Annotated in this window: 50 protein-coding genes (1 of these 50 only partly in view); 22 read left to right on the plus strand and 28 right to left on the minus strand. The window is 67.4% G+C overall.

Annotated elements, in window-relative coordinates:
- The 8 genes from JQ639_RS29530 to cyoA all read right to left on the minus strand — a co-directional run.
- A protein-coding gene (locus JQ639_RS29530) for a DUF2778 domain-containing protein (protein ID WP_249122847.1) crosses the window boundary here: on the minus strand, window positions 1-1,017 show its 5' portion. 102 nt of this gene lie to the left of the window's left edge; 1,017 of the gene's 1,119 nt are visible here — the first part of the coding sequence; it begins with the start codon at window positions 1,015-1,017; the stop codon falls past the left edge of the window.
- A 481-nt stretch (window positions 1,018-1,498) separates the two neighbouring features.
- Entirely contained in the window at window positions 1,499-2,071 is a 573-nt protein-coding gene (locus tag JQ639_RS29535) for a response regulator transcription factor (protein ID WP_211963076.1), read from the minus strand.
- Window positions 2,061-3,431, minus strand: a complete 1,371-nt coding sequence (locus JQ639_RS29540; protein ID WP_211964974.1) for an ATP-binding protein — start codon at window positions 3,429-3,431, stop codon at window positions 2,061-2,063. Before JQ639_RS29540 ends, JQ639_RS29535 begins: the two co-directional genes overlap by 11 nt.
- Window positions 3,432-3,602: 171 nt before the next feature.
- Window positions 3,603-4,448, minus strand: coding sequence for an SURF1 family protein (locus tag JQ639_RS29545; RefSeq protein ID WP_371744991.1), 846 nt, complete (start codon window positions 4,446-4,448; stop codon window positions 3,603-3,605).
- A 151-nt stretch (window positions 4,449-4,599) separates the two neighbouring features.
- Window positions 4,600-4,992 carry a cytochrome o ubiquinol oxidase subunit IV gene (gene cyoD, locus JQ639_RS29550; protein WP_211963080.1) on the minus strand — a complete coding sequence of 131 codons (393 nt, stop codon included), beginning with the start codon at window positions 4,990-4,992 and terminating at the stop codon, window positions 4,600-4,602.
- Complete coding sequence (gene cyoC, locus JQ639_RS29555) at window positions 4,989-5,627, minus strand: cytochrome o ubiquinol oxidase subunit III (protein WP_211963082.1); 639 nt, start codon at window positions 5,625-5,627, stop codon at window positions 4,989-4,991. The genes cyoD and cyoC overlap by 4 nt, the downstream gene beginning before the upstream one ends.
- Complete coding sequence (gene cyoB, locus JQ639_RS29560) at window positions 5,624-7,633, minus strand: cytochrome o ubiquinol oxidase subunit I (protein WP_211963084.1); 2,010 nt, start codon at window positions 7,631-7,633, stop codon at window positions 5,624-5,626. The genes cyoC and cyoB overlap by 4 nt, the downstream gene beginning before the upstream one ends.
- A 13-nt stretch (window positions 7,634-7,646) precedes the next feature.
- Window positions 7,647-8,804 (minus strand): ubiquinol oxidase subunit II, encoded by a 1,158-nt coding sequence (cyoA, locus tag JQ639_RS29565; RefSeq protein WP_211963086.1) that lies wholly within the window; start codon window positions 8,802-8,804, stop codon window positions 7,647-7,649.
- 258 nt (window positions 8,805-9,062) lie between these two features.
- Here cyoA and JQ639_RS29570 point away from each other — a divergent pair, with 258 nt between their 5' ends.
- The 5 genes from JQ639_RS29570 to JQ639_RS29590 all read left to right on the plus strand — a co-directional run bounded on the left by JQ639_RS29570 (window position 9,063) and on the right by JQ639_RS29590 (window position 15,698).
- Window positions 9,063-10,382 (plus strand): MFS transporter, encoded by a 1,320-nt coding sequence (locus JQ639_RS29570; protein ID WP_211963088.1) that lies wholly within the window; start codon window positions 9,063-9,065, stop codon window positions 10,380-10,382.
- A gap of 275 nt (window positions 10,383-10,657) precedes the next feature.
- Window positions 10,658-11,767: an acyltransferase family protein gene (locus JQ639_RS29575; RefSeq protein ID WP_211963090.1), complete on the plus strand. Its 1,110-nt coding sequence runs from the start codon at window positions 10,658-10,660 to the stop codon at window positions 11,765-11,767.
- A 233-nt stretch (window positions 11,768-12,000) separates the two neighbouring features.
- The gene (locus tag JQ639_RS35855) at window positions 12,001-12,342 is read left to right on the plus strand and encodes a DUF2946 domain-containing protein (RefSeq protein ID WP_211963092.1); all 342 of its coding nucleotides are present in this window, start codon (window positions 12,001-12,003) and stop codon (window positions 12,340-12,342) included.
- Between the two features lie 97 nt (window positions 12,343-12,439).
- Complete coding sequence (locus JQ639_RS29585) at window positions 12,440-14,791, plus strand: TonB-dependent siderophore receptor (RefSeq protein WP_211963094.1); 2,352 nt, start codon at window positions 12,440-12,442, stop codon at window positions 14,789-14,791.
- Window positions 14,792-14,978: 187 nt separating this feature from the next.
- A complete protein-coding gene (locus tag JQ639_RS29590; RefSeq protein WP_349644655.1) occupies window positions 14,979-15,698 on the plus strand; it encodes a DJ-1/PfpI family protein in 720 nt (239 codons plus the stop codon).
- A gap of 54 nt (window positions 15,699-15,752) precedes the next feature.
- On the opposite strand, the gene JQ639_RS29595 is transcribed toward JQ639_RS29590, so the two are convergent.
- The 7 genes from JQ639_RS29595 to JQ639_RS29625 form a co-directional block, all read right to left on the minus strand.
- Window positions 15,753-16,694 carry an Ldh family oxidoreductase gene (locus JQ639_RS29595; protein ID WP_211963097.1) on the minus strand — a complete coding sequence of 314 codons (942 nt, stop codon included), beginning with the start codon at window positions 16,692-16,694 and terminating at the stop codon, window positions 15,753-15,755.
- A 44-nt stretch (window positions 16,695-16,738) separates the two neighbouring features.
- Window positions 16,739-17,653, minus strand: coding sequence for a class I SAM-dependent methyltransferase (locus JQ639_RS29600; protein ID WP_211963098.1), 915 nt, complete (start codon window positions 17,651-17,653; stop codon window positions 16,739-16,741).
- 46 nt (window positions 17,654-17,699) lie between these two features.
- A complete protein-coding gene (locus JQ639_RS29605) occupies window positions 17,700-17,918 on the minus strand; it encodes a hypothetical protein (protein WP_211990947.1) in 219 nt (72 codons plus the stop codon).
- Between the two features lie 371 nt (window positions 17,919-18,289).
- A complete protein-coding gene (locus JQ639_RS29610) occupies window positions 18,290-18,457 on the minus strand; it encodes a hypothetical protein (RefSeq protein ID WP_211963100.1) in 168 nt (55 codons plus the stop codon).
- Window positions 18,458-18,526: 69 nt separating this feature from the next.
- Entirely contained in the window at window positions 18,527-18,724 is a 198-nt protein-coding gene (locus tag JQ639_RS29615) for a hypothetical protein (RefSeq protein ID WP_211963101.1), read from the minus strand.
- A 106-nt stretch (window positions 18,725-18,830) separates the two neighbouring features.
- Complete coding sequence (locus JQ639_RS29620) at window positions 18,831-19,067, minus strand: hypothetical protein (protein ID WP_211963102.1); 237 nt, start codon at window positions 19,065-19,067, stop codon at window positions 18,831-18,833.
- 224 nt (window positions 19,068-19,291) lie between these two features.
- Window positions 19,292-20,005 (minus strand): Crp/Fnr family transcriptional regulator, encoded by a 714-nt coding sequence (locus JQ639_RS29625; RefSeq protein WP_211963104.1) that lies wholly within the window; start codon window positions 20,003-20,005, stop codon window positions 19,292-19,294.
- A 467-nt stretch (window positions 20,006-20,472) separates the two neighbouring features.
- Between JQ639_RS29625 and JQ639_RS29630 the strand changes: the two genes are divergently transcribed.
- From JQ639_RS29630 to JQ639_RS29640, 3 genes are read left to right on the plus strand one after another with little or no spacing between them, the layout of a single operon-like run.
- Complete coding sequence (locus JQ639_RS29630) at window positions 20,473-21,888, plus strand: cytochrome P450 (RefSeq protein WP_211963106.1); 1,416 nt, start codon at window positions 20,473-20,475, stop codon at window positions 21,886-21,888.
- Window positions 21,888-23,927, plus strand: coding sequence for a hypothetical protein (locus JQ639_RS29635; RefSeq protein ID WP_211963108.1), 2,040 nt, complete (start codon window positions 21,888-21,890; stop codon window positions 23,925-23,927). Before JQ639_RS29630 ends, JQ639_RS29635 begins: the two co-directional genes overlap by 1 nt.
- 10 nt (window positions 23,928-23,937) lie before the next feature.
- Window positions 23,938-25,428: a Dyp-type peroxidase gene (locus JQ639_RS29640; RefSeq protein ID WP_211963109.1), complete on the plus strand. Its 1,491-nt coding sequence runs from the start codon at window positions 23,938-23,940 to the stop codon at window positions 25,426-25,428.
- A gap of 348 nt (window positions 25,429-25,776) precedes the next feature.
- On the opposite strand, the gene JQ639_RS29645 is transcribed toward JQ639_RS29640, so the two are convergent.
- Window positions 25,777-26,667: an ankyrin repeat domain-containing protein gene (locus JQ639_RS29645; protein ID WP_211963110.1), complete on the minus strand. Its 891-nt coding sequence runs from the start codon at window positions 26,665-26,667 to the stop codon at window positions 25,777-25,779.
- Window positions 26,668-27,337: 670 nt separating this feature from the next.
- Here JQ639_RS29645 and JQ639_RS29650 point away from each other — a divergent pair.
- On the plus strand, window positions 27,338-27,634 hold the full coding sequence (locus JQ639_RS29650) for a hypothetical protein (protein ID WP_249122849.1): 297 nt from the start codon (window positions 27,338-27,340) through the stop codon (window positions 27,632-27,634).
- 291 nt (window positions 27,635-27,925) lie between these two features.
- Complete coding sequence (locus JQ639_RS29655; protein ID WP_211963111.1) at window positions 27,926-28,477, plus strand: GNAT family N-acetyltransferase; 552 nt, start codon at window positions 27,926-27,928, stop codon at window positions 28,475-28,477.
- 65 nt (window positions 28,478-28,542) lie between these two features.
- Here JQ639_RS29655 and JQ639_RS29660 read toward each other — a convergent pair whose 3' ends face one another.
- Window positions 28,543-29,397, minus strand: coding sequence for a helix-turn-helix transcriptional regulator (locus tag JQ639_RS29660; RefSeq protein ID WP_211963116.1), 855 nt, complete (start codon window positions 29,395-29,397; stop codon window positions 28,543-28,545).
- Window positions 29,398-29,486: 89 nt separating this feature from the next.
- Between JQ639_RS29660 and JQ639_RS29665 the strand changes: the two genes are divergently transcribed.
- Window positions 29,487-30,377, plus strand: a complete 891-nt coding sequence (locus tag JQ639_RS29665) for an SDR family oxidoreductase (RefSeq protein ID WP_211963118.1) — start codon at window positions 29,487-29,489, stop codon at window positions 30,375-30,377.
- Window positions 30,378-30,388: 11 nt separating this feature from the next.
- Here JQ639_RS29665 and JQ639_RS29670 read toward each other — a convergent pair whose 3' ends face one another.
- The 5 genes from JQ639_RS29670 to JQ639_RS29690 form a co-directional block, all read right to left on the minus strand.
- On the minus strand, window positions 30,389-31,558 hold the full coding sequence (locus tag JQ639_RS29670) for a serine hydrolase domain-containing protein (RefSeq protein WP_211963119.1): 1,170 nt from the start codon (window positions 31,556-31,558) through the stop codon (window positions 30,389-30,391).
- Between the two features lie 63 nt (window positions 31,559-31,621).
- On the minus strand, window positions 31,622-32,872 hold the full coding sequence (locus JQ639_RS29675; protein WP_211963120.1) for a serine hydrolase: 1,251 nt from the start codon (window positions 32,870-32,872) through the stop codon (window positions 31,622-31,624).
- A gap of 282 nt (window positions 32,873-33,154) precedes the next feature.
- Window positions 33,155-33,505, minus strand: a complete 351-nt coding sequence (locus JQ639_RS29680; RefSeq protein WP_211963121.1) for a DUF1330 domain-containing protein — start codon at window positions 33,503-33,505, stop codon at window positions 33,155-33,157.
- 111 nt (window positions 33,506-33,616) lie between these two features.
- On the minus strand, window positions 33,617-34,339 hold the full coding sequence (locus tag JQ639_RS29685; RefSeq protein ID WP_211963122.1) for a Crp/Fnr family transcriptional regulator: 723 nt from the start codon (window positions 34,337-34,339) through the stop codon (window positions 33,617-33,619).
- 125 nt (window positions 34,340-34,464) lie between these two features.
- Window positions 34,465-35,667 carry a citrate synthase gene (locus JQ639_RS29690; protein ID WP_211963123.1) on the minus strand — a complete coding sequence of 401 codons (1,203 nt, stop codon included), beginning with the start codon at window positions 35,665-35,667 and terminating at the stop codon, window positions 34,465-34,467.
- A 123-nt stretch (window positions 35,668-35,790) separates the two neighbouring features.
- On the opposite strand from JQ639_RS29690, the gene JQ639_RS29695 reads away from it, so the two are divergent.
- The 9 genes from JQ639_RS29695 (at window position 35,791) to JQ639_RS29735 (ending at window position 47,129) form a co-directional block, all read left to right on the plus strand.
- Entirely contained in the window at window positions 35,791-37,602 is a 1,812-nt protein-coding gene (locus JQ639_RS29695) for a DUF1302 domain-containing protein (RefSeq protein ID WP_211963125.1), read from the plus strand.
- Window positions 37,603-37,769: 167 nt separating this feature from the next.
- Window positions 37,770-39,056: an MFS transporter gene (locus tag JQ639_RS29700; protein WP_211963127.1), complete on the plus strand. Its 1,287-nt coding sequence runs from the start codon at window positions 37,770-37,772 to the stop codon at window positions 39,054-39,056.
- Window positions 39,053-39,637 (plus strand): HDIG domain-containing metalloprotein, encoded by a 585-nt coding sequence (locus JQ639_RS29705; RefSeq protein WP_211963129.1) that lies wholly within the window; start codon window positions 39,053-39,055, stop codon window positions 39,635-39,637. The genes JQ639_RS29700 and JQ639_RS29705 overlap by 4 nt, the downstream gene beginning before the upstream one ends.
- Before the next feature lie 40 nt (window positions 39,638-39,677).
- Window positions 39,678-40,868, plus strand: a complete 1,191-nt coding sequence (locus JQ639_RS29710) for a CaiB/BaiF CoA transferase family protein (RefSeq protein WP_211963131.1) — start codon at window positions 39,678-39,680, stop codon at window positions 40,866-40,868.
- A 1-nt stretch (window position 40,869) separates the two neighbouring features.
- Window positions 40,870-41,718: an HpcH/HpaI aldolase/citrate lyase family protein gene (locus JQ639_RS29715; RefSeq protein WP_211963133.1), complete on the plus strand. Its 849-nt coding sequence runs from the start codon at window positions 40,870-40,872 to the stop codon at window positions 41,716-41,718.
- A 47-nt stretch (window positions 41,719-41,765) separates the two neighbouring features.
- A complete protein-coding gene (locus tag JQ639_RS29720; RefSeq protein ID WP_211963141.1) occupies window positions 41,766-43,202 on the plus strand; it encodes an MFS transporter in 1,437 nt (478 codons plus the stop codon).
- The gene (locus JQ639_RS29725) at window positions 43,199-44,086 is read left to right on the plus strand and encodes a helix-turn-helix domain-containing protein (protein ID WP_211963143.1); all 888 of its coding nucleotides are present in this window, start codon (window positions 43,199-43,201) and stop codon (window positions 44,084-44,086) included. The genes JQ639_RS29720 and JQ639_RS29725 overlap by 4 nt, the downstream gene beginning before the upstream one ends.
- 2 nt (window positions 44,087-44,088) lie before the next feature.
- The gene (locus JQ639_RS29730) at window positions 44,089-45,558 is read left to right on the plus strand and encodes an MmgE/PrpD family protein (protein WP_211963144.1); all 1,470 of its coding nucleotides are present in this window, start codon (window positions 44,089-44,091) and stop codon (window positions 45,556-45,558) included.
- Window positions 45,559-45,617: 59 nt separating this feature from the next.
- Window positions 45,618-47,129, plus strand: a complete 1,512-nt coding sequence (locus JQ639_RS29735) for an MmgE/PrpD family protein (RefSeq protein ID WP_211963145.1) — start codon at window positions 45,618-45,620, stop codon at window positions 47,127-47,129.
- A gap of 28 nt (window positions 47,130-47,157) precedes the next feature.
- Here the strand turns inward: JQ639_RS29735 and JQ639_RS29740 are convergent, their stop codons facing one another.
- The 4 genes from JQ639_RS29740 to JQ639_RS29755 all read right to left on the minus strand — a co-directional run bounded on the left by JQ639_RS29740 (window position 47,158) and on the right by JQ639_RS29755 (window position 52,908).
- Window positions 47,158-50,286, minus strand: coding sequence for an ATP-binding protein (locus tag JQ639_RS29740; RefSeq protein ID WP_211963146.1), 3,129 nt, complete (start codon window positions 50,284-50,286; stop codon window positions 47,158-47,160).
- Window positions 50,287-50,675: 389 nt separating this feature from the next.
- The gene (locus tag JQ639_RS29745) at window positions 50,676-51,899 is read right to left on the minus strand and encodes an ABC transporter substrate-binding protein (protein ID WP_211963147.1); all 1,224 of its coding nucleotides are present in this window, start codon (window positions 51,897-51,899) and stop codon (window positions 50,676-50,678) included.
- Window positions 51,900-51,948: 49 nt separating this feature from the next.
- Window positions 51,949-52,230 (minus strand): hypothetical protein, encoded by a 282-nt coding sequence (locus tag JQ639_RS29750; protein WP_211963148.1) that lies wholly within the window; start codon window positions 52,228-52,230, stop codon window positions 51,949-51,951.
- 69 nt (window positions 52,231-52,299) lie between these two features.
- Window positions 52,300-52,908: a 3-keto-disaccharide hydrolase gene (locus JQ639_RS29755; RefSeq protein WP_211963150.1), complete on the minus strand. Its 609-nt coding sequence runs from the start codon at window positions 52,906-52,908 to the stop codon at window positions 52,300-52,302.
- A gap of 301 nt (window positions 52,909-53,209) precedes the next feature.
- Between JQ639_RS29755 and JQ639_RS29760 the strand changes: the two genes are divergently transcribed.
- A complete protein-coding gene (locus JQ639_RS29760; RefSeq protein WP_249122850.1) occupies window positions 53,210-53,701 on the plus strand; it encodes a cupin domain-containing protein in 492 nt (163 codons plus the stop codon).
- Window positions 53,702-53,929: 228 nt separating this feature from the next.
- Here the strand turns inward: JQ639_RS29760 and JQ639_RS29765 are convergent, their stop codons facing one another.
- Window positions 53,930-54,682 carry a Crp/Fnr family transcriptional regulator gene (locus tag JQ639_RS29765; protein WP_211963152.1) on the minus strand — a complete coding sequence of 251 codons (753 nt, stop codon included), beginning with the start codon at window positions 54,680-54,682 and terminating at the stop codon, window positions 53,930-53,932.
- Between the two features lie 157 nt (window positions 54,683-54,839).
- Between JQ639_RS29765 and JQ639_RS29770 the strand changes: the two genes are divergently transcribed.
- Window positions 54,840-55,283, plus strand: a complete 444-nt coding sequence (locus JQ639_RS29770; protein WP_211963154.1) for a hypothetical protein — start codon at window positions 54,840-54,842, stop codon at window positions 55,281-55,283.
- Window positions 55,284-55,295: 12 nt separating this feature from the next.
- On the opposite strand, the gene JQ639_RS29775 is transcribed toward JQ639_RS29770, so the two are convergent.
- Complete coding sequence (locus JQ639_RS29775; RefSeq protein WP_211963156.1) at window positions 55,296-56,177, minus strand: universal stress protein; 882 nt, start codon at window positions 56,175-56,177, stop codon at window positions 55,296-55,298.
- Between the last annotated feature and the right edge of the window lie 53 nt (window positions 56,178-56,230).

The following is a 56,230-nucleotide window of genomic DNA, read 5'->3' on the forward strand; positions in this document are numbered from 1 at the left end:
GCCGTTCGGGCCGAGCATGTAGGTGTGGGCGAGCAGCCCGGTGCGGCCGTGCACGTCGCTGTTGATCGGGGTCAGGCGGATCGCCTGCACGCCGTGGAACAGGCTCTCGCGCAGCTTGAGGTCGTAGAGCGCCGGGGGCGTGGCGCCGCGCATGCGCTCGTGCACGAAGCGGGTGTCGTCGAGGCGGTTGCCGAGGCCGGAGTGCGCTTCGAGCTTGCTGCCGTCGGGCATGTACACGGTCTTGGCGGAGATGTCATAGACGGCGGTCTGGCGGTCCGCCAGCGGCATGCGGCCGGGCGTGGCGCTCTGGCCGTCACCGAGCACGCCGCCGTCGGGCGCGGCGTAGGCGAGGGTCGGGCCTGACTGCTGCGGCAGGCCGAAGATCTTTTCCAGCAGGTTGCGCTTGTCCGGGGTCATCGACGCCAGCTTGGCGGCGCGGGCCTGCTCCATCACCTCGGCCTGCGACGGGCCGGTGTTCTGGGCGGGCGCCGCGATCGACGGGCGCGGCCGCGGCATCGGAACGTTGAGCGCCATCTGCGGCGTCTCGGGCAGCGGCAGCAGGCTCTCGGCGTTGTCGTCGCCGTCCGGCTTCTGCAGGCTTGCGAGCCTGTAGGTCGCGGGCCTGGTCGCGGCGGCGAGGCGCTCCTGCAGCGGCGTGCTCAGCGGGAACTGCGGTGCCGGCGCATCCTGCGAGAACGTCGCGGGCCGCGCGACCGGTGCGGTGGCCTTGTCGAAGTACAGCGCGACGTAGGGATGGCTGGCGGAATGGGTTTTCTTCGCGATCGTCATGCCGGAGACGTTGCTCGCGGCGAGTTCTTCCTCGGTGGCCCAGCGCGTGCTGACCAGCGTGACGTCTTCGCTGGCGGCAGTGGTCGTGGTGTCTGACGGCGCGTAGCAAACGCCGGCGACTGCGCCGAGCGTCAGCGCGGCGAGTCCGAATGCGATTGCAGGACAAGCTTTCCGGACGAAACCGCGGCTACCCTCCGCGGCGCCGGCATCATCGGCCCCGTATGTCATTCACCCAAGTTCCAACCCAAGACGACGAGAAGACGACTACAAGACGACCCCGATACTTCCAGGGCGGCGCGTCCACGATCCGGACGGCGCCGTCCCAGCGGTGGGCCCGGCGCGACCCCAAGACGCGCGCCTGCTCACCTGGACGTGACTCCTTTGGCAGACCCGCAGAGCGTCATTAAGGCGGAGCAAGGTTAAACGACGATTAAATTCTTGACTGTGTGAAATGGGTTTCGTTTGATTTTCAATGACTTGGCCACGGAAGGGGCGTTGAGCTGTCCATATTTCGCCACAATTTGACACCCGGCCGTCCAAAAGTCCTGCAATCGTTCCCAGCGCACGGCGATGTGATAGCCCTCCCGGCCGGCTGGCGGTGTGATGGTCCGGCATGACGCCGTGACCGCCGACACGGCGCTGTCGGGATCGGTGGATCGCGCGGTCCGGCGGCGGCTGACGACATGCGGACGGCCTCGCCTCGCGCGGCTTACTTCACCTGACGCTTCTCCAGCTTGCGCGCCAGCGTGCGGCGATGCATGCCGAGCCGACGCGCGGTCTCGGAGATGTTGAAGTCGGTCTCCACCAGCGTCTGGTGGATGTGCTCCCACTCCAGCGTCTTGATCGAGGTCGGCCGCTCGGTGAGCGCGACCTTGGCGTTGCCCTGGGCCTTGGTGAAGGCTTCCTCGATGTCGTCGGTGTTCGACGGCTTGGCGAGGTAGTGGCAGGCGCCGAGCTTGATCGCTTCCACCGCGGTGGCGATGCTGGCGTAGCCGGTCAGCACCACGATCAGCATGTCCGGATCGTGCGCGTGCAGCGCCTCGACGCAGGCGAGGCCCGACGCGCCGGCGAGCTTGAGGTCGACGACGGCATAGCCCGGCTGCTCGTCCCTGAGGATCTCGGCCAGCGCCTCGAAGCCTTCCGCGTGCAGAACGCGATAGCCGCGCCGCTCGAACGAGCGCTTCAGCGTGCGGGCGAATCCGGCGTCGTCCTCGACGATCACCAGCAGCCGTTCGCCGTCGCCGGCCTCGAAGTCGCCGTCGGCATCGACATCATCGCTCATCGGGACGTGCTCCGATCGCCAGCGCCGCCAGCGGCAGGGTGAGGGTGACAATGGCGCCGCCCTGCGGCCGGTTTGTCGCCGACACAGTGCCGCCGAGCTTGCGCACCACGTTGAACACCAGGAACAGGCCGAGGCCGCCGCCCTGGCGGCCCTTGCTGGAGTGATAGGGCTTGCCGAGTTGGTCCAGCATCTCCGGCGAAAAGCCCGGCCCCATGTCGCGGACCTTGAGCACCAGCATGTCGCCGTCACGCGACGCCGAGAAATTCAGCCAGTTGGGCGAGGCTTCCAGCGCGTTGTCGAGCACGTTGAACACCACCTGCTTGAGCGCGGTGTCGGTGACGATCTGCATGTCGGCGCCGAACGCGTTCTCGTAGGCGAGCGTGGTGGCGGCGCGGGCGGCGCGCCATTCCCCGACCAGTTCGGCAAGCAGGGTGTTGATGGTGGTGACCCGCGGCGCCTCGCCACGCGCCTCGCCGGCGGCGAGCAGAATGCCGGTGACGATGGTCTTGCAGCGTTTGAGCTCGGCCTGCATCTCGTCGATCTCCTGCAGGCGGTCGGGATCGGCGGCGAGCGCGGGCATGCGCCGCCAGTCGCTGAGGATCACCGACAGCGACGCCAGCGGCGTGCCGAGCTCATGCGCAGCGCCGGAGGCGAGCAGGCCCATGCGCACGATGTGGTCTTCCTCCGCCGCGTGCTGGCGCAGCGCCGCGAGGCGCTCGTCGCGCTCGCGCAGGTTGCGTGCGATGCGGGTCATGAACACGACGAGGAGCGCGGCGTCGAGCGCGAAGCACACCACCATGCCGGCGATGTGCAGCGTGAACAGGTCACCGATCGATCCCGGCGGCAGCTCCAGCGGGCGGTGCTGCAGCGTCAGGCCGACGAAGCTCCAGCAGGTGACGGCGACGATCGCCCAGGTCGAGCGGGTGTCGAGCAGCACGGCGCTGAGCGTGACCTGCAGCAAATAGAGCGAGATGAACGGATTGGTGGCGCCGCCGGAGAGATAGAGCTGCGCCGTGAGCGCTGCGACGTCGAGCAGCAGCATCATCAGCAGCACGCGGTTGCTGACCTCGGTGCGGTTGCGCAGCCAGGCGAGGCTGGCAACGTTGAGTGCGATCAGCGCGGCGAGCACCGCGCCCATCGGCCCCAGCGGCAGCTCGATGCCGAGGCCGAACTGCACCACGGCGATGGTGGCGATCTGGCCGACCACGGCGATCCAGCGCAGCTGGATCAGCAGCAGGAAGTTCTTGCGGTTGGTGGTGTCGTCGGGCAGCAGCAGCGCGCGGCGCGGCGCCCGCGCCCCGCCGGGCGGGGCGGCGGGAGACGCGGGGGCAGTGCCGATGTCCGGGGTCTTCGTCAGCATCGCAAGAATCGACCACAGGTTGGGGCCGCGCCGCCCCGCCACCTTGCCGTCGATGCCGAGGGCGCCGCTGGAGGCGGGCTTCATGGCTGATGGCTCATGGACGGCGACGGCTCGGCGTGCCGGCGGCGGTCCGGTCGGTCGCCGCGGCATCCGCAACGCAAGGCTTTCGCATCACGTCGGGGTCCCGCGCCGCCGGTCGGGGCGCCGTCGCGCCATCCTACGCCACTCATCGCGCGCCACAAAGGCGGTTGCGCCGGAGAGCCCGGCGGCGAGCGCGAACCAGGTCAGGGCATAGACCAGATGGTTGTTGGGAAAGGAGATCACGGTCAGTCCGCCGCGCGGGGCGGAGGCCGGGCCATCGCTGGCGTCGGCATCGATGAAATAGGGCGGCACGGCGCCGAGCCCGCGTGCGGCGGCGATCGCCGCGACATCGCGCGAGTACCAGCGGTCGGCGGCCGGATCGTTGGTTCGCAGGAACGCGCCCTTCGGCTCGGTCAGGCGCAGCAGGCCGCTGACCGTGGTGGCGCCGATGATGTCGCCGCCGCGGCGGCTCGCCGCGGCGCGCCGCTCGGTCGGCACGAAGCCGCGGTTGACCAGCACGGTGAAACCGGCGTCGGTGACGAACGGCGTCATCACCCAGAAGCCGGGGCCGAGATCGGTCACGGCCTGCACCAGCGTCTCGCGGTCGTTGAGATAGTGGCCGCTCGCCTTGATGCGGCGGTAAGCGGCGTTGTCCTGGGTCAGCGCCGGCCACGCGGTGAGGCCGGGGGCGGCCATCGGCGCGGCGTGGATGCGCCGCTCGACGGTGGCGATCAGGTTGAGTTTCCAGGCGCGGCGCTCGACCTGCCACACGCCGAGCGCGATGAACATCGCGATGCCGGCGAGCGCAAGCAGGCCGACGATCGCGCGGGTGAGGGGACGGCGCGCCGCCCGCGCCGGCGCAACGCCAAACGCGCCGGCGGTGGCCGACGCGTGGGCGTTGTCGTTGGCAGGGGCAACGCGTGTCGCGTCTCGCAATTGCCGGCTCCTTCGTGGCAAATCTCTCATGGGCAATTGCGAGACATCAGCCACGCTCTTCTTTGGCCTGTTGCTGGTGTCCCCGTCTCTCCGAATGACCGTACGAGGGCGCGGCCAATGACACGGTCATTCGGAAACGGACACCGGCGTCTCACGGCATCTGCCGCATGTCATGGATCGGCATCATGTTGGCGTTGAGGTGGTACATCACCCACAGCGAGCCGCTCAGCGCGATCACCACGACGATCAGGGTGAAGATCAGCGCCATCATCGTCCAGCCGCCCTCGGAGCGGGCGTTCATGTGCAGGAAGTACACCATGTGGACGACGATCTGCACCACCGCGAACGCCATCACCGCCAGCACGGTGAGGTTGGTGTTGTTGAGCGCGTTGGTCATCACCAGCCAGAACGGAATCGCGGTGAGCACCACCGACAGGCCGAAGCCGGTCAGGTAGGAGCGCAGCGAGCCGTGATCGTGGCCGTCGTCGCCATGGTGTGCGGCATCGTGGGAGCCACCATGGCTGGCGTGTGCGTCGGTGGTCATCGCAGAACTCCCATCAGGTAGACCAGGGTGAAAACGCCGATCCAGACGACGTCGAGGAAGTGCCAGAACATGCTGAGGCACATCAGGCGGCGGCGGTTGGCGGCGATCAGGCCGCGCCGCGCCACCTGCACCATCAGCGTCACCAGCCAGATGATGCCGAAGGTGACGTGCAGGCCGTGGGTGCCGACCAGCGTGAAGAACGACGACAGGAAGGCGCTGCGCTGCGGCGTCGCGCCTTCGTGGATCAGGTGCGAGAATTCATAGAGTTCGATGCCGATGAACGCCGCGCCGAACAGCCCGGTGACGGCGAGCCAGAACTGCACCTGGCCGGTGCGGTTCTGCATCATCGCCAGCATGGCGAAGCCGTAGGTGATCGACGACAGCAGCAGCATCGAGGTGTTGACGGCGACCAGCGGCAGCTCGAACAGGTCCTTCGGCGCCGGGCCGGCGGCATAGTTGCCGCCGAGCACGCCGTAGGTCGCGAACAGCATCGCGAAGATCAGGCAGTCGCTCATCAGGTAGATCCAGAAGCCGAGCAGGGTGCTGCTGCCTTCCGGATGATGAGGCTCCTCCGCGAGGTGGAACAGGCGCGTGCCGTCCGGCGCGGTGGTGGCGAGGGACACGTGGGCGGTCATCGGGCGGCCTCGGCGGTGAGCAGGCGGGTGCGTTCGGTCTCGGTGCGGGTCACCACATCTGCCTCGATGTGGAAGTCACGGTGGTAGTTGAAGGTGTGGCCGATCGCCGTCGCCAGCAGCGTGACGAAGCCGACCGCCGCGAGCCACCAGATGTGCCAGATCAGCGCGAAGCCGATCGCGGTGGCGATGCCGGCGAGGATGATGCCGGCGCCGGTGTTGGACGGCATGTGGATGGCACGGTAGCCTTCCAGCGGGCGGCGATAGCCGTGCGCCTTCATGTCCCACCACGCGTCGAGATCATGCACCACCGGGGTGAACGCGAAGTTGTAGTCCGGCGGCGGCGATGACGTCGCCCATTCCAGCGTGCGGCCGTTCCAGGGATCGCCGGTGACGTCGCGCAGCTTGGCACGGTCGCGGATGCTGACGGCGATCTGCACCAGGAAGGCGGCGATGCCGATGGCGATCAGGAAGGCGCCGAACGCGGCGATCACGAACCAGATCTGGTACGACGGATCGTCGAATACCCGCACGCGCCGCGTCACGCCCATCAGGCCGAGCACGTAGAGCGGGGTGAAGGCGACCCAGAAGCCGACCACCCAGCACCAGAACGACACCTTGCCCCAGAACGGCGCCAGCTTGAAGCCGAACGCCTTGGGGAACCAGTAGCTGATGCCGGCGAACATGCCGAACACCACGCCGCCGATGATGACGTTGTGGAAGTGGGCGATCAGGAACAGGCTGTTGTGCAGCACGAAGTCGGCCGGCGGCACCGCCAGCATCACGCCGGTCATGCCGCCGATCACGAAGGTCAGCATGAACGCGATCGTCCACATCATCGGCAGCTCGAAGCGGATGCGGCCGCGGTACATCGTGAACAGCCAGTTGAAGATCTTGGCGCCCGTCGGGATCGAGATGATCATCGTCGTGATGCCGAAGAACGAGTTGACGCTGGCGCCCGATCCCATGGTGAAGAAGTGGTGCAGCCACACGAGGTACGACAGGATGGTGATGACCACCGTGGCGTAGACCATCGAGGTGTAGCCGAACAGCCGCTTGCCGGAGAACGTCGAGGTGATTTCCGAGAACACGCCGAACGCCGGCAGCACCAGGATGTAGACTTCGGGGTGGCCCCAGATCCAGATGAGGTTGACATACATCATCGGATTGCCGCCGAAATCGTTGGTAAAGAAGTTGGTGCCGATCATGCGGTCGAGCGACAGCAGGGCCAGCACCGCGGTCAGCACCGGGAACGAGGCGACGATCAGGACGTTGGTGCAGAGCGCGGTCCAGGTGAACACCGGCATCTGCATCATCTTCATGCCGGGGGCGCGCAGCTTGAGGATGGTGGCGATGAGGTTGATGCCGGACAGCGTCGTGCCGACGCCGGCGATCTGCAGGGACCAGATGTAGTAGTCGACGCCGACGTCCGGACTGTAGCCGATGTTGGACAGCGGCGGATAGGCGAGCCAGCCGGTGCGGGCGAATTCGCCGATGAACAGCGACATCATTACCAGTACGGCGCCCGACGTCGTCATCCAGAAGCTGAAGTTGTTGAGGAACGGGAAGGAGACGTCGCGGGCGCCGATCTGCAGCGGCACGACGTAGTTCATCAGGCCGGTCACCAGCGGCATCGCCACGAAGAAGATCATGATCACGCCGTGGGCAGTGAAGATCTGGTCGTAGTGGTGCGCCGGCAGGTAGCCGTCGGCGCCGTTGAACGCGATCGCCTGCTGGATCCGCATCATGATGGCGTCGGCAAAGCCGCGCAGCAGCATGACGATGCCGAGGATCATGTACATGATGCCGATGCGCTTGTGGTCGACGGTGGTGAACCACTCGCGCCACAGGTAGCCCCACAGCCGGAAATAAGTCAGCGCGCCGAACACCGCGAGGCCGCCGATCGCCACCACCGCGAAGGTGGCGACGAGGATCGGCTCGTGGAACGGCAGCGAATCCCAGGTCAGGCGACCGAAGATCAGCTTGGCGAGATCAGGATTGGCGAACATCGGGACGGTCCGGTCAGGAGTTGGAGGCGGCGCGCGAGGTGCGCGCGGAGCTGTCGAAACGGAACGGGGCGGCATCGGGGCGCGGCAGGCCGAGGCCGAGGATCGGCGTGGCGCTGCGCGGGCGCAGCGGCGTGAAGCCCGAGCCGTCGGTGTCGTCGGGCGTGCAGACGCTGGCGACATAGGTGCGCACGCCGTCCGGCGCGGTGCCGCGGCGGGCGTTCTTGTCGTACTGCAGCGCGAGCACGTTGTTGAGGCCGGCGAGGCCGAGGCCGCCGCGGGCATCGATCGCCATCATCTCGCTCATGCACATCTTGCCGGGCTCGACGCACATGTTGCGGATGGCCTTGAACAGGCCGGCTTCCACGGTGCCGTAATGGCGCACGGGAACGTTCTCGCTGGCACGTTCGAGGTCGAGATAGGTCGGGCGGTCGAGCTTGCCGGCATCGGCCCTGGCGGCCGCGACCCATTTGTCGAAGTCGCTGTTGGACAGGCCGTGGAACGCAAAGCGCATGCCGGAGAAGCCGGCGCCGCTGTAGTTGGCCGAGAAGCCGACGTACTTGCCGGGCTTGTTGATCACCGCCTGCAGCTTGGTTTCCATGCCAGGCATGGCGTAGATCTGGCCGGCGAGCGCGGGGATGTAGAACGAGTTCATTACCGACGAGGCGGTGATGCGGAAGCTGATCGGGCGGTCGACGGGCGCGGCGAGTTCGTTGACCGTGGCGATGCCCTGCTCGGGATAGATGAACAGCCATTTCCAGTCGAGCGCGACGACCTCGACCTCGAGCGGCGTCGCTTCCGTCGCGATCGGCTGGTTGGCGCCGACACGGCCGAGCGGGCGGAACGGGTCGAGCAGGTGGGTTCCCATCCAGGTCACCGCGCCGAGACAGATGATGATCAGCAGCGGCGCCGACCAGATCACGAGTTCCAGTTGGGTCGAGTGATCCCAGTCGGGCTCGTAGCGCGCCGCGGTGTTCGTCGCGCGGTAGCGCCAGGCGAACAATACAATCAGGCTCATCACCGGAATGATCACCAGCAGCATCAGCACCGTCGAAATAATGACGAGATCACGCTGCTGCATGGCGATGTCGCCGGACGGATTGAGCACGACGGCGTCGCATCCGGACAGAAGTGCTGCGAGCGGCAGCAGGGCGAGCAGGCGAAAACGTTTCACGACGGGAATCCTGTCGATGGAGGTGGCTTTGCGCTCCACCGCTACCGATCGGACGGGACAGCCGACATTGGACAATTTGCCCAATCCCCGGAGCGTGGCGGTTCGGTCAGATAGGCGTCGGCTGCGCGACGGATGCGACATCGGAGCGTGTCGACAGGGTGCGTGTCGATAGGCGGTGCCGATCGCGTGATCGGCGCTGCCAATCGCGTTGGGCAAGACTGCTGGCAAAACTGCCGGGTGAGACTGCGAGGAGAGACCATGAGCACGGACACCACGGCGTTGCCGTCATCGCCGGCGGGCGCGGGACATACGCCCCGCCACGGCGTGAATCCCGGCGAGATCGCCATCGGTGTCATCATCGGACGCACCTCGGAGTTCTTCGATTTCTTCGTCTATGCCATTGCTTCGGTGCTGGTGTTCCCGCGGCTCGTGTTCCCGCATCTCGATGCGCTGACCGGCACGCTGTGGTCGTTCGCGATCTTCGCGCTGGCGTTCGTGGCGCGCCCGTTCGGCTCGATGATCTTCATGGCGGTCGACCGGGCCCATGGCCGCGGCGTCAAGCTGACCATCGCGCTGTTCCTGCTGGGAACCTCGACGGTGGCGATCGCCTTCCTGCCCGGCTACGATCAGGTCGGCGTGTGGTCGGCGATCCTGCTGTGCGCCTTCCGCATCGGCCAGGGCCTCGCGCTCGGCGGCGCCTGGGATGGCCTCGCTTCGCTGCTCGCGCTTAACGCGCCGCAGCAGCGCCGCGGCTGGTACGCGATGGTGCCGCAGCTCGGCGCGCCGCTCGGCCTGATGGTGGCGAGCGCGCTGTTCGCATTCTTCGTCGCCAATCTCTCGTCGGAGGACTTCTTCGACTGGGGCTGGCGCTATCCGTTCTTCGTCGCCTTCGCCATCAATGTCGTGGCGCTGTTCGCGCGCCTGCGCATCGTGGTGACGCCGGAGTTCGAGCGCCTGTTCGAGACGCGCGACCTGCAGCCCGCGCCGGTGCGCGAGACGCTGCGCCATGAAGGCCGCAACATCGTCATCGGCGCGTTCGCGCCGCTGGCGAGCTTCGCGCTGTTCCACATGGTCACGGTGTTTCCGCTGTCCTGGGTGTTCCTGTTCACCCGCCAGCCGCCGGCGCGCTTCCTGGTGATCGAGGCGGCCGCCGCCGTCGCCGGCGTGCTCGCCATCATCGCCTCGGGCATGCTTGCCGACCGCTATGGCCGCCGCACGCTGCTGGCGATCTCGGCGGCGGCGATCGCTGCGTTCAGCGGCTTCGCGCCGCAACTGCTCGATGGCGGCGACGTCGGCGAAGTCATCTTCATGGTGCTGGGCTTCGTATTGCTGGGGCTGTCGTTCGGCCAGTCGTCGGGCGCGGTCGCCTCGAGCTTCGCGCTGCCGCGCCGCTACACCGCGTCGGCGCTGACGTCGGATCTCGCCTGGCTGTTCGGCGCCGGTTTCGCGCCGTTGGTGGCGCTGGCCCTGTCGAGCCACTTTGGCTTGCTGTCGTCGGGCGCGTATCTGCTGTCGGGCGCGATCTGCACGCTGGTGGCGCTGATGGTGAACAGGCGGATCGAAAGCGTCGATCCCTGAGGCGCTTCGTTCACCTTCGCGTGTGCCGGCCACGCACCGCGGAGGTGAACTGTGACCCCCGCTAACCTCCTGGTTTTATTTCAGATTATTTCATTCGCTCGTTTACGATGAAAGGGGATGTTGCTTGGCAGCGCCGCGGCACCCGCGATAGGGTCGTGAGACACTGGGCACAGCGCCCATCACACCAAGCAAGTCCGATGCGACACGCAACCCACGCGCCGCGCGAGTTCCGCGCGCCGCGACAGGCCGCATTTTTTCCGCACGGCAGCGCCCGCATGCCGGCGGACACGGCTGTGCCGCAGGCGGCCGCGCGCGCCACGCCGCTGCGCACCCTGCAGATCGGCCGCGGCCTCGCCGCCATCGGGGTTGTGCTGTTCCACCTCAACAACTCGATGTGGGGCGTCGATAAGTATTTTCCCCAGGCGTTGTCGCCGCTGCTCGGCTTCGGCAATGCCGGCGTGCAGTTCTTCTTCGTGCTGAGCGGCTTCATCATCGCCCATGTCCATGGCGGCGATGTCGGCATGCCGGCGCGCCTGCGCCGCTTCGCCGCCAAACGCTTCGTCCGCGTCTATCCGACCTACTGGGTGGTGCTCGTCCTGATGCTCGCGGCTCTGTTCGCAGCGCCGGCCCTCGGCAGCGCCGACGAACGCGACCTCGGCCGCATCCTGGCGTCCGTGCTGCTGCTGCCGGTGCAGCATGAGCCGGTGCTCAGCGTCGCCTGGACGCTGGAGCACGAGGTGCTGTTCTACATCGTGTTCGGCGTGTGCATCGCCAATGTCCGCATCGGCGTCGCGCTGCTTGCGATCTGGCAGCTCGCAAGCCTCGGCCATGTGCTGTCCGGCGGCGGCGATTCGCCATGGCGCGTGCTGGTGTCGGCCAACAACCTGCTGTTCGTGTTCGGCATCGCGGCAGCGCATCTCCACCGCACCTGGCGTTGTCCGGCGCCGGGCCTCGTCGCGCTCGCCGGCGCGGCTGTCTTCCTCGGCACCGGCGTGCATCAGGTGCTGGCGTCGCAGCCGTGGCGCACCGATATCGCCATCATCGCCTTTGGCCTCGGCAGCGCGCTCGCGATCTTCGGCGCCTGCGGCTACGAGCGCGCCCATGGCCTGCGCGCGCCGCGCGTACTCGACGCCATCGGCGATGCGTCCTACTCGATCTACCTCGTGCACCTGCCGCTGCTGTCGGTCTACGCCAAGGCGCTGTTCGCCACCGGCCTTGCGGCATGGCTGCCGCAGGCGGCGACCCTCGTCGTGATGCTGGCCGCGCTGGTCGGCTCGGGCCTGCTGTTCAGCCGTGTCGTCGAGATGCCGCTGATCTCACTGCTGTCGGCGAGGCGCGGCCGCCCGCAGCACGCGGTTGAGTCGCGGACAGCATCGCAACGCTGACGGAACGCAACTGGGGCGATGTCGTCTGCCCGCCGGTAAAGCCGGCGTTCTCGCGAACCACGGACGTGATATTTGGGATACAGTCGGCGTGGATTGTCTTCCGGCGCGACGTCGCGTCGCCGTCGGCGAGGCGGGCATGGTCGACACCCTGCGGGCCCCATGATTAATTGGGCGCCGTAATGGGGCGGCGACTGGTGCGGCGACGGCTGCAAATCTATCTCCCGGCTTTCCTGATGGCGCTGATGATGCAAATCATCGCGCCCATCGGTGCATCATGGGCAACGGCCGCGCGTCTATCGGATCCGCTGGCTGCCTTCGGCAATGCCGCGATCTGCCATACCGAGGGTGGGGAGACCAACGGTCAGTCCGCTCCGGTTGGGCCCCATGCTCACGATGGCGCTTGCGCTCTGTGTTGCCTGGCACATGCGGTTGCATCGCCAGACGCGCCAAAGACCGAGATTGGCGTCCCTTATCGATCCTCTTCGCCGGTGGTCTGGCGCAACGTAGCGCCGGAACCGCGGGATTCCCGCGAGGGGCGACACGCCCAGGCCCGCGCTCCTCCTTCGAACACCTGACTTTTCCGAAATCGCCAGATCGATGCGGCCATCCGGCGGTCATCGATGATGTTTGTCGACTCTCGGCGGGCGCTGCGCCCGGGTTGGAGTGTTTTCGATGTTTCGCTTTCCTGTCCTGGGGAGCGTGAGCGCTGTTGCGCTCCAGCTTCCCTTTCTCGTCGTCGCCGATCCCGCGGGCGCCCAATCGACACAACTGCCGGGCGTGACCGTGCAGGCCCCGAACCGGGTCCGCCCGGCGACGGTTGCCGTCGCAGGCAAGAGATCCGGCGCAAAGCCCGTCAGGCGCACAACTGCCACGCCGCCTCCCGCCGCGCGTCCTCCGACGGTTCAGAAGCCTTCGAGCGCGCTCGGAACGTACAACCCGGCGCTCGATCTGCCCGATCTCAAGCTGCCGCCCGGCGCCACCCTGACGACCGCCGGCCCCGTCGACGGCTATCGGGCGCTGTCGGCCTTCTCGTCGACCAAGACGGCGACGCCGATCGAACAGATTCCGCAGTCGATCCAGGTCATTCCGAAAAGCGTGATCACCGACCAGAACAGCCTCTCGGTAACCGAGGCGATCCAGAATGCGTCGAACGCCCAGGGGCCCAACTACCTCGGTATCGGCACGACAGGTATGAGTGCGCTGACGATTCGTGGATTCCCGGCGCAGCAATGGCTCGACGGCCTCAACGTCAACTACGACAGCGGCGATCGCGATTCGTTGGCGAACGTGGAGCGGATCGAGATTCTCAAGGGGCCGAATGCCATCCTGTATGGCGGTGGGACGGGGGCTCCGACGAGCGGCGCCGTCAACATCATCTCCAAGCTGCCGACCGACAAGGCGAGCGTGGAAACGGGCGTGACCTTCGGCAGCAACAGCTACTGGCGGCCCTATTTCGACGTCAATCAGCCGATCACGCCGGACAAGACCATCCTGTTTCGCGTCACCGGCGAGTACACCGCCTCCGATGGCTTTGTCGATGTGGTGCATCAGAACCGCTATTCGTTCAATCCGACGCTGACGTTCACCGACAAGAGCGATACGACGCTGACGATCCAGGGGCGGCTGTCGCGTATCGAGCAGCAGGGGTACGAAGGCTTGCCGGCGGTCGGCACGGTCGCGGGGGATTTCCGCCTCAAGCCCGATCTGTTCATCGGTTCGCCGGGTCTTCCCAAAAGTGTTACCGAAGTTCAGGGCGTGACGGTGACCTTCGATCGCCAGCTCGATCAGTACTGGTCGTTCAACGTCAAGACGCGCTGGTCGACGTCGAAGGCGGATCAGAAGTCGCAGAGCACCATGTCAGCCGCGCCCGATGTCGGGCCGACGACATGGAGCATGGCCAATATCGATCTCCTGCAGCGCCAGGAGGAGTTCACGATCAACCCGAACCTGCAGGCCAGATTTGCTCTGGGGCCGACCAGGAACGTCTGGCTTACCGGCGTCGACTACAGTCGCGTGACCGATCGCGGGTACATGTACGCGGACCTCGGCGTTCCTCCGGTCGATCTCCTGAACAATCCGGTTTTTCCGACCCGGTATGCCGATCCCGATCCTGCATCGGCGACGTTTTTTCCTTATTTCGACTTCAACAGCGTCTATGTCACGAAGGGCGCGTATACGCAGCTGCAATCCACGATCTACGACCGCATTCATCTGCTCGCCGGGGTGCGGGTGGCGAGCATCCATATCGACTACGTCGAAAACTACCCGTTCGGCATGGGAGGTTATTCGCCGACGCCATTCGGCAGCGACAAGACCAAAGCCCTGCCGCGCCTCGGGGCTGTCGTCGATCTCATTCCCGGCCTGTCGGTGTACGGCAACTACAGCGAGGGAATGATGGCGACACCATTCACCCAGGCGTTGAATACCAACATCGAGCCGGAAACGTCGAAGCAGTTCGAAGGCGGCTTCAAGATCAAGGTCGGTGACCATTTGACCGGCACGATCGCGGTCTTCGATATCCAGCGCCAGAATATCCCGGTGACCGTTGGTGTCGGTATCGGCGCCGAGTCGGCGCAGGAATCGAAGGGCTTCGAGACCGACCTGATCTGGCAACCCGACCGGAACTGGAAGGTGCTGGCGAGCTACGGCTACACCAACGTCGTGTTCACGGATTCGCTCAACGGTGGAATACCCGCCGGCAATCATCCTGCCGGCGTGCCGAAAAATTCCGGCCGCGTGTGGGTGAACTATGCGTTCGATTCCGCGGCGCTGAGAGGCTGGAGCGTCGGCGCCGGCATCTATGCGGCGTCCTCGCAGTATGTCGACACCTACAACCAGTATCGGACGCCGGGGTATTTTACCATCGATGCCCGGGTTGGCTACGAGACCGAACACTTCCGGGCTTCCTTGAACATCAAGAATCTCACCGGCGAGAAATACTTCGTACCTTACGCCTGGCTCGGCGGGCAGGTGGCGCCCGGCGACGGCCGCGCCTTCTACGGCACGCTCGCCTATCGATACTGACCTCCCGAGACCGCACGCCGCCGCAGCAGCAGCACGCGCGGACGGTGCATCACATCGAAGCCACTGGAGTGAACGAATGATATCGAAACGAGATCTGCTTTGCGCTTCGGCCGTGGGCCTCGCTGCGGCGGGCTTGCGGGCCGTTCCTGCAGCCGAGGTTGCGCCGGAGCAGCCAGCCGGCCAGGGGATGTCGCAGATACCACCGAACTGGATCGGGAAGGAGCAGATCGCATTCCTGATCTATTCGGAGTTCACGGCCCTCGACATGGTCGGCCCGCATGCGATGCTGACGGGCCTGTTCGGGGCGACGACCCACATCGTTGGAAAGACCCGGGATATCGTGAAGAGCGATACCGGTCTGCAGTTTCAACCGAGCGCGACCTTCGACGAATGTCCGCGGGACCTCGATATCATCTGCGTTCCCGGTGGCGCGTCAGGCACGCTCGCGGCGATGCAGGACGACAGCACCCTTCGCTTCCTGAAGGACCGAGGCTCGCGCGCGAAGTTCGTCACGTCGGTCTGCACCGGCTCGCTGCTGCTCGGGGCCGCGGGGCTGCTCACCGGCTACAAGGCGACGTCGCACTGGGCGACGGTGTCGCTGCTGCCGCTGTTCGGGGCGACCGCGACCCAGGGCCGGATCGTCCGCGACCGCAACAGGATCACCGCCGGCGGCGTTACGGCCGGAATCGATTTCGGCCTGTCGCTGGTCGGCGAATTGCGCGACCGGCAATATGCGGAGTGCGTCCAGCTCATGGCCGAGTACGCGCCGAAGCCGCCCTATGCCGCTGGAACACCGGAGACGGCTCCGCATGAAGTCACGACAATGATGCGGGACATGTTCGTCGACTTCAACAAGGATGCCGAAAAGATCGGACGGAACGTCTATCCGAAATATCGCGATGGCTGACACGCTTTGCCCCGAAGCGCCATGCGCCGGGCTGGCGGTGACAAGCCGCCCGGCTCACGGCAGGTCGCCCGCGATGCCGTATTTGTCGGCGATGCGCTTGAGATCCGCCCAGGTGTCATCCGGCAGCACGAGGCCATCGCGGCGATGGCGCGTGTCGTTCTGCGCCTCGCGCTCGCCGGGATAGAGAATTTCGCTCGCGCCGGGCGCCAGCGGCACGGCCTTGAGCGCGTCGATCTGCTGATCGATGCGCGCCTTGAAGTCCTCGACCGGCTGGAACGCGGCGATGTTCAGCACGATCATCAGGTGGCCAGCGCGGCTGCGCTGCTTGGCCTGATAAGGCCCGTGCACCTCGGTGCCGATGCCGCTGCCGCTGAGCACGCCGGCCAGCATGTCCATCATCACCGCGATGGCATAGCCCTTGTGCTCGGCCATCGGCTGCACGATGCCGTTGATCGCCGCTTCGGGATCGGTGGTCGGCACGCCGTCGGCATCGAGCGCCCAGCCCGGCGGGATCGTCTCGCCGCGCTGGCGGGCGAGATAGATCTTGCCGCGCGCGACACCGGTGTTGGCGATGTCGAGCACCATGGGCGCATGCGATCCGCCGGGACAGGCCCACGACCAGGGATTGTTGCCGACCGCCTTGCGCCTGCCGCCCCACGGCGCCATTGCCGGGCTGGCGTTGGTGGCGAGGAAGCCGATGCAGTCCTGCCGCGCCGCCATCAGCGTGAAGTACATCGCCGTGCCGAAGTGATTGGAATTGCGCAGCGCCACCGCGGCGAGGCCGTGGCGGCGCGCCCGTATCACCGCCTCTTCGGCGGCATGCGCGGCGAGGATCTGGCCCATGGCGTCATGGCCGTGCGACTGATGTCCCCACAGGTCGGCCTGCACCAGCGTGTCGGCGCTGAGCCAGGCGTCGTCATCCGACAGGCCGGCGGCGCGATAGGCGCGCGTGGCGAAGGCGCGCAGGGCATCCGGTGCGACGGCGGGACGGGGCATGCTTCACTCCTGCAGGACTGGGCTCGCAAGCGCGGCGCGCACGCTCAGGCTGGCTTGTCGGCGGTGACATAGATCATGCGGCTGGTCGTCGTCAGGCCGGGCGTCTCCACCAGCGGCCGCAGCGCGCGTTCGAGCAGCGTGCGTTCCTCGGCGGTGAAGCGCTCGGCGAACACTTGCCGTGGCGACGGCGCCAGCGGATGCGGCGCGACATCGAGGAAGGTGTCCCAGGTGGTGATGCTGCTCGGGCCGGCGTCGAGATGCAGCTCGAGATGGGTGTGCGCGAAGCCGGCGGCGCCGACCATGCGGAACAGGTCGCGTTCGCCGTAGCTGGTGATCGGTTGGCGGGCCATCGCCTCCAGCGTGTCGGGATAGTGCGCCGACTTCCAGCGATGCATCAGCTGCAGGATGCGGTCCGGCGTATCGCCGGCGCGGCTTGCGGCCTCGAGGCGATCGCGCAGGGCGACGACCTCGAACGCCTCGTCCTGGAACGCCGGTTCGGCCAGCGACAGCCGGCCGCCGGGCTTGAGGATGCGGTGGAAGGCGCGCAGCGCCGCCGGCTTGTCCGCGACATAGGCGAGCACCGAGCGGGTGATGACGGCGTCGACGCTGGCGTCGGCGACCGCGGCGAGATCGTTGGCCGAGCTGGTGACGAAACGACACTGGCCGCGGATACCCCGCGCGATCGCCAGGGCCTCGGCATGCGCCAGCAGTGCGGGTGAAATGTCCGTGAGGATGACTTCCAGCGTCGGCCCGATTCGTTCGATCGCGCGGAACGCGACCAGCCCGTCGCCGGCGCCGACCAGCGTCATGTGCGGGCGGAGCGCAGCGCCGTCGAGCGCGCGGTCGGCAAAGCGCATCATGTCGGCGCGCACCGCGGCATCGTATGCCGGATCGCCGCCGCCGCGGCGATGCAGGATCCAGTCCGACCAGATGTCTTCGGGCGGGGAAGCGGCGGTCATTCCGTCGCGCGGACGAACGCCGCGACGTCGCGTAAGGGTGGGCTCGTCATTGCGGCAGTTTCGGGCGGGAGCGGCCGCCGCCACGGCGCGGCGGCGGTGGTGCGGACGGTGGAACGACGGTGCGGGCGGACAGCACCCGGGCGATGTGCAGGAAATCGGCGTGATGGCCGCGGCGGATGAGGCGTGCGAGTTCGCCGGGATCGAACGGGCAGTCGTCGTAGATCGTCCGCACCGGTGAAGGGCTGATCCATCTGACCAGGAACATCCTCAAGCGCGCGAACATCGAGTCGGCCCGGGATCTGAACGGACTTTGCAATATTCAAAGCCCATTGCCGATCGCAGTCAATCGTTGTCTGCGCGTGCGCGCATGTTCCTCCACCGCGCCACCGGATCCGCGTGCGGTGCGGCGGAAGCGATGCGCCCGATCGTGCCACTGCAGGACCATGCCACCTCAAAAAAAGAGAGCCCGATGCAGTGGTGGGCTGCATCGGGCTCCGGCGTCGTTCGCCCGGCATCCGGGGTGGAGGCCATCCCGGATGCCGGACCTGACCGGCGAAGGGCCATCTTCGCGTGGTCATTGCCGGGCCGGCCGGTGCATGCGCTGAGGTCGCGCGACACACCGGCGGGCTCTTGAGTTCAGGTGCTGAACAGGAACCGGATCACCTCCGAGCCGGGCGGCGAGGTGATGATGTAGATCGCGATCAGCAGCATCACGAAGATGATGAAGGCGGGCCAGAAGATCGCCCGGTCGGTGAGAGGGCTCTTGTCGTCGCCGCCCTGCTTGTTCATTTCGTTGCTCAACACGACATCACTCCCGAAAACCCGGCCGCGCCTCGCGGCCGAACGCCCCTCGATCCCGCTTCACCTGTCGCTTCACGCGCCCGGCAGTGCCGATTTCAGGGCGCCCACCACGGTCGATGGACCGGGGCCTGCGATCAGCGCCTGGATGACGTTGCCGCCGGGTGGTGCAGTGATCACGTAGGTTCCGATCAGAAGGGCGGCGAACACCAGGAACGTCGGCCAGAACAGCGCCTGGTCGGTCGGGTGAGGGGTGTTCAGATCGTCGGTCATGACGTGGCTCCCGGGTTTGGTCTCGCCGTTGGCCGGCGGAGGGGGCGTTGGACGTTTCTTGTTCACGGATCTCGTTCGCGGGCCTGTGCCGGCCCGCGCGGCATTCTCAGGGATGCGCGGCGAGGCGCACGGGGCCGGCGGGCGTCGACGCGACGGCCGTGCCGGCGGGCGGAACGAACGCGACCTCCGCCTGCGCGATGTCGGAGACCAGCCGGGCTGTGTGCGGCCGTGTCGCGATCACGAGCGTGAGCGCGGCGGCGAGCAGGCTGCAGCCGGCCAGCAGCCCGACAATCCAGGCGTCGCCGGAGCGATCGTCTTCGGTGGAGAGGGGATGCCGGGTCATGAAGGCCTCCAGGTTCGTTGCACCTCCTGACCTAGAGCAAATCCCGAGTCCCGAATGTGAGCTGGCTCACACTTGCTAAGAGACTCGTCGCATTAGGTTATTTCCAACGGAGCAGGCTGGTGCGGGAGGCGCGCCATCACGGCCGGGATCGAGCGGCCGGCGCGGCATGAATTTTGAGGAATACCTTGAGAATTCAGTTGGTTGGGAGGGTGGCGCGGGGTGAATCAGTCCACCGCGGTGTCTTCGGCGGCGAGCGTGCGCAGCGGCGCCGGGTCGAGAACGACGATATGGCCATGGCCGAGCCGCAGCCAGCCGAGCGCCACCCAGGCGCGGAGCTGGCGGTTGATGCTCTCGCGCGACATGCCGATCATCTCGCTGAGCTCCTGCTGGGTCACCGCGACCTTGCCGGGCGGGCTCTTCGCGCCGTCGCGCTCGCCGAGCCGCACCAGGGTGCGGGCGAGGCGGCTCTGCAGGTCGGGCAGGCCGATCTGCTCGACATGCTGGCTGACCCAGCGCAGGCGACGGCACAGCAGCGCGATGAACTTGAGCAGCAGCGCCGGCTGGCTCTCCATGAACGGCTGGAAGTCGCGCTTGTCGAAGCTCAGGATCTCGCAGGCAGTGTTGGCGACGGCGTCCGCGGTGCGCGGCGAGCCGTCGAGGAAGGCGATCTCGCCGATCAGTTCGCCCGCGCCGACCAGATTGAAGATGGTGCTGCGGCCGCTCGCGGCGGAGATGCCGATCTTGACCGTGCCGCTCATCACCACCAGCAGGCGGTCGCCGGGATCGCCCTTGGAGAACACGACGGCGCCTTTGCGATACCGGCGCGTCTTGGCGTAGTGGCACAGCTGCATCAGCGCGTCGCGGGCGATGTCGGCGAACATCGGGTGATCGCCGAGGAAGGCGACCTTGGCGTCGAGGCGGGTGGTATCCTGCGGCATGTCCTCGGTGACGTCTCGTGCTGCGGTTGCTGCGGCGTTGAACCGAAGCGCCGCTGGCGTGACCAAAGACCGGGCATCGGACCTTCGACAGTAGCCGCGAAAGCGCGCGCCGAGAAGGCCGCCGCCGGCAGAGGCATATCGTTGTTTTTCATTGCACTTCCAGAGGGTGTCGGAACGTCGTTGAGATGCCGGCAACCGTCTCGCGCGATCGCCGCGACATTCGGCCACCATGCATCGGCGGACAGTTGGCCGCGGCGGACGCGCGGTGATAGCGTGCGGTCGCCGTGCGTGGCGGCCGATGGATCGCCGCGCCGGCGCGTTGCGTTTTCAGCCAGCGGCCATCGTGCGAGGACAGCGGCCTTTTCGGCCGGCGCGGGCCGCGGCATCACAGCGACGATAGCGCGATCTGATTTGATCACATCTGATTTGACGACAGTGGATTTCAGTCACGTTTTGAGGATCGGGCGATGAGCAACGTCTCCAAGGCCAATATCGAGGCCAATATCGAGGCCGACGCCGCGTTCGACGCGGGCGCGACGGCGGCTTCCTCCGCGACATCGGACGGCGCGCCGGCGGCGCCCTCGCGCCTGGCGATGCTGGTCTACCGGCTGCTGTGCCTGGCGTTCTGCCACATGCTGCCGTTCAAGCTGGTATTCGCGCTGCTGCGGCGGGTGCGGCCGCTGGCGCTGTTCGGCTCGACGCTGTGGGTCACCAGGGCCGATGACGTCACCGAGGTGCTGGGACGCTTCGACGATTTCCACCTTGCGGAAGTTATCGAGCCCGGCATGCCGTGGGGCCAGTTCATGATGACCATCGACTGGCGCGAGCAGCATGCGGTCGAGCGCGGCCTGCTGCAGAGCGCGGTCAAGCCGGCGGAGGACCGCGACGCCATCACCGCGCTGGTGACGCAGACCTGCCGCGACAGCCTTGCGGACGCGGGGGGCGGACGTATCGACGTCATCGCCGCGATCGCCGAGCCGGTGGTGGTGCGCATCGCCGCGGAGTATTTTGGCGTCGCGCCGCTCGGCGGCAGCCCGCACCGGATGGCCGATGCCATGGCCGAACTCGCCGGGATCATCATGGTCAACCCGCCGCAGGGCTCGCAGCCGTGGCAGCGCTCGCGCGACGCCATGGCGGGCCTCGCCAACGAGATCCTCGCCGCCATCGCCGAGCGCAAGGCCGCGCACAAGGCGGCGCTCGCCGCCGGCCGCGACGACGGGCTGCCCGACGACCTGATGACGCGCCTCGTGCGGCTGCTGGTCGCCGGCAACCAGCCGGCGTGGTTCGGCGACGACTGGATCCGCCGCTATCTCACCGGCCTCGTCGCCACCGGCGGCGCCACCATCGTGCGCGCCACCGCCCATGCCATCGATCAGTTGCTGGCGCATCCCGAGGGCCTGCGCCTTGCGCGGGACGCCGCCGCCCGGCTCGACCGCGCACCGGACGATGCCGCCGCCGTCGCCGCGCTGCGCCAGATCGTCTACGAGGCGCTGCGCTTCCGCCCGATGCTGCCGCTGCTGGTGCGCGACTGCCCGCGCGACACCGTTGTCGCCGGAGGCACGCCGCGCGCGCGCATCGTGCCCGGCGGCACGCGGGTGATTGCCGCGCCGCTGGCGGCAATGTTCGATCCGGCGAAGGTGCCGATGCCATGGCAGTTCCGCGCCGGCCGGCCGCAGGACGCCTATGTGCTGTTCGGCGTCGGCTCGCGCAGTTGCTTTGGCCGCTATATCGCCGACGTCGCTTTGCTGGAGATCGCGCGCGCCGTGCTGCGGCTGCCCGGCCTTGCGCGCGCGCCCGGCGCCGATGGCAAGGTGCGCTATGGCGGCCCCGCCGCGCGCGGGCTGACCGTCACGTGGCGCGCCGGCGGCGACGGAGCGCTCTGATGCCGAACATCGTCACCATCATCGCGCCGCTCGATCCGGCGAATGTCGAGACCTGCCGGCACTACCTGCGCGCCAACGCCGAGCCGGCGCCGGACTTCGCCCATGGCCGCCTCGCGTGCCAGCCGCTGTTTGCCTTCGACGCCGTCGCCACGCTGCACTTCTGCAGCTTCGTGATCCTCGAGGCCGAGGCCGGCTTCGGCCCGCGCCTGGTGTTCGAGGCGACGTTCGACGGCCCGCGCGCCGATGTCCTGCGCGCCCTGCTGCGCGCCGCGCCGCAGGGCTTTCACGAGGCCTTCCGCCATTGCGTCGGTTATCCCGCCGCCGGCATGGCGACGCCGGACCTGGTGCAGGAATATCTCGTGCGCCACGACGTCGGCGCCGACACTTATTTCTGCGGCTATCCCGGCCGCTCGGCGGCGCAGGTCAAGGACGAGAACGCCATCCATTCCGGCGTCGTCACCTTCCTCAGCGACCGCTACCGTGCGGCACAGCAACTGCCGGGCCGCATCGCCGGCTTTCTCGACGTCATCCGCACCGAGTTCGTGCGCGCCGATCCGCAGCGGCGCTGGGCGGCGGATGCGCCGAAGCTGCCATGGGAGGTGACGTCGCGCACCGCGGTCGCCATCGCCGCGGGGCTGGCGCTGGTCGCTCTCGCCTGCGGCCTCGGCGCCATCGTCGCCGCGCTGGTGCCGTCGCTGCGGCCGTGGGCGCTCTATGAGATCATCACCCGCTCCATCGACGTCGCCGGCCGGCAGGGCGCCGACGTCGTCGACGCCATCGCCGCGGCGCTGCCGTGGATCGGCCCGTTCATCGAGGCGCTGCGTCCGGCGTTGCCGAACCTCGCCGGCGTCACGGTGATCTGGGCCGTCGTGCGCATCGCCGAGCTGGTGCTGAGCAGCCTGACGCGCGATCCGCGCGACCAGTCTTTCTCGCTCAGCGTGCCACTGCAGATCGCAGTGATCCTGCGCTCGGCGCTGCTGCTGTTCATGGCCGGCTCGGTGCTGGTGGTGATCATCACCGGCATGGAGCAGCGTCCCGTCGATCCCGCCCGTTCGGCGCTCGCCGCCACCGCGACCGCGCTCGTCGCGCTGGCCGGCATGGCGCTGGTGCTGCTCGTGCTGCAGCACTTCGCCGACTCGCTCAAGCTTGCGGTGGCACTGACGCCGTTCAAGGCGCGGCGCGAGCGGCTGCGCCGCGCCGCGCTCGATGCCATCCGCTACCTGATGGTGCTGACCTGCGCCATCGGCCTGCTTGTCGCCGCGCGGCAGACGCCGCTGGCGCTCAGCCATGCTGTCGCCGACAACCTGCGGGCGCTGTTCGCCATCGGGTTCGTGGCGATGATCTATGCGGTGCTCGGCATTCTCGCCGCCTACGCGGTCGGCGTCGCCGTGTTCCTTTGGATTCGCGTCAGCGAGGTGCGCGACACCGGCACGTTCGCCCACGCCGACGGGCTGATCGCGCGCGCCCAGATCAATGCCCGCAAGTACACGCGCGAGGAGGGCGGCACCAATGTCTACCAGAACCATCTCGCCAGCCTCACCTATGTGAAGCCCGGCGTGCTGCGGCGATCGCTGGTGTGGCTGGCGCTGCATGCGGTGAACCTGCTGGCGCGGTTCTGGTTCAATCGCGGCGAGCTCGGCGGCATCCCGACCATCCTGTCGGCGCGCTGGGTACTGATCGACAACGGCCGGCGGCTGCTGTTCCTCGACAATTTCGGCGGCTCATGGGAGAGTTACCTCAACGAGTTCATCGACCTCGCCGCGGTGAAGGGGCTCAACGCCATCTGGTGCAACACCTTCGTGCACGCTGCCGGCCAGCGCTTCGGCTTTCCGCCGACGCGGTTCTTCTTCTGGCGCGGCGCGCAGGCGGAGCAGCCGTTCAAGGCCTATGTGCGCCAGAGCCAGGTCGAGACGCTGGTGTGGTACAGCGCCTTTCCGACGCTGAGCGTCGTCAATGTCAACGCCAACACGTCGTTGCGCCAGTCGCTGTCGCAGGACCTGACGGCGAGCGAAATCGACGGCGTGTTCCAGCGGCTGTAGAGGATTGGGAATGGACAAGGTCGAGTGGGACGACGTGCAGGGCCTGGTGCTGAGCGGCTATCCGCGGCTGCCGTATTCCGCCTATGTGCTGTTTCGCTTTCATCCCGAACGTCCGGACGCGGCGCGGGCGTGGCTCGGCGCGCTCGCCGGCCGCCTGATGCGCGCGAGCGATGGCGGTGGTGACGATGGTGAGACGGACGCGCCGACGCTCGGCACGCTCAAGCGCGCCAAGGGCGCGGACCTGCACGCCATCAACCTCGCGCTGACCGCGCGCGGCCTCGGCCAGTTGCCGGCCGGCGCTGCCGCGCTCAAGGATTTTTCCGTCGAGTTCGTCGAGGGCATGGCGCCGCCGACCGATCCGGTGAGCGGGCCGGCGCGGCGCACCAACCTGCTCGGCGATCTCGGCGACAGCTCGCCCGCGACATGGGAGTGGGGCGGCTGGAACGGCAATGGCGACATCGACGGCATGCTGATGCTGTTCGCACCCGACGGCCTCGCGCTGCAGTCGCTGATCGGCGACGAGCTTGCGACGATGGCGCAGGCGGCCGATCCCGTGCGCATCGCCTCGCCCGGCGGCGACGATCCGCGCCTGATGACGGGACGCGTCTACGACGACCGCAAGGAGCACTTCGGCTACACCGACGGCATCTCGCAGCCGATCATCGAGGGCTCGCCGCGGGCGCGCCGCGGCGGCGCGACCGAGGACGACAAGCGCATCCATCACGTCAAGCCCGGCGAGTTCGTGTTCGGCTATCACAACGAGCGGCGGGTGCGCACCAACGGCGCGGGGGCCGCCGAGCTCAAGCGCAACGGCACCTATCTCGTGTTCCGCCAGCTCGAGCAGGACGTCGCTGGCTTTCGCGATTTCGTCGCGCGGGCGGCGGCGGAGTTGCAGGGGCCGGAGGATGCCACCGACAAGGAGGAGTGGATCGCCGCGCGTCTCGTTGGCCGCACCCGCGCGGGCAAGCCGCTGGCGTGCCCGGCGGCGCACGCCCACGATCCGTCGGATCCGGTGGCGCGCCACAGCTCGGGCAACGACTTCCTGTTCTATTTCGGCGATCGCTTCGGCCTGCAGTGCCCGATCGGCTCGCACATCCGTCGCGCCAACCCGCGCGATACGAAGGGCCCCGATCCCGACACTGCGCTGCGGCTGTCGAAGATGCATCGGATCATCCGCCGCAGCCGCATGTATGGCGAGCGCTACGATGCCGACGCCCGCAATGGCGAGGGCCGGCGCGGCGTGCTGTTCGTGTGCCTCAACGCCGACATCGCCGGCCAGTTCGAGATGATCCAGCACTCCTGGCTCAACAACCGCCACTTCGGCGATCTCTATGTCGGTACCGATCCGATCGGCCATTCCCAGGCCGACGGCGGCGCCATCGTCATCCAGCGCCGCCCGACCAACCTCGTGCTGCAGCGGCCCAAGCCCTTCGTGCGGGTACGCGGGGGGGCGTATTTTTTCCTGCCGGGCATCGCCGCGGTAAGGGCGCTGGCGGGGTGATGTTGCGTTGATGGTCAGTTGCAGCAATCAAGCGGATCTTGAAGGCCCTGGAGCGTTTTCGAGCGAAGTGGGCAACGGTTCGCGTGAATAAAACGCGTCAAAACAAATAACTAGAGCGCGTTCGTGATTCCATCAAAAGCGAACGCGCTCTAGGCCGTGTATTCATAAAAAGTAGGCGATGCCCGCTTTGCACCGATACCGACCACCTTTGCGCAGCCGCAGCAAATGATGCGATGGGCAAGAAGCAGTTGTCGGTCGCGTACTCAAGCGAAGTAACCTCAGGTCATTGTCGGTCTGCCCTATGTAGTGGCCTCCGCGGCGGGAGGCAAAATCAGGAAAATCAGGCCGTCATGGTGTGGCGCCCGCCTGGGTCAAAACGGCCTTAACCTCGTCATCTTTCGCCACGCTCAGCGCGGTTCTGCCATCGCTCCCCCTGGCATTAACGTCAGCACCGCTTTCGAGGAGCGCTTGTACGACATCAATGTGGTTTTGCTCAGAAGCCGCCATCAGCGCCGTACCCCCGTTCTTGTTGCCCCTGGCGTTGACGTCGGCACCTTTGTCGAGCAAGGCGCGAACGATATCGAGGTGGCCGGCAAAAGATGCCGCCGTGAGTGGCGTACCGATAGTGTCATCGTTCGTGGCGTTGACATCAGCACCTTTCTCAAGCAGGGCTCGAACGATATCAAGCGGACCAAATGAGGCGCCCCAAAACAACGCTGTACGACCGAGGTTATCCTTCGCATTGACGTTGGCGCCTTTGCGGAGCAAAGCCCGAACGACATCGGTCCGACGGTTGAGTAATGCGGCCATCAGCGCTGTGCCGCCGTTGCCGTCGCCTACGGCATTGACGTTGACGCCCCTCGCGAGCAGCTTCTGCAGAGTGGTGAGATCGCCAAAACCGGCCGCAGAAACGAAGGCTTCCGCAGGCGAAGGTGGCGTGCATTCCTTCAGGCTAAAATGGGCTTTGTCGTCGGCGATGCGTCTCCATTCGCCCTCCATCTCGCAGTTCGAGAGAATCAAAACGTCAACTTTGTCCGCACGCCACGTGCATGTCCCTTTGACCAGCTTATCACCGACGTCAGGATCGCGAACGAGCGCTCCATCGGAAGAGCCCGGCCACCAAAACATAATTCTAGTGCGAGTGCGGACATTATATTTTCCGCATGCTCCGAAGCCTTCCCTATGTCCCATCCTGTACGAATATAAAACACCGCGATCGAACAGGCAGAAGCCCTGCATGTAGGCTCCAGAGGTGTCGTTCTTTTCTTCGTAGCACCCTAGGTGTGGCCTGAACTCAGATGGTGCGGACGCGGCGATAGCCGATGAGATTGGGGACAGAACGCCGAGCGTCCAAAGGAGAGTGCCGGCATGCAGAAAAATGGGAGGTCTTGTGCTCATGGTGCTCGCAATTGGAGACTTCAAGACAACTGGAATTGGCCTCAAACTGATCGAACGTAGCATGTTGGGTTCCCCGGCGTCGATGCGTCGCCGGTTTTGGAGGCACCAGAAGGCGCTTGATGTGGGTGGAAATGGATGCGCGCCCGGCATGTCTGCTCATGACCCGAGGCGGATATCAAAACTGACCAGCCTTGATGGCAAATCGCACGTGCGGAGTGAAGAGCACCAGAACTGACCGGTCGCACGAGAAAATAGCCTTGTGTGGGCGTCGTAGTTCGGAAGTTCGGCGCCCATATAGCGGTTGGTTTGGTCGGACTACTTGTAGTCACCGACGCCGCATCCCAGGCCGATCGGCCATTCCCAGGCCGACGGCGGCGCCATCGTCATCCAGCGCCGCCCGACCAACCTCGTGCTGCAGCGGCCCAAGCCCTTCGTGCGGGTGCGCGGCGGTGCGTATGTCTTCCTGCCGGGCATTGCGGCGGTGCAGGCGCTGGCGGGGTGACGTCGCGAAATGGACGACAAGCCGCTGAAAGGAAGCCTCATGGCGTCACCTCGTATTACCCTAAATCTGGATGCCGATGGCTTTTTTGAGATGTGGCTCAATCCTGAGGGGCGCGACCTTCTGGTCCGCAATCTGCAATCGTTGACGACCGAGAGCGAGCATTTTCATCTCGGTCCTGCACCTTTCGGAGAACTTGAGGTCGCCACGAAAGCCTATCGCGAGAATGATCGCGTGATTGAATGGGGCAAGGTCTACCTGAGAACAGACGAATGGGACGAAAAATACTTTCCGCACGTCCTCAAGTGAGGCGCAACGCGCTGCGGTGCATGGGTGTTGGCTAAGGGGCGACTTCCGCTTGTGGCCCAGCGCGGGAATGCAGACCAGACTCGCTGGCCTTCCGCGTTCGCATCATCCGTGGTATCAGCTGCGCCATGGTTCATCTGTTCGCTAGTTTGCCCGGTTCGAACGTCGCCTCGCGGAGCGTCAGAACGGCTGCGTGCGACTGAAGACGTAGCCATCTGACGAGCCCGCCGATATGGCCGGGCTCAACTTTTCAAGGGCATCGGCCTCCGGCATATGATGACGGAGATCCACAAGATGCCACTCCCTCCCACACCGACGCTCGTGGCAGACCGCCTGGTCCTGAGGCCATTGCAGGAACGAGATGCCTCCGCAATCCAGCGGCTTTTCCCTCAATGGGAGGTCGTGCGTTGGCTCACGGCCTCGATTCCCTGGCCCTATCCGGCCGACGGTGCGGCAGCGAACATGGCTGAGACCCTGGCCCAGCGTGTCCGCGGCGAGAAGTTCTTCTGGGCGATCACCTTGAAAGGCGACGACGAGCTGCGCGGCCGGATCGATCTCTGGCCATTCGATGGCAGGAATCGCGACATGCGAGGCTTCTGGCTCGATCCGGCGTTGCACGGGCGTGGCCTGATGACCGAGGCGGCCAACGCCGTCACGTCTTTCGCCTTCGAGGAATTGAACTGGCCGTTCCTGTATCTGACCAACGCTGTCGCGAACCGCGCCTCCGCGCGCGTAAAGGAAAAGCAGGGCGCCATCGAGATCGCGCGCGAGCCCTTCGCTTATGTCTGTGGTGAGGGAGAGCGTCAAATCTGGCAGCTCACGCGCGAAGCCTGGCGCGCGACCTGAGGCCAAGATTTCGACACCGTGGTCCAAATGTGGCGCGTGCCCATCCCAGCGCCGGGAGAACTTGCCTACTTCGTCCTGGACTTGGGCGGGCTCTTGGACTTGAGCAGGTCGCGGATCTTGTCCGCGTCGGCTGACGTGACCGGATTGTAGACGACCATCGTGAGGTCGGGCCGGCCGTCGACGGCGAAGCCGGAGAACTCCATCGACAGCGGTCCGGCAACGGGATGGTGCAGGACCTTGACGCCGTCGCCATGGGCCTGCACGTCGTTGTCACGCCACATCGCCGCGAATTCTGGGCTGGTGGCGCAGAGCTCGTCGACCAGCGACTGCACGTTGCGCGTCGCGCCGGCGCGCGCCACGTCGGCGCGGAAGGTCGCGACCACGTAGCGGGCGACGCTCTGCCAGTTGGGTTGTGCCGCGCGGACGCGGCTGTCGCGGAACATCATGCGCAGCACATTGCGCTGATCGTCCGGCAGCGCGCTGTAGTCGGTGAGGACCACGGTTGCCGGCTTGTTCCAGGCAATGACATCCCAGGTCGCGGTGCGAATGAAGGCGGGGCTGCAGGCCAGCGTGTCGAGCAGGCGTTGCAGGCGCGGCGAGATGCCTTCGGGCGCGCGATAGCGGGCCTCGGGAGGCCGGCCGAGGCCGAGCAGAAAGAGATGCTCGCGCTCCGTGTCGGTCAGCATCATGGCGCGGGCGATGCGATCGAGCACGTCGGCGGATGGCGCGCCGCCGCGCCCCTGTTCCAGCCAGGTGTACCAGGTAGCGCTGACATTGGCGCGCTGCGCCACCTCCTCGCGCCGCAGCCCCGGCGTTCGACGCCGCTGCAGCGAAAAGCCGAAGGCCGCGGGATCGAGCTTGGCCCGGCGATCCCTGAGATAGGTCCCAAGCTGGTTCGTGAGGGCGTTCGTGTTCGTCATCCTGTTAGTGATTATACCCCTATACGCTCACTACTTTACCCGAATGAGCAGTCTATCGATAGTTCGGGCCTCTGAACAGGGAGCGTCCCATGCGCGTATTCGTTACCGGAGCGGCCGGCTTCATCGGCTCCGCCGTCACGACAGACCTCATTGCTCACGGCCATCAGGTGATCGGCCTCGCGCGCTCGGACGAGAACGTCGCGACGCTCGAACAACTCGGCGCGCAAGTCCTGCGCGGCTCGCTGCAGGATCTCGACAGCCTGCAACGCGGTGCGCGGGAGGCGGACGGCGTGATCCATCTCGCCTTCATTCATGATTTTACGAAGTTCGCAGAGAATGGCGCGATCGACAGGGCGGCCATCGCCGCGATGGGCGATGTGCTCGTCGGCTCGAACAAGCCGTTCATCGTGACGTCGGGGACGGGTCTCGTCGCCGCGGGCGTGGTGATCACCGAGGACATGCGGCGCGACGCCAGTCCGCATGTGCCGCGCGTCTCCGAGCAGACGGGGCTGGCTTACGCGTCGCGCGGCGTGCGCGCGATGACCATCCGCCTGCCGCAGGTGCATGGCGCCGAGGGCAAGGCCGGCTTGATCAGCTATCTGGTCGAGATCGCGCGCCAGAAGGGCGCGGCGGCCTATGTCGGCGAGGGCGCTGAGCGCTGGGCCGCGGCGCACCGGCAGGATGTCGCGCGCCTCTACCGGCTGGCGCTGGAACATGGCGTCGCCGATGGCATCTATCATGCGGTCGGCGAGGAAGGCGTCTCCATGCGCGATGTCATCGAGGTCGTCGGCCGCGCCTTGAATGTGCCGGTCAGGTCGATCAGGAAGGACGAGGCGGGCGACTATTACGGACCACTGGCGATGTTCGCCGGTCTGGATATGCCGGCATCCAGCAGCCTGACCCAGCAGCGGCTGGGCTGGACGCCCACCGGCATCGGACTGATCGCCGATATCGGGCAGCCCGGGTATTTCAAGGCCTGAGCGTCAACCCCTCAAGCCCGCGCCGTTGCCGCACGCAGGACGTCCCTGAAAACGCCGTACTGCGTCTGGAATGCGCGCGGGCTGTAGTCCTGATAGTAGCCGGCCGTGATGGCGGCCACGAGGTCGAGTTCGGGCAGGATGCGGAGCGACTGGCCGCCGCGGCCGAGGGCGCCGATCCAGTGCAGCTCGCGGTTGTCGATCCGGGTGCGGCCGAGCCACCACAGATAGCCGTAGGACATGCCATCCGTGGCCGTGATCTTCGGTGTCGTCGAGGCTTCGATCCAGGCCTTCGGCACGATCTGGCGGCCGTTCCACTGGCCGCCGGCAAGCACCATCTGGCCGATCCGGAGCATGTCGCGCGGCCGCAGGCGCAGGCCGCCGCCGGCATCGGTGTCGCCCTTGACCCGCGCCCACTCCGCACTGGTGATGCCGAGCGGCGCGAACAGGTTGTCGCGCGCGAAGACATTGAGCGGCTGGCCGGTGGCCTTTCGGATGATGGTCGACAGCAGCGTCAGCGCGCCGGTGTTGTAGAAGAATTCCCGTCCCGGCGGCGCGGTGGAGGGCAGGCCGAGGACATAGCGGGAGGAATCCCGCGCCATGTTCATGCGCGCCTCGTCGTTGTCGAAGTCTCCGGTGGCCGGCGTTGCCTCGATCCACCGCAGGCCCAGCGACATGGTCAGCACATGCGACATCCGGAGGGCGTCCTTCTCCGGCGTGCGCAGGTCGACGAGTTCGGGAAAGAAGTTGAACAGCGGTTCGTCGACGCCCGGGATCAGCCCGCGGTCGATCGCGATTCCGACCGCCAGCGAGGCGATGCTCTTCGACACCGACTTCATGGCATGCAGCGTGTCGGAATCGAACGCGACGTCGGCGACGCGGTGGCCGAAGATCCGGCCGGGAATTTCGTCGGCGCCTGGAAAGTAGCGCTCGAAGGCCAGCCTGCCGCCGCGCGCCACCAGCACCGCATGGATGTGGGGATCGTGCTCGGCGGCAATGCGGTCGGCCATGGTGCAGAGCATGCCGCGGTCGATGCGAGCGTCGTCAGCGGCGGCGATGGGCCAGCCGTCGTCGCGCGCGGCTGGCACGCCGCAGTCGCCGGAGGGGCCGGCATACAGCGGCCGCATGGCGAGCGGCGCCAGCGCTGCGCCGCCGAGCAGTGACATGAACCGGCGTCGCCTCATTCGCCCTCCCGCCCGCATCCGTTGCGCGTGTCCAGAATATCAGCGTGTAGCTGCTCACTGATGTCAGGCGACGCGGATGGCAATTTGATCACTGCCGCTTTCATGCAGGACAAGACGCGCTGCTCGCCCATCGCTGCCTGGCTCGAACGTGATCTGCGCATTCAACGCCTTGTAGAAATATTGCCATTCTGATGAAGGAAAGACGCGCGTCGCTTCGCTCGTATGACGGACGAAAAGTCGGCCGTCCGGGTTCGTTACTTCGAGCGTGCGGCCGGGGCTGATCTGATAGCTGCCGATCAGGCGGGTAAAGACCGAAGGCTCTACAGGCACTTCCTTCCTGAACCAGAGCGGAGAATAGCGGGTATCAAGAATATGGACGCCGAGATCGATGACCGCATCGACATTGGAATTGCTCAGTACCACCACCCCGCGCTTCCATTGCGGAATATACCTGATCGACGATCGGCTCCCGCCCGTGCCGCCCGCATGAGCGATGGTCGTGCCGCCATCCGGATGCGGTGCTCCCAAACCCATTCCGCCCTCGTCGCGCGAAGCGATGACGGAGGACACCATTCCTCCGACGGGGGAGTGTGCGTCGGCTATGGCCTCGAGAAAAGTGAGCATGTCGATGGCCGTGGAGCGCAGCGCACCGGCTCCCGCCAGCACGTCGAAATTCCAAAGTGGTGTGGCGTCAAGGCTTGAGTTGTGGGGACTTGCGAGCCGCTGCGCGAGGCGGGGAGGCAGCCCGATCACCGTGTCGTTCATCCCCAGCGGAGCGAGTATGCGCTCCCGGAGCAGCGTTTCATAATCTCGGCTGGCGGCGCGCCGCGCCAGGGCGTATCCGAGCAAGCCGGTGCCGACGTTGGAGTAGGTATAGACGTCGCCGGGCGTCAGCAACAGCTCGTGAGTGCCCAGAAACTCATAGAGCTGGTCGGCCGTGTAGCGGGCATAGGGGTCGTCGCGGTCGCTCGGTTGCAGGTTGGTCGGGCGCAGCGGCAATCCAGAGCGGTGTGCGGCAAGGTCGCACAGCGTTATCTCTCGGCCGTTACGGCAGGGGACGCGCGTTCCGGCCGGAAGCAGATGCGCAACGGGCTCATTGAGCTCGGCCTCGCCACGCTGCATCATGTTGGCCAGGAGCAAGACCGTGAAAAGCTTGGTGATTGAGCCGAGCTCGAAAACCGTGTCCGGCTGGACCGGATCGTCGCACACACTGTTTCTACGTCCGTGCGATACGAAACTTCGCTCGTTCGCCTCTGTCGTGCCAACGACCATGCCGCGCGCCAGGCGCAGTTCATCCACACGATGCACCAGCATTCGTTGAATCGCTACGTTTGGCGGGGTGCTTGGCGGAATGAAGGGGCGCGACATGGGAGGCTTACCAATTGCCGACAGCTGGCCACGAATGCAGCCTGCCCTATATTGATCCGCGAAGGAAGCGGGCGCCGACCGGGCTGTCTTCGGGATCAATGAAGTCTGTCCTCCTCCAAAACCGAGGGGCCACCGGCCGCAAGCGCCAACCGGGCAGTTCTTTGCATGCATCCAAAAGCTGGATTGCCGGGTCTTCGCCCGGCAATGACCGGCGGGTGTGGCTGGCGCTCAGAACCGATCGAACAGCCGTCGCTCCCGACCAGAGAGGCCTCGACGCAGTCCCGCCCTCAGCGCAGGCCGCGCACCGTCAGCACGACGGCGTCCGGCGCCGGCTTTGCGGTCGATGGCGATCTCCTGATACTCGGGCGATTCGTGAAAGGCGTTGGCGGAGGCCGCGTCCGGAAACTCCATCATCACGATCTTGTCGCGCGGCCAGTCGCCTTCGAGCACGACCGGCTTGTCGTCGGCGGCCAGCAGCTTGCCGTTGAATTGGCGGAACACGTCGAAGAAGCGCGCCTGGTAGCGGTCGTAGCGGGCGCGTTCGCTGAACTTGAGCTGGGCGACGATGTAAACGGTCATGAAGGCCTCGTGGGTGTCCGTAAACGGTGATTGACCATGCGGATGGTCGGTAGCCCGGATATCGCTGCGCTCATCCCGGCTACAAATCCGTGTGTTCCTTTGCGCGAGGGCTCACGCATTGCGGGCGCGGGCGATGAAGCCGTCGAGCCGCGGCAGGCTGACGATGACGATGCGGCCGCGCTGACGCGCGATCAGGCCGTCGCGCTCGAACTGCGCCAGCGCGATTGCGACCCAGCTGCGGCTCACCCCGATCATGCGGGCGAGCTCGCCCTGGCTGAGGCCGGCGACCGCGAGCTGCCCGCCGTCGGCGTCGCCATCATCGGGGCGGGCCAGTGTCTTGAGCGTCGTGCCGAGGCGCACCGTGGCGCTGTCGAGGGCCATCGGGCCGCTGCGCTCGATGCTCTCCACTGACAGCATCGCCAGGAGGCGCGTCACGTTCCAGTGGAAGCGCGGCAGCGCCGTCAGGCAGTGGAGAAAGTCGGTCCGCGTCATCAGCGCCGCCGTCACCGGCTCGATGGCGGTCGCGGAGAGGATGCGCGGCTGACCGGTGACCAGCGCGGCGAGGCCGAGCAGCGTGCCGGGCGTGGTGATGCCGAAGGTGAATTCCTCGCCATTGTCGAGCGCCTGCGACAGCCTTACGCGGCCGTCGGTCAGCAGCACCAGCGTATCGCTGGGCTCGCCCTGGTCGAACAGTGGGTCGCGCGCGTCGTAGGTGATCGCACGCATGCGGTCGAGGATCATCTGCCGCGCGGCAGCGTCGAGCCCTTCTGTCGCGATCCGCCATTTCGGCGAATGGGCGGATCCGAAGTCGGGCATGCCGGTATGAAGCGTCATCGCGTGAGTTCCGATGGTCCGCCGCCCCGCGGGCGATGGATCGCGGGGCAGGCTAGCGCGGATTGCCGTGCGCGGGTGTTAAGTTCTCGACACTGCCGTGTGTCGTCCGGCGGGCGCCGCGCGGATCAGTCCTTGCCGGGCAACTCGCCGATATAGGTGTAGGGCGCGCGGGCCTGTGGGCCGAGCTGGGATTGCTCGATCGAGTGAGCGACCCAGCCGACCGTGCGTCCCAGCAGCCAGATGAAGTCCTGGGCGTTCAGCCCGATGCGGCGGTTGACGAACATCGCCGGCAGGGCGAAGTCGGGCTTGAGGCCCTTGATGTCGCCGACGACGGCGATTGCGGCCTTGAGCCGGCGAAACGCCTGGTCGCGGCCGCACACTGCGTCGAGCTGCGCGAGCAGCGCCTGGGCGCGCGGATCCGCGGTCGCATAGACGTCGACATTGCCGAAACCTGGCAGTTCTTCGCCCTCGCGCAGCCGCCGCACGATGACGCTCTGCGGGTCGGTGGTGGCGGTCAGTTCGTCGATGAAGCGCGACATCGCATCGAGCCGGCCGAACGCCGAGTAGCGGCCCGCAGCCAGCGCGAGGCCGGCGGCGACGCTGCGATAGGGCGTCACGCCGACGCTGGCGGCGGCGCGCACCGCATAGGCGGATGGCGAGAAGCCGTGGTCGGCCGACAGCACCAGGATACGGCGCACGAGGTCGGTCCACTCGCTCGACAGATCACAGGCCTTGCCGATCTGGACGTGGATCGGTTCGGCGCCGACCTTGGTCCGGCGCAGCAGGATCGCGGTGACGGCGCGCACGAGATCGGCGCCGGTGATCGCCATGCCGAGCGGCGAGAGATCGAACGAGCGCGGATTGTCCGCTTCCAGCACCGGCAACAGCACGCTGGCGCGATCGGCGAGGCCATCGTGATCGAACAGTGCCGCGACCTTGCCGAAGCGGCCGGACAGACGCGGCAGGCGCGAGGTGAAGACCGCGGCTTCGTCCGCGTTCCACAGCAGGCTCGCGGTCGTCTCCAGGCTGGCGTGCCCGGCGAGCTCGGCGGCGCTGTCTCCGCGATAGAACACGCCCTGCTGCGTGATCAGCGTCAGCGCCGATACCGCGCTGATGCCGCTCGCCTCGGTGGTGCGGATGCCGCGCGCGCCCTTCGCCGCGCGCACGGCCAGCACGTCGGCTTTCCAGTAACGGCGTTCCTTGGCGTTCGCGGCCTTTTCCGAGCGGATGCCCTTGCGGCTGACATAGGCATACAGCGTCGCGCGCGACACGCCGAGATGCTCGGCGGCTTCGTCGGCGCTGAAATAGAGATGATCGTCCTCCGCCATGGCTGCCTCTCATATTGACGAAATCTGTACAGATTGACGGATAATTCGCCGAACAATAATTTATGAACAAAATAATACATATTGACGATTGTCGTCAATATGTCGCGAGGGGGAAACGACGTGATGGATGTGTTTGCGTTGCGGGCGCCGGCGGCGCGCGTATCAGTGGCGCTGCTGGCGATGGCGCCGGGTGCGGGCCTTGCCCAGCAATTCCAGGTCGGCGACGTCGACGTCACCATTCATGGCGCGGCCAGCGTCGGCACCGTGGTCCGGGCCGACAGTCCCGACCCGCAATTCACCACCATCCCGAATGCGAAGACGCTCGGCGTCCCGTCCGCCGGCAGCACCCGCAACAGCGACGACAGCGAGCTCAACTTCAGGAAGGGCGCGCCGGTGTCGACCGCGCTGCAGGGCTGGGTCTCGGTGGAGGCCAGGTACAACGACTTCGGCGTCTTCGTGCGCGGCAAGGGCTGGCGCGACTTCACCCTCGCCGACCAGTCGGTGCCATGGGGCAATTATCCCAACGGCCTCGTCCCGAACACGCCGCTGTCGGATGCCGGCTTCGCGTCGCGCTCCAAATTCTCGGGTGTCGCCCTGCAGGAGGCCTATGCGTTCGGCCGCGTCAGCCTCGCCGAGCGTCCGCTCGATTTCCGTGTCGGTAATCAGCTCATCGACTGGGGGCTGCGCAGCTCGCTGGCGGGCGGACTGTCGGCGCTCAATCCCGTCGATGCGCCGGCAACCCACCGTGCCGGGGCGACGTCCGAGGAGACCCGGATGCCGTTCCCGGCGGCGTCGGTACGTCTCGCGGTGACGCCGATGCTGTCGCTCGACGGCTTCTGGCAGTTCGGCGCGGCGCGCAACGCCTATGACGGCTGCGGCACCTTCTATGCCTCGGACTATTACGCGCAGGGCTGCAACTACGTGATCGTCGGCGCGCCGTTCACGGTCACCGATCGCACGGCGCTGAGCGCCGGCGACTGGATCGGGCGCGCCGATACGCCATCGAACAACGAGCTGGGGCAGGGCGGCGTCGGCGCGCGCTACGCGCTCGATGCCCTGCACAGCGAGGTCGGGCTGTTCTACGCCCACTACAACGCCCGCAATGCCCTGCCGGAGCTGACGCGCACCTTCCGGACGTCAGCGGCGATCCCGTTCATCCCGGGCAATCCGGACGGCGGCAATCCGGTGTACCGCACCGTGTACGCACCCGACATCGACATGGTCGGCGCCACCTGGCAGACCAAGCTCGCCACCAAGACGACGCTGCAGGCAGAGTATGTCTACCGCCCGAACTATGCACTCGGCTTTCCCGCCGGCGAGGAGTTGACCGCGGCGGTGTCGGCGTCGGCGCCGAGCCTGTTGCGCCAGCAGCTCAATGCGCTCGCGCCCGGCGCGTTCTTCACCGGCTACGACCGTCACCAGACCGGCGCGCTGAACCTCGCCGTCGGCCAGCAGTTCGAGAACCTGCTGGGCGCGAAGCTGGCGTCATTCTCGGCCGAGGTCGGCCTGCGCCAGGTCTATGATCTGCCCGATCCCACCGTGCGCCGCTACCTGCGCGCCGACACCTTCGGGTCCGGCCCGGTCAATGGCTACTGCCCGCCGGCCAATCCGGGCGTGCTCTACACCGGCTGCACGCTGGACGGCTTCGTCACCAGGAACGCGTGGGGCTTTCGCTTGCGCGGCGCGCTGACCTACGCGGTGCCGACCATCGCCGATCTCGATGTCACGCTGTCGGGCGGCTATGGCAAGGACGTGTCCGGCTGGTCGTATGACGGCACGTTCAGCGAGGGCCGCAACACCGCGTCCGTGGCGCTGCGGGCCGAGTACCGCAAGAGCTACTTCGCCGAGATCGCCTATCTGCCGATCTGGGGCGGCGCGTTCAACGTGCTGCGCGACCGCTCGGTGTTCGCCGCCAGCATGGGCGCGAGGTTCTAGCATGACCGCGCAGCGATCACGGCAGCCATGCAACCATCGCGTTTCAATAATCGAAACGTGCCGCATTGGCGCTTTTCAACGCCGCACCGCGGCGGACAAGCTGTCACCAAGGTCCCGCGGGCATGCGGTCGATCCGCTGTCCAGAGATGACCGACCGGGAGGAGACCATGCAATCGACTGATATTCCCGCATCGACGGGCGTTGCCGCGCGTTCCGGCGCGCTGCGGCGGCCGTGGTATCGCGAAGTGTCGGGCGACGCCTGGCGCGTGCTGCGCGCCGCCGGGCTCGGCTGGACGTTCGAGGTGTTCGACCTCTACGTCCTGGCGCTGACCGCGCCGGCGCTGATGGTGGTGTTCGGGCTCAGCCGCGCCGATGCCGGCCTGCTCACCAGCGTGTCGGCCGGTGGCGCCATTGTCGGCGGCATTCTGTTCGGCTGGGTCGCCGACCGCATCGGGCGGGTGCGCACGCTGTTCGTGTCGATCCTGATCTATTCGCTGTGCACGGGGGCGATCGTGGTGGCGCCGTCGCTCGGCTGGCTGGTGGCGCTGCGCCTCATCGGCGGCCTCGGCATGGGCGGCGCCTGGACCGCGGGCGCGTCGCTGATCGCCGAAACCTGGCATCCCGACCATCGCGGCAAGGGCGGCGCGCTGATGCAGATGGGGCTGCCGCTGGGATCGATGCTGGCGATCGCCGTGGTCGCGGCGCTGTCGTCGGCGTCGGGCGGGCTGGAGAGCGGCGGCTGGCGCTGGGTCTATGGCATCGGCGCGTTGCCGATCGTGGCGCTGGTGCTGTTCTGCCGCAACACGCCGGAATCGCCGGTGTGGCTGCGCGGCAGCATCGAGAAGCGCCCGGGCGGCGATGTCGCCGCGCTGTTTCGCGGCGAGACCGGGCGGGGCCTGCTGATCGCGTTCGGCTTCATCTTCTTCGTCCAGTATGTCTACTGGGCGGTGTTCACATGGACGCCGACCTTCCTGGTCACCGTCAAGCACTTCGCCTTCATCAAGAGCCTCGGATTCACGCTGACGCAGCAACTGGGATCGCTCGCCGGCTTCATCGTGTTCGCCGCGCTGGTCGACCGCCTCGGGCGACGTCCGACCTTCATCCTCTACCTGCTGATCGGCGCGGCGGCGGTGTTCGCTCTGGTGAAGCTCACCGACCCCGACCTGCTGCTGGCGGCGAGCTTTTTCACCGGCTTTGGCATTGGCGGCATCTTCGCCGGCATGGGGCCGTTCACCGCCGAACTGATCCGCTCGACCCGCTCGCGCGCGCTCGGCATGGCGATTGCCTACAACGGCGGCCGCATCGGCGGCCTGATCGCGCCATCGCTGATCGGGCTGCTCGCCACCGATGCGCACGGCTTCGAGGCGGGCATGCTGACCACGACGCTGGCGTTCGCGCTCGCGATCGTGGTGCTGCTGTTCGCGCCGGAAACCAAGGGAATGAGGATCGAATGAGCGGTTACACCATCAACCACGGCACGCCGCAGCAGCGCGCGCAGGTCGAATCCTGGCTGTTCGGCCTCGACCTCGTCTCCGCGCCTGTGCGCGAGCGCATTGTCACCGCCTGGGTGAGCGCCTGGACGTCGAGTGTCCACGAAAGCCTCGAGGACATGCCGTACTCCCATCTCGCGGCCTGGCCGCTGATGCGGCATGTCAACGAGGTGACGCGTGTCGGTGTGCAGCTCGCGCGCAGCGCCAGCGAGCAATGGGGCGATGCCTTCGATCAGGACACGTTGGTATCGATCCTGATCCTGCACGATGTCGACAAGCCGCTGATGTACGACCGCAGCAACGGCGTCGTCGCGCCTTCGACCTTGTCGAAGGAGCTGCCGCACGGCGTCGTCGGCGCCATGCTGATCAAGGAGCTGGGGTTTCCGCATCTCGTGATCAGCACGGTCGCGACCCATGCGGCGAATGCGCCGTTCCACGGCCGCAGCCTCGAGGCCTACGTGCTGCACTACGCCGATTTCTTCGCGACCGACCGGACCTGCATCCGTGAGGGCGCGCCGCCGTTCTACCAGCGGCACTGGCGCTGACGCGCCGTGCCGCATCTGCCAAGCTGAAGGAGAGTCGAGAGTGAGTGAAGGACCGGCCGCTGGCCTCAAGGTGATCGACGTCGCGACGCTGTTCGCGGGCCCCGTTGCAGCGATGCTGCTCGGCGACTATGGCGCCGACGTGCTGAAGATCGAGCATCCGAGCGGCGACAATTCGCGGACGCACGGCCCCTCGCGCGGCGGCACGTCGCTGTGGTGGAAGATGATCGGGCGCAACAAGCGCGCCATCACGCTCTATCTCGGCAGCCCCGAGGGGCAGCAGCTGTTCCGCAAGCTCGCCCGCGAGGCCGATGTCATTGTCGAGAATTTCCGCCCCGGCACCCTGGAGAAATGGGGGCTCGGCTATGACGTGCTGGCGGCGGAGAATCCGGGCCTGATCCTGCTGCGTGTCACCGCGTTCGGCCAGCATGGCCCCTATGCCCATCGTCCCGGCTTCGGCACCATCGCGGAAGCGATGAGCGGCTTTGCCTCCATCACCGGCCAGCCAGACGGCCCGCCGACCCTGCCGCCGTTCGGGCTCGCCGACGGCATCGCCGGCATCGCCGGCGCACTCGCGGTGATGATGGCGGTCAATGCCCGCCACCGCACCGGCAAGGGCCAGGTCGTCGATCTCGCCCTGATCGAGCCGATCATGGCGGTGCTCGGCGCCCAGGCGATCACCTACGATCAGACAGGACTGATCCAGAAACGCACCGGCAATCGATCCGACAAGAACGCCCCGCGCAACACCTACAAGACCGCCGATGACAAGTGGGTGGCGCTGTCGACCTCGTCGACCTCGATCGCGGCACGGACGATGGCGCTGGTCGGCTGGCCGGAGGTGGTCAACGAGCCGTGGTTCAGCTCGGCGTCCGGACGCCGCCAGCATGTTGAGGAGCTCGACGGCAAGGTCGCCGAATGGATTCGCGCGCGCCCGATGAAGGAGGTGGTGGCCGCGTTCGAGCAGGCCGAGGCGGCGCTGGCGCCGGTCTACGATGTCTCCGACATCTTCGAGGACCCGCAGTATCGCGCGCTCGACACCATCACCACCGTGCAGGATCCGGAGCTCGGGCCGGTGCGCATGCAGAACGTCATCTTTCGCCTGTCCGACACGCCGGGAACGATCCGCTGGACGGGACGGCCGCTCGGCGCCGACAACACCGAGGTGTTCACGCAGCAGCTCGGGCTGAGCGAGGCCGAGGTCGCCGAACTGAAGCAGGCGGGCGTGATCTGACATGGCGATCCGCTCCTATCTCTACGCGCCGGGCAACAGGCCGGACCTGCTCGCCAAGGTGCTGGGCAAGGGTGCGGACGCCGTCATCCTCGATCTGGAGGATGCGGTGCCGCCCGCCGAGAAGGCAAAGGCGCGCGGCATCGTCAGCGATTTCCTGGCGGTGTCGGCGACAGAAGCGACACTGCTGGTGCGGCTGAACGGCGGGGCCGATGCGCTCGCCGATCTCGCGGCGCTGACCGTGCGCGGCCTGCATGGCGTGCTGCTGCCCAAGGCCGAGGATCCCGAGCTGATCCGGGCCGTCGATCGCCTGCTCGGCGCCCGCGAGGCGGCAGCAGGGGTGACGCCGGGGAGCATCATCGTGCAGCCGCTGATCGAGAGCGTCGCCGGCCTCTACGGCCTCGACGCCCTGGCCGCGGCCTCGCCGCGCATTCGTCGCTTCGCGTTCGGCGCCGGCGATTTCGTGCGTGACCTGCGCGCCGAGCCGACGGCGGCGCGGCTGGAGACGCTCTATGCCCGCCAGCATCTCGTCGCGCGCTCGCGCTTCCTCGGGCTGGAGGCGCCGGTGGCCCATGTCTTCATGCCCGTGAACGACCTCGCGGCGCTGCGCCATGCCTGCGAGGAAGACCGGGCGCTCGGATTTTACGGCCGCTCCTGCATTCATCCGGCGCAGGTGCCCATCGTCACCGATGTCTTCCAGCCCGGCGCCGAGGCCCTCGCGCAGGCGGAAAAGATCCTCGCGGCGTATGCCGATGCGATGCGCGAGGGACGCGGCGCGCTGGTGCTCGATGACGGCACCTTTGTCGACGAGGCGATCGCAGCGCGGGCGCGCGACGTGCTCGCGCGTGCGTGATCCGGCGTTGCCCGGTGCTATCGCGGGCGGACATCAGGGAGATCGACATGCATCAGCGCGTGGAGCTTCGCACCCCGGCGGCGGCGGCCGAGCAGGTCAACATCGCCGGGCGTCTCGAGCGCCTGCCGCCGTCGCGCTTTCAGGTGCTGGCCTGCGCCGTGATCGGCGCGGCGATGTTCTTCGACGGCTACGACCTCGCGCTGACCGGCCTCGTGATGCCGTCGCTGGTCAAGGTCGGCATCGTCACCGAGCCGGCGCGGGCGTGGCTGATCTCGCTGTCGCTGTTCGCGGCGGCGCTGGGCTCGGTGCTGTCGGGCGTGATCGGCGACCGCTATGGCCGCCGCCGGCTGTTCATCACCAACATCGCGGTCTACGGCGTCGCCAGCCCGCTGTGTGGCCTTGCGCCGGATTACGCGACGCTGCTGGGCCTGCGCATGCTGACGATGTTTGCCCTGGGCATGCAGATCCCGACCGGCTTTGCCTATCTCAACGAACTGACGCCGCGCCTTGCGCGCGGCCGCTTCCAGTCGGCCGTGGCGCTGCTGGTCAATGGCTCGCTGCCGATCGGCGCGCTGGTGGCGTGGCTGGTGGTGCCGAACCTCGCGGTGGATGATGGCTGGCGGGTGCTGTTCCTGCTCTCCGCGCTGGTGCTGCCGCTGGCGTTTGCGCCGCGCGCCGTGCTGCCCGAGAGCCCGCGCTGGCTCGCAGCCGTCGGCCGTCTCGCCGAGGCGGACGATCTCGTCGGGCGCATCGAGCGCGGGCTGCAGCGGCGCGGCGTCGTGCTGGCGCCGCCCGACGTGCTGCCGCCGCCGGCACGCGATCTCGGCTGGCGGCATCTGTTCAGCGCCGGCCTGCGGCCGCGCTTCGCACTGGCGCTGCTGTTCCAGGCCTGCCACCTGTCGGCGATCTTCATCTTCTCGGGCTGGCTGCCGACCATCATCGCGGCGCGCGGCTTCGACACCGCGACCACCTTCGCGCTGTCGGCCGCGACCTTTGCCGGCGGGGTGCTCGGCCCGGCGCTGGCGATCGTGCTGTCCGACCGCTTCGAGCGCCGCCGCCTGCTGATCGCCGCCGCGCTGCTCGGCGCCGTGACGGGCTTGCTCTATCCGTTGTCCGCCGCGCCGTTATGGCTGACCGCGACCGGCCTCGTGCTGACCACGACGATCTACTTCATTTCGGCGACGGGCTTTGCGATCTATCTGCCTGAAATCCTGCCGACCGGCGTGCGGCTGCGTGGCATGGGCACGGCGGCGCTGGTCGGGCGCATGGCTTCGGCGCTGACGCCGTTCGCGGTGAGCGCGGCGCTCGTCCGGCTCGACAATCCGCTGCTGGTCGTGGCGGGGGTCGGGCTGCTCTATGGCGGCCTCGCGGTCGCGTTCGCCTGGCTCGGTCCGGATACCGCCGGGCGCAGCCTGGAGGCGCTGGAGCGCGATGGTCTCGCGGAGCCGGCGTCCGCCACTACAGGGCAGGGCGCTTCGTCATGACGCCGCACGGCGACAGCGAGCGAACGACCGATGGCGACGACAAGGGATCGCTGGTGCGCGGCCTCGAACTGTTGCGGCTGCTCAACGAGGTCTATCCGCTGCAAGTGCGCGACCTGCACCATCTGACTGGAATGCCCAAGCCGACGATCTCCCGGCTGCTCGCCACGTTGCGGCGGACCGGCTACGTGCAGCGCGACGATGGCGGTGGTTATCGGCCGTCGTCCCGCGCCAATGTCCTCAGCGCCGGCGTGTCGTCGCAGGCGTGGATCGCCGATGTGGCGGTGCCGGCGATCGACCGCCTGTCGCGGCAGGTGCAATGGCCGTCGGACTTCGCGGTATTCGAGGGGCAGGGCATGGCGATCCGCTACAGCACGCGCGCATCGGCGCCGATCAGCATCAGCGCGCCCATCAACACCTCCGACCTGCCGATGCTGGAGAGCGATTTCGGCCGTGCGTTCCTGGCGTTCGGCGCGCCGTCGCAGCGCAACCGCATCCTCGACGCCCTGGCGCGGTCGAGCCGGATCCACGACCGCGTCGCGCGCGACGCCGCGCAAACCGAGGATCTGCTCGACGCAATCCGCCGGCACGGCTTTGCGACACGCGGCGACAGCTTTTCGTTCGTTCGCGCGTCCACCATCGCGGTCGCGATCACGGTGGCCGGCCAGTCGGTGGCGGCGCTGAACATCGTGTGCAGCACGCGGGTGATCAGCCCGTCCGGGATTGCGCAGCGCTATCTCGCGCCGCTGCAGAACACGGCACGGCAGATCGGCGCGGCGCTGTCGTGGGACGGCTATGTGGTGACGCGCCGTCCGGATGCGCGCAGCAGCGCGGGTCCGGCGGTGGAGAGGGCGGGCAGGACGATGCAGCTCGAAAGCAGGAGATGACCATGACACGATTGATCGACCGGCGTTCTGCCATCGGCGCCATCGCCAGCACAGCCGCGATGCTGTCGCGCGCGGCTACCGCCGCCGAGGGCGCGGCGGCTGCGCCGCCGACGATCGCCGAGCGGCTCGGCGCCTATGTCGCCGGCACCGGGTTCGACGCGCTGGACGCGGCGACCCTGGAGACGGCGAAGGCGCATCTCATCGATGCCATCGGCTGTGGCATCGCCGCGTTCGGCGAAACGCCGGTGCGCGCCTGCCGCGAGGTCGCCCTGGCGCTGCCCGGTGGCCCTTCGACGGTGATCGGCACGGCGCAGCGCACCAGTCCGGATCTTGCGGCCTTCGCCAACGGCGTCGCGGTGCGCTACTACGATTTCAACGATGTCTATGTCGGCCGCGAGCCCGGCCATCCCAGCGACAACATCACGGCATGCCTTGCGATCGCCGAGGCCGAGGGACGCGGCGGCCGCGACCTGCTGCTGTCGACCGTGCTCGCCTACGAGATCGCCTGCCGCCTGATGGATGCGGCCGAACTGACGCGGCGCGGCTGGGACCATCCGATCTACAGCCTGCCGGCCTCGGCGCTCGCGGCGGGCAAGCTGATGGCGCTGCCGCCCAGGCAACTGGCGCAGGCGGTCAACCTCGCCATCAGCGGCCATCTCGCGCTCAACCAGACGCGGGTGCAGGTGCTGTCGGACTGGAAGGGGATCGCCGACGCCAACGCGGCGCGCAACGGCGTGTTCGCTGCGTTGCTGGCGCGGCGCGGCGTCACCGGGCCGTCGCCGATCTTCGAGGGCAATGCCGGGCTGTTCAAGCAGGTGTCCGGGCCGTTCGAACTCGACGCCGATGCGTTCGGCGGCCGCGGCGGCCGCTTCCGCATCAATGACTGCGGCGTGAAGCTCTATCCGGCGCAGGGCGGCACGTTGACCGCGATCCCTGCGGCCGCGAAGGTCGCAGCGGAGGTCGGCGATCTCGGCCGCATCCAGGCGATCGAGGTCGCCACCGTGAACTTCACCTATATGTCCGCGGGCAAGGATCCGGAGAAATGGAAGCCGGAGACCAAGGAGACCGCCGACCACAGCCTGCCTTATGTCGTGGCGCGCGCCATGCTCGACCGCGACATCACCAACGACAGCTATACGCTGGCGGCCATCCGCGATCCGGCGGTGCGCGCCCTGATGGCGAAGATCACGGTCAAGCCGGATGAGGCGTTGACCGCCATGACGCCGAAGGCGCTGCCCAACCGTGTGACCGCGACGCTGACCGATGGGCGCGCGGTCTCGCATCAGGTCGATGCGCTGCCGGGGTTCATCGGCATGCCGATGCAACGCAGCGACTTCGAGCAGAAGTTCAAGCGCAACGTCGCCAGGGTGTGGTCCGAAGCGCATCAGCGCGAGGTGCTGGACTATCTCTGGACCCTCGAGCGCCAGGACAAGCTCGACCGCCTGTTCGAGCTGCTGGTCGTCAAGAGCTGAGGTCGCCTGCGCGTGATCCCGGCGCCTGCGTTGCATTTCATTTCTGGAAGGTCGAGCACATGTTCAACATCCTGACGGACAGACGTCGATTGATGACGGCGGCGGCGACGCTGACGGCCACCGTTGCGATCACCGGCGACAATCAAAGCCAAAGCCGGGCGCAGCCGGCCGCGCCGTCGCCGGGCGGCGGAGAGGGGCCGCCCCTGGCGGCGCGGCTGGCCGCCTATGTCGATGGGCTCGGCTATGCCGATGTCGATGCCACCACGCTGGAGGCGGTGAAGCTCCGCCTCGTCGACACCTTCGGCTGTGCGCTCGCCGCGCTCGACGAGCCTGTCGTCGCCAGCTGCTATCGCATTGCCCGCGCGGCCGGGGACGGCAAGGCCACGCTGATCGGCACGCGGCATCGCGTTGGCACGGAGATGGCGGCGTTCGCGAATGGCGCCGCGATCCGCTACTACGACCTCAACGACGGCTATGCCTCCAGGGAGGTCGGCCACCCCAGCGATTTCGTGTCGGTGTGCCTTGCAGTCGCCGAGGCCGAGGGCCGATCGGTCCGCGATGTCATCGTGGCGATCGTTGCGGCCTACGAGATCGAGTGCCGGCTGTTCGACGCCGTCTCGCTCAATGCCCGTGGTTGGGACAACACGACTTATGGCGTGGTCACCGCGGCGCTCGCTGCGGGCAAGCTGATGGGGCTTTCGGTCAAACACCTGACCGAGGCAGTCAATATTGCGCTGGTTGATCACGTCGCCATGAACCAGACGCGCGTCCAGGTGCTGTCGAACTGGAAGGGCCTCGCGGACGCCTCGGCGTCGCGCCACGGCGTGTTCGCGGCCATCCTCGCTCGCGAAGGCATCACCGGCCCGAGCCCGATTTTCGAAGGGCGGTTCGGATTGAACACCCAGGTGGCGGGCGAGCCGATCGTGATCGACACCGCGAGCTTCGGCGGCCAGGGCCTGCCCTTCCGCATCAATGATGTGCTGGTCAAGCCTTATCCCGCCCAGGGCCACACCCTGACGGCGGTGGAGGCGGCCATTCGCCTGTCGGGCAAGATCAGCGACCGCGGCGCGATCGCGAAGGTGAGCGTCGCAACGACCCAGTTCGGCTACCGGCAGACGGCGACCGGGCCGGACGTGTGGGCGCCGGCGACGAAGGAGACCGCCGATCACAGCATGCCCTATATCGTGGCCCGCGCGCTGCTCGACGGCACCATCACCAACGACAGTTATGCGCCGGAGCGGCTTGCTGCTGCCGATGTCCGGGCGCTGATGGCGAAGATCACGATCGCGGAAGATCCGGCCCTGACGGCGCTTTATCCGCGGCAAATTCCCAACCGCGTCGCGGTGACCCTGCGCTCTGGCGAAGTGCTCACTGAGCAGGTCGACGACCTGCCGGGATCGCCACGCCGCCCGCTCACCCGCGAGGATATCGTGGCGAAGTTCTGGCGCAATGTCGGGCCGCGGGCGTCCGCCGCCGCGGGCAAGGCCCTGATTCAGACAATCTGGTCGCTCGAGCAGATGACGCGCGTCGAGGCGCTTCTCGATGCTGTTGCTGCGGTCAGGCCGCAGTGACACGGCGCGATCGGGCGCGCCACGCCCGTCAGGGGAGCGCGCCGGTGTTCGCCGTCGCGAGCGCGGCAGCGCAGGCTTCGTCCAGCGGCTGCATGCCGCACTGGCGGGCGAGGGCGCGGGCGCGCTGCAGATGATCGGCTGCCTCCGGCGCGCCGGTCGCCAGCGCGATGTCGCCGAGCAGCTTCAGCGCATAGGCCTGCTGCGGCGGCTCGCCGCGTTCGAGCGCCAGTGCGAGAGCGCGTTCGGCGACGGTGCGCGCATCGGCGGTGCGGCCGGCGGCGAGATAGGCGCGTCCCTGCGCCACGAACAGGTAGCGCCAGCCGAAGGCGTGCTCGGCGAGCGGCACGTCGAGTTTTTCCGGCGCGGCCATGATCTCCAGGGCAGCATCGACATTGCCGGCGGCGAGATAGGCCTCGCCGAGGCGCGCGGCGAACACCGGATACATCTGCACCATGTCGCGGTCGAGACAGTCCTGCCAGCCCTGGCGCAGCAGCGCGATGGCTTCCTGGTGGCGGCCCTGGGCCGTGCGCAGGCGGCCCAGCACATGGTTGATGTTGGCGCGCGAATAGGCGTGGTTGGCGGTCTCGGCGCGACGGCTGGCCTCGCTGGCATGAACGTCGGCGCGCTCATAGGCGCCGAGCTCGATCAGCGAGTCGGCGAGGAAGGTGCGCAGCATGACCGACGGGAAGGCGGCCCAGCCGGCACGCTTCTCATCGAGCTCGGGGCTTTCGTGGGCGAAGCACTGTTCGTGGGTGGCGACGGAGGCGGCGAATGCGCCGGTCTCGTGCTGCACCATGCCGATGGCGAACGGCGCGGCGAAGGTCATCGCCGGCACGTCGATGCGTTCCGCGGTGGCAGTGGCGGCACTCGCCGCGGCCATCGCCGCGTCGTGCTCGCCGAGCCGCCACAGCGCGGTGGCGAGCTGGAAATCGACCGCCGCCATGCGCAGGGGTTCACCGAGCGCATAGGCGAGGCGCTGGGCCTCGCGCAGCACCTGCGCGATGCGGCGATGCTGCCCGAGCGGCTCCAGCGCGATCACCACCGCGAGGCGGAAGTCGAGCTCGGTCTTGGTGCGGACCGGTGATGGCGGCCAGCGGCCGAGGGTTTCGAGGCCGCGCTCGAAGATGCTGATGGCGTCGTGATAGGCGCCGCGCCGGAGCGCGCGGCGGCAGCTGCGCAATTGATAGGGGATCGCCTTGTCCCACAGGCCGGCGAGAAAGGCGTGGTCGGCGAGGCGGTCGATGTGCTCTTCGAGGCGGTCGGCGAAGCGGCTCTCGATGATCTCCACCGCCTTGGCATGCAGCGAGCGGCGCAGGCCCAGCAGCATGGTGTTGTAGGCGACCTCGCGCGTCAGCTCGTGCTTGAAGGTGTATTCGGCCGGCGCACCGATCTTGTTGCGGCGGAGGAAGTCGGCGTGCTCCAGCGTGTCGAGTTCGCCGGCGAGCGCGTCCGGCGGTACGCCGACCATGTCCGACAGCAGCACCAGCGGCACGTCGCTGCCGATCACGGCCGAGGTCTGCAGCAGCGTCTTGGGCAGGCCGTCGAGCAGGTCGATGCGCGCGGCGAGCACCGAGGCGATGGTCTGGGGAATGTCGATGCGCAGCGACGGCGAGGCGACGCGGAAATTGCCGGGCTGACCGTCGAGCACGTTCTGGTCGCGCAGCGCCTGCACAAGTTCCTCGAGAAACAGCGGATTGCCCTGGGCCTGGGCCAGCAGCGTGCGCTTGACCGGAATGAGGCTGGGGTCGCGGCCCATCAGCCAGTCGAGCAGGCGCTGCGCGGCATCGGGCTCGAGCGGGCCGAGATCGATGCGGCTGAGGCTGCGGTCGAGCGCCTTGCCCTCGGGGCGCTGGGTGGCGATCAGCACGATGCGGTGGCGGCGCACGACCGACAGCATGCTCTGCAGCACGAGGCGGGTCTCGCCATCGATCCAGTGGACGTCCTCGACCAGCACCACCAGCGGCGTCATGCGCTCCTGGTGCAGCACCAGCGCGCGGATCGCGGCGCTGATGCGGTTGCGCCGCTCGGTCGGCTCCAGCCTGCGCCAGTCCGGATCGTCGCTGTCGATGTCGAGCAGCGACAGCACCGCCGGCAGGAACGCCGCGGCCTCCGGCCCGAAGCGTCCGAGCACCTCGCGGGTGCGCGCGGTGATGCGCTCGGGCGTATCGTCGGGGCCGATGCTGAACAGCGAGCGGATCACGGTCGAGACCGGATGATAGCTCGAGGTCTGGCGCTGCGGCGCGCAGGCGGTCTCCAGCACGATCCAGTCGGCCGAGAGCTGGCGGATGAAATCGTGCACGAGGCGCGACTTGCCTTGTCCGGCGTCGCCCGAAATGACAAACGCCTGGCCTTTGCCCTCGGCGGCGCGCTGTACTGCGTCCGCAAGGCTGCGCAGTTCGTCCTGGCGGCCGACCAGCAGGCTGAGGCCGCGCGCAGAGCGCACCTGCCAGCGGGTGCGGCGGCGCAGCTCGGTCAGCTCGTAGGCGTCGATGGTGTCGGAGATGCCCTTGACGCGGGTAGGGCCGCGCGGCGTCGCGCGGATGAAGCCTTCGGCGAGGCGATAGGTGTCGCCAGACAGCACGATGGTGTCGCGCGCGGCGATCTCTTCCATACGCGCGGCGAGGTGGACGGTCTTGCCGACCGCGTCATAGTTCATGGCGAGATTGCTGCCGATCGAGTGGATCACCACCTGGCCGGAATTGACGCCGATGCGGATGGCGATGGAACTGCCGGTCCTCCGGTTGTGGTCGTGCACCGCCTCGCGCATCGCCAGCGCCGCATGGCAGGCCTGCACCGCATGGTCTTCGCTCGCGATCGGCGCGCCGAACAGCGCCATGATGCCGTCGCCCAGCGTCTGGTTGACGAAGCCGTCGTGCTGGTGGACCGCGTCCATCAACAGGCGCAGCAGCGGCGCCAGCACGCCGAGGGCCTCTTCGGGGTCGAGGCTGTCGATCAGTGCCGTCGAATCGAGAATATCGGCGAACACCACCGTGACATGCTTGCGCTCGCCGAGGATGGCGTTGCCCGAGCGCTGGATATGGCGGGCGAGGCCGGCGGGCACGCTCGACTGCAGGAAGGTCTGGGCATGATGGCCGAATGCGCTCGGCAGCGTCTTCGGCCGGCCGCAGCCACCGCAGAAGCGGACCGACGGTCCCATCGCGAAACCGCAATGGACGCAAGGAATGGTTATGCCGCCCGCCACCATGCTGCCCTGTGTCTTCGGCAGCGCCGGCAGTCCCGTCCGCGACAAGCCCCGACCGTATCGCGCGGAGCATCGTGCTGCGAAGGGGAAGCCGGTCCGCCGCAAGACAATGCTCGACTTCGTCTTTATTGGTTCGTTTCGGTCCGTGTTCCACGCGTCGCGTCATGTGCCGGCGCGGCGCGCGCGGCGACGATAGCACGCTGAGAGTCCACGAGAAAGAGCGGCGGCCATGGCTGGCTGCCGCTTGATGGGGCAGGCAACGCAAAATTAAGGCTGAGCCGCGGCGTCCTGCCGCCGCGCCTCTGCTTCATGACGGACGGGTGACGGGCGCCCGTCCGTCGGCGTCATTCGCTGACCGGCTTGTCGGAAATCTCCCAGTCCTTGCCGTTGAAGGTCTGGATATAGAGCGTCTTGATCGAGGTGTAGTCGTCGGGCGTGTAGCTGTAGCTGACGCCGTCGAGGAAGTGCGGCGCGCGGAAGCCCGCGAGCGTCGTCGCATGCTTCATGACATTGGCGCGCGTCAGCTCGTCGCCGCAGCGGCGCAGGATCTCGGCCATGGTGACCGCCTGGCCGTAGCCGACGAAGGCGATGCTGTTGTCGGGATCGACGTTGGGCAGCGACTTCTTGCGTAGCTCGTCGAACGCCATGACGTCGGCATCACTGTTCCACTTCGGCGCGCCGATATCCTTGATGTAGCTGATGGCGACGATGCCGGCGGCGTTCTCGAGGCCTGCGGCGTTGAGGATCGAGCGGCCGGTCGAGCCGGCGGAGAGCAGATGCAGCGGCTTCCAGCCGAGTTCGGCGACCTTGCGGATCGACTGCGACGTCGCCTTGCCGGTGGTGATGTTGTAGAACACGTCGGCGCCCGACTTCGACAGGTTGATGAGCTGGGAGTCGATGGTCGGATCGGTGAGGTCGTAGGTGGTTTCCAGGATCACCCTGGCCTTGCCGCCGGCATCCGCCAGCACCTGCTTGAACGGCCCGAGGAAGTCGCGGCCGAAATCGTCGTTCTGGTAGAGAATGCCGATCTTCGCCTCTGGCTTGGTCTTCAGCACATGGCGGGCGAGGATGCGCGCCTCGGTGGGGTAGAGCGGCAGGCCTGCGGTCGTCCACTTGTAGGTCCTGGGATCGTTCCACTTCGATGCGCCGGTGTTGAGCAGCAGCTGCGGCACGCCCTTGCCGTTGAGATATTTGTGCACGGCAGTCTGCGGCGCGGTGCCAAGCGAGCCGAACAGCGCCAGCACTTCCTCCTGCTCGACGAGACGGCGTGTCGCCTCGACGCATTTCGGCGCGCTGTAGGAATCGTCGAGGGTCAGGAAGGTGACCTTGCGGCCGTTGATGCCGCCCTTCTGGTTGAGCATCTCGAAATAGGCCAGACCCGTGCGGCCGAGCACGCCGTACAGCGAGCCCGGGCCGCTGTGCGGGATGGTCTGTCCGAGCTTGATCTCGGTGTCGCTGGCGCCGGGATCGTATTTCGCTGCACGCACGCGCCGCGTCGAGGCGCCGAGCGCGGCGGCGGCCGTAGCGGTGGCGATGAAGGTGCGTCGGTCGATGGTGCGGCGGATCATCGGGGGGCGTCTCCCACGGGGCTGGTTGTTGGCATCGGTCGGCGGACGGTCACGGATGCAGGATCAGATGCTGCACCCGCCAGTTCAGACGTTCGGCTGAGGCGACGACGTTCGCGGGCGGCGATATCTGCGCCGCAGCCGGCGTGATGAGCGCGATCGCGACAGCGGTCGCGGACATGGCGGAGAAGCGTCGGGCGCGCCGACGGCGCGCGGCATCGGGACCCGTGAAGCCCATGGCACCCTCCCGAATGGCCGCGCTGGTGCGGCCTTGCTTTGCGGCCACGCTAGTACGGCGCGCGGCGGAGAGCCACAGCCGCGTGCGAAAAATCATGCGGGGATCAGCGCACGACGTTGCGGCCGCGCGTCGCAGCCGCAACGTATTCCGCAGCGAGGGATTTGCTCAGAGCGGCTTGATCTGCACCTTGCGGAATTTGATGACGCCAGAGGCATATTGCAGCGCGAACGGACCCGCCGCATGCTTGCTGTCGTGGGCGTCGACGGTCTTGACGCCGTTCAGCACGACGACGAGGTGATCGCCCTTCGCGGTGATCTCATAGCTGTTCCACTTGCCCGCGGCCTTCGGCATCGGATCGACCTTGCCGACATCGACGATCGCGCCGGTGCCATATTCGGGCTGCGGCCGCTTGTCGAAGATGTTGACCTCGTAGCAGGTGTTGGAGTCGACATTTTTGATGTCGGCGCAGCGGATGAAGATGCCGCTGTTGGCCTCTTCATCGGCCCAGAACTCGGCGCGGATCTCGAAGTCCTTGTAGGACGTCCTGGTGATGATGTAGGTCGGATCCTTGCCTTCCTTGCGGTCCGCGACCAGCGCGCCATCGGCGATGTGCCAGTTGGCTTCGCCGAGCTTGTCCCATTGCCCCACCTCCTTGCCGTCCACCACGGTGATCCAGCCGTCGGCCTGTGCCGCGGCGGAGGTGATGCCGTAGAGCGCGCCGGATGCCGCCGCCATCAGCAGCAATCCGATGGCGCAGACCGTCGAACGTTTCATCGCCAGCCTCCCGTTGTCGTTGATGATCTTGATTGTCGTTGGTCGCCGGCCGCCGGGAGCGGCCGTGCGCCGGTCCGGCGCGCCGCGACGATAGCAGCGCGGCCTGCGGGCGGATAGCGCGCCGCGGCGCGTGGTCTGCTCGCAACTGCGGTTCGCAGGCGCAGCAAGAGCGCATCCGTCAACTGTCCGCGAGCAGGGCGATGCCCCGGTGCGGGGCGCGGATACGCCGTGCTAGGATCGCTGCACGCTCCGCATCCACCAGCGATATCGTGTTTCAGACAACGTCTCGGGAGGACATGCCATGCGCCACCGGATCGTGGGCCTGCGTTCGGTGTTGTGCGCCGGCGCGCTGCTGGTCGCCGCCATGCCGTTCGCCGGCGGCGGCGCCAGCCGGGCGGCCGAGCTCGATCCGGCGGTGCTGGCGTTCAGGCTGCCGGACAAGATTCCCTGGGGCCCGGTGGACGCGCGCGGCGCGCAGAACGCGGTGCTGGCGGGCGATCCGTCGAAGCCCGGGCTCTACGTCGTAATGACCAGGTGGACAGGGGGCCATCACTTCAGCCATCCGCACTTCCATCCCAACGATCGCTTCATCACCGTGCTCAAGGGCACGTGGTATGTCGGGACGGGCAACACGTTCGATCCCGACCATGCCACGGTCGGCATGCCCGCCGGCAGCTTCGTGACCCACTATGGCAAGCAGGTGCACTGGGACGGCGCCAAGGACGAGGACACGGTGCTGCTGATCGTCGGCGAGGGCCCGGCCACCGCGACGGAGGTGGCCGAGAGCAAGTAGGGACCCGCGCTCAGGGCTTGCGGGTGCGCAGATCGGCCCAGGCCATGACGCCGGCGAATGAGACGAACATCAGGACGACGGCGGCAGTGACGAGAAGGCTGTCGAGCGGCATCGGCGAAACTCCTTGCATGATGCGCGGAGCCTAGAAGCCCATGCGGGCGCAGCGTTTGATCTCGGTCAAATCCGATAACGGCTTCCGCGTGGCGGACCGCCGCAGGGTGCGCGCCGTCAGGCGGCGGTGAGCTTGTCGAGCCGCTCGATGTTGAGCAGGCGCACGCCATCCGGCACGATCAGAATGGTCTTGTCGCGCGACAGCTTGGTCAGGGTGCGGCTGACCGTCTCGATGGTGAGGCCGAGATAGTCTGCGATGTCCTGCCGGCTCATCGGCAACGGGATGGTGACGGAGGACGATCCGATGCGGGCGTAGCGCGCCTGCAGGTTGAGCAGGAAAGCGGCGATCTTCTCTTCGGCGCTGCGGCGGCCGAGCAGCAGCATCTGGTCCTGGGCGAGGCTGAGCTCGTGGCCGGCGAATTCGTGCAGACGTCGCAGCAGGTGCGGCTTGTCGTCGATGTAGTGCACGAACGCCGAACGGGCGAAGCGGCAGGCCTTGACCGGCGTCACGGCCTCGGCGGTCACGCCGTAGCGGTCCATCAGGGCAAGGCCGAGGAAGTCGCCGGCAAGCGCGAAGCCGACGATCTGGCGGCGGCCGTCCGGCAGGGACTTGTACAGCCGCACCACGCCCTCGGTGACATTGAACAGGTTGCCGGCGACGGCGCCCTGCTCGAACAGCATCGCCTTGGCGGCGAATGTCGCGGCATGGCTGAGCTGCTCGAGGGCGGCGAACTCCTCCGCCTCCAGCGCGCCGCACACGCTGATCGTGCGGACCTTGCAGTCCGCGCAGCCGCCGTCCTCACAGATCGGCGAGCAGGCCCGCTTGCGCGCATCGGCGCGGGCGTCATTCCATGGCTCGGTCAATGTCATGAGGCGTCCAGTCTGGTTCGGGTGGCGCGCCCTTCAAAGTGCGCCCGGAATCTCGCAGCCAGTTGATCTAAATCAACCACGGGCGTCGTTGACGCAGATCAATGCCGGCGCGCTTGGCAGCGCCGCATTGTCGCGGCCCGAGCAGGACATTCGCAGAATGATCGAGCAATTTCAGGCACTCCCCCTGACCGGGGAGGGCGCGCGGGCGGCCTATCCCCTGGTCTACCTGCACGACGCCAGCATTTCCTTGCCCGACTGGGTGCAGTTTGTGCGCGCGCATGACTGCGGGCGGGCCGGCGGCGGCCTCATGACCATTCGCGATTGCCGCGGCCTGATCCATGCGCTGTTCAGCTATCGGATCGACCTCGACCTGCGCATCCGCCGCCGGCTGTGTATCGGCGACATGATCGTGGCGTATCTCCCCGGACGGCTCATCGACGAGGCGATCGCCGCCTGTGCCCGCGACATCGCCGCCGACCTGCGCTGCGACACGATCTTCATCGCGCGGCCGTTCGCGCAGGGTGGCGAGGCGGCGCCGTGCCCGACCGCGCAGGCGCCCGGCGCTAGGCCGCATGCCTCGACCAGTCTGCACCAGAATTGATGCCTGCGCCGCTCAGTGCGACAGCAGCGTCCAGCCGGGCGGGTTGGCGAGGATCGAGCGTGTCGCGCCGCCGAGGATGAATTCGCGCAGCCGGGAATGGCCGTAGGCGCCCATCACCAGCAGGTCGATGCCATGCGCCGCGACATAGGATTCCATGAAGCTGCCGATCGTGTGCGCATCGGTCTTGCGGATGGCGTCGACGTTCGCGGCGACGCCCTGGGCCGCGAGATGAGTGGCGAGATCGGCGGCGCGGGCTTCGGCGGCCGCCGGCTTGTCGTCGGTGGCGGTGAAGACGCGCACCGCGGCCGCGCGGCGCAGGAACGGCATGGCGTCGGCGACGGCGCGCGCGGCGGAGCGGCCGCCGTCCCAGGCAATGGCGACAGTGTGGAACGCGGCAGCCGGCTGCCGCGCCGGGCTTTCCGGGCAGACCAGCAGCGGCCGACCGGTGCCGAACAGCAGGCTGACCGCGAGGTCCTGCTGGTTGACGTCGTCGCGGCGCATCGGCAACAGCGTGGCCTGGTGCAGGCGGGCCTCCTCGACGAGCAGCCGCCGCGTCGCGTCGATAGTCCGGCGCTCGCGCCGGCAGTGATGGCGCACGCCATGCCGGGTGGCAACGGCCTCGAATTCCTGCGCGAGGCGGTCGGCGTTGAAGCGGCTCTTGCGCGTCTCGTGATCGAGAAACGAGCCGAAATCCGCGCCTTCGAAATACAGCCCGGCCTCCAGCTCGATTTCGCACACCAGCGCGCTGACGCGGGTCGGAATCTCGGGGAAGCGTCCGGCGGCATCGCGGGCCTGCGACAGGCCGTGCGCGGCGGCGACGGCGCGTTCGATCGCGGCCTCCGACAGCGGCAGCGGATAGCTGATCAACGGCAGCAGAAGGTCCCGGACGGCCATGGCAGGCTCCAATGGTTGCGGACGGCTATTGGTAGCCGCCGCCGCCGCCATGC

Source organism: Bradyrhizobium sp. U87765 SZCCT0048 (genome assembly GCF_018131225.1).
Classification (GTDB): domain Bacteria; phylum Pseudomonadota; class Alphaproteobacteria; order Rhizobiales; family Xanthobacteraceae; genus Bradyrhizobium_A.

Excerpts from the sequence above, each read along its gene's own strand:
- JQ639_RS29535 (WP_211963076.1), bottom strand. The coding sequence starts at position 2,071 with ATGAGCGATGATGTCGATGCCGACGGCGACTTCGAGGCCGGCGACGGC.
- JQ639_RS29540 (WP_211964974.1), bottom strand. The coding sequence starts at position 3,431 with ATGCTGACGAAGACCCCGGACATCGGCACTGCCCCCGCGTCTCCCGCC.
- cyoD (WP_211963080.1), bottom strand. The coding sequence starts at position 4,992 with ATGACCACCGACGCACACGCCAGCCATGGTGGCTCCCACGATGCCGCA.
- cyoC (WP_211963082.1), bottom strand. The coding sequence starts at position 5,627 with ATGACCGCCCACGTGTCCCTCGCCACCACCGCGCCGGACGGCACGCGC.
- cyoB (WP_211963084.1), bottom strand. The coding sequence starts at position 7,633 with ATGTTCGCCAATCCTGATCTCGCCAAGCTGATCTTCGGTCGCCTGACC.
- JQ639_RS29570 (WP_211963088.1), top strand. The coding sequence starts at position 9,063 with ATGAGCACGGACACCACGGCGTTGCCGTCATCGCCGGCGGGCGCGGGA.
- JQ639_RS29575 (WP_211963090.1), top strand. The coding sequence starts at position 10,658 with ATGCCGGCGGACACGGCTGTGCCGCAGGCGGCCGCGCGCGCCACGCCG.
- JQ639_RS35855 (WP_211963092.1), top strand. The coding sequence starts at position 12,001 with ATGGCGCTGATGATGCAAATCATCGCGCCCATCGGTGCATCATGGGCA.
- JQ639_RS29585 (WP_211963094.1), top strand. The coding sequence starts at position 12,440 with ATGTTTCGCTTTCCTGTCCTGGGGAGCGTGAGCGCTGTTGCGCTCCAG.
- JQ639_RS29590 (WP_349644655.1), top strand. The coding sequence starts at position 14,979 with ATGTCGCAGATACCACCGAACTGGATCGGGAAGGAGCAGATCGCATTC.
- JQ639_RS29595 (WP_211963097.1), bottom strand. The coding sequence starts at position 16,694 with ATGCCCCGTCCCGCCGTCGCACCGGATGCCCTGCGCGCCTTCGCCACG.
- JQ639_RS29600 (WP_211963098.1), bottom strand. The coding sequence starts at position 17,653 with ATGACCGCCGCTTCCCCGCCCGAAGACATCTGGTCGGACTGGATCCTG.
- JQ639_RS29605 (WP_211990947.1), bottom strand. The coding sequence starts at position 17,918 with ATGTTCCTGGTCAGATGGATCAGCCCTTCACCGGTGCGGACGATCTAC.
- JQ639_RS29615 (WP_211963101.1), bottom strand. The coding sequence starts at position 18,724 with ATGACCGACGATCTGAACACCCCTCACCCGACCGACCAGGCGCTGTTC.
- JQ639_RS29620 (WP_211963102.1), bottom strand. The coding sequence starts at position 19,067 with ATGACCCGGCATCCCCTCTCCACCGAAGACGATCGCTCCGGCGACGCC.
- JQ639_RS29625 (WP_211963104.1), bottom strand. The coding sequence starts at position 20,005 with ATGCCGCAGGATACCACCCGCCTCGACGCCAAGGTCGCCTTCCTCGGC.
- JQ639_RS29630 (WP_211963106.1), top strand. The coding sequence starts at position 20,473 with ATGAGCAACGTCTCCAAGGCCAATATCGAGGCCAATATCGAGGCCGAC.
- JQ639_RS29635 (WP_211963108.1), top strand. The coding sequence starts at position 21,888 with ATGCCGAACATCGTCACCATCATCGCGCCGCTCGATCCGGCGAATGTC.
- JQ639_RS29640 (WP_211963109.1), top strand. The coding sequence starts at position 23,938 with ATGGACAAGGTCGAGTGGGACGACGTGCAGGGCCTGGTGCTGAGCGGC.
- JQ639_RS29645 (WP_211963110.1), bottom strand. The coding sequence starts at position 26,667 with ATGCAGGGCTTCTGCCTGTTCGATCGCGGTGTTTTATATTCGTACAGG.
- JQ639_RS29650 (WP_249122849.1), top strand. The coding sequence starts at position 27,338 with ATGGACGACAAGCCGCTGAAAGGAAGCCTCATGGCGTCACCTCGTATT.
- JQ639_RS29655 (WP_211963111.1), top strand. The coding sequence starts at position 27,926 with ATGCCACTCCCTCCCACACCGACGCTCGTGGCAGACCGCCTGGTCCTG.
- JQ639_RS29660 (WP_211963116.1), bottom strand. The coding sequence starts at position 29,397 with ATGACGAACACGAACGCCCTCACGAACCAGCTTGGGACCTATCTCAGG.
- JQ639_RS29665 (WP_211963118.1), top strand. The coding sequence starts at position 29,487 with ATGCGCGTATTCGTTACCGGAGCGGCCGGCTTCATCGGCTCCGCCGTC.
- JQ639_RS29670 (WP_211963119.1), bottom strand. The coding sequence starts at position 31,558 with ATGAGGCGACGCCGGTTCATGTCACTGCTCGGCGGCGCAGCGCTGGCG.
- JQ639_RS29675 (WP_211963120.1), bottom strand. The coding sequence starts at position 32,872 with ATGCTGGTGCATCGTGTGGATGAACTGCGCCTGGCGCGCGGCATGGTC.
- JQ639_RS29680 (WP_211963121.1), bottom strand. The coding sequence starts at position 33,505 with ATGACCGTTTACATCGTCGCCCAGCTCAAGTTCAGCGAACGCGCCCGC.
- JQ639_RS29685 (WP_211963122.1), bottom strand. The coding sequence starts at position 34,339 with ATGACGCTTCATACCGGCATGCCCGACTTCGGATCCGCCCATTCGCCG.
- JQ639_RS29690 (WP_211963123.1), bottom strand. The coding sequence starts at position 35,667 with ATGGCGGAGGACGATCATCTCTATTTCAGCGCCGACGAAGCCGCCGAG.
- JQ639_RS29695 (WP_211963125.1), top strand. The coding sequence starts at position 35,791 with ATGGATGTGTTTGCGTTGCGGGCGCCGGCGGCGCGCGTATCAGTGGCG.
- JQ639_RS29700 (WP_211963127.1), top strand. The coding sequence starts at position 37,770 with ATGCAATCGACTGATATTCCCGCATCGACGGGCGTTGCCGCGCGTTCC.
- JQ639_RS29705 (WP_211963129.1), top strand. The coding sequence starts at position 39,053 with ATGAGCGGTTACACCATCAACCACGGCACGCCGCAGCAGCGCGCGCAG.
- JQ639_RS29715 (WP_211963133.1), top strand. The coding sequence starts at position 40,870 with ATGGCGATCCGCTCCTATCTCTACGCGCCGGGCAACAGGCCGGACCTG.
- JQ639_RS29720 (WP_211963141.1), top strand. The coding sequence starts at position 41,766 with ATGCATCAGCGCGTGGAGCTTCGCACCCCGGCGGCGGCGGCCGAGCAG.
- JQ639_RS29725 (WP_211963143.1), top strand. The coding sequence starts at position 43,199 with ATGACGCCGCACGGCGACAGCGAGCGAACGACCGATGGCGACGACAAG.
- JQ639_RS29730 (WP_211963144.1), top strand. The coding sequence starts at position 44,089 with ATGACACGATTGATCGACCGGCGTTCTGCCATCGGCGCCATCGCCAGC.
- JQ639_RS29735 (WP_211963145.1), top strand. The coding sequence starts at position 45,618 with ATGTTCAACATCCTGACGGACAGACGTCGATTGATGACGGCGGCGGCG.
- JQ639_RS29740 (WP_211963146.1), bottom strand. The coding sequence starts at position 50,286 with ATGGGACCGTCGGTCCGCTTCTGCGGTGGCTGCGGCCGGCCGAAGACG.
- JQ639_RS29745 (WP_211963147.1), bottom strand. The coding sequence starts at position 51,899 with ATGATCCGCCGCACCATCGACCGACGCACCTTCATCGCCACCGCTACG.
- JQ639_RS29750 (WP_211963148.1), bottom strand. The coding sequence starts at position 52,230 with ATGATTTTTCGCACGCGGCTGTGGCTCTCCGCCGCGCGCCGTACTAGC.
- JQ639_RS29755 (WP_211963150.1), bottom strand. The coding sequence starts at position 52,908 with ATGAAACGTTCGACGGTCTGCGCCATCGGATTGCTGCTGATGGCGGCG.
- JQ639_RS29760 (WP_249122850.1), top strand. The coding sequence starts at position 53,210 with ATGCGCCACCGGATCGTGGGCCTGCGTTCGGTGTTGTGCGCCGGCGCG.
- JQ639_RS29765 (WP_211963152.1), bottom strand. The coding sequence starts at position 54,682 with ATGACATTGACCGAGCCATGGAATGACGCCCGCGCCGATGCGCGCAAG.
- JQ639_RS29770 (WP_211963154.1), top strand. The coding sequence starts at position 54,840 with ATGATCGAGCAATTTCAGGCACTCCCCCTGACCGGGGAGGGCGCGCGG.
- JQ639_RS29775 (WP_211963156.1), bottom strand. The coding sequence starts at position 56,177 with ATGGCCGTCCGGGACCTTCTGCTGCCGTTGATCAGCTATCCGCTGCCG.